Genomic DNA, 56417 nt, shown 5'->3' with positions numbered 1-56417 from the left:
GGTGAAGACCTCCACCAGGTCGCCGTTGTCGAGCGTCGACTCGAGCGGGACGAGGCGCCCGTTGACCCGTGCTCCTATGGTCCGGTGGCCGACCTCCGTGTGGACGGCGTACGCGAAGTCGACCGGTGTCGCCCCCGCGGGTAGCGCTATGACGTCGCCCTTGGGCGTGAAGACGAAGACCTCGTTGCGGGAGAGGTCGAAGCGCAGGGACTCCAGGAACTCGCTGGGGTCCTCGGTCTCCTTCTGCCAGTCCAGGAGCTGGCGCAGCCACGCCATGTCGTTGACGGTGTCCTGGCCGCGGCCGGTGTTCTTGGGGACGTCGGTGCGCACCTTGGAGGCGCCCGCGACGGCCTCCTGCTTGTACTTCCAGTGCGCGGCGATGCCGTACTCGGCGCGGCGGTGCATGTCGAACGTGCGGATCTGCAGCTCGACGGGCTTGCCGCTGGGGCCGATCACCGTGGTGTGCAGGGACTGGTACATGTTGAACTTGGGCATCGCGATGTAGTCCTTGAACCGGCCGGGGACCGGATTCCATCGCGCGTGGACGGTACCGAGCGCCGCGTAGCAGTCGCGGACCGTGTCGACGAGCACGCGGATGCCCACCAGGTCGTAGATCTCGGCGAAGTCGCGGCCTCGCACGATCATCTTCTGGTAGACGCTGTAGTAGTGCTTCGGCCGTCCGGTGACGGTGGCCTTGATGCGGGCGGCGCGCAGGTCGGACTGGACCTCGTCGGTCACTATGGCGAGGTACTCGTCGCGCTTGGGCGCCCGCTCGGCGACGAGGCGGACGATCTCGTCGTACATCTTGGGGTAGAGGATCGCGAAGGCGAGGTCCTCCAGCTCCCACTTGATGGTGTTCATGCCCAGGCGGTGGGCCAGGGGCGCGTAGATCTCCAGCGTCTCGCGGGCCTTCTTCTCCTGCTTCTCCCGCTTGAGATACCGCATCGTGCGCATGTTGTGCAGCCGGTCGGCGAGCTTGATGACGAGGACCCGGGGGTCCTTGGCCATGGCGACGACCATCTTGCGTACGGTCTCGGCCTGCGCGGCCTCGCCGAACTTGACCTTGTCCAGCTTGGTGACGCCGTCGACCAGCAGGGCGACCTGGTCGCCGAAGTCGCGGCGCAGCGTGTCCAGGCCGTACTCGGTGTCCTCGACCGTGTCGTGCAGCAGCCCCGCCATCAGAGTGGCCGGATCCATACCCAGCTCGGCGAGGATCGTCGTCACGGCGAGCGGATGCGTGATGTACGGGTCGCCGCTCTTGCGCTTCTGGCCGCGGTGCCAGCGCTCGGCGACCTGGTAGGCGTTCTCGATCTGCCGGAGCGTGGCGCTCTCGATCTTGGGGTCGTTGCTGCGCACGGTACGCAGCAGCGGTTCCAGGACCGGGTTGTACGGGCTGGAGCGCTGCACGCCGAGGCGGGCCAGCCTGGCCCGCACCCGGTTGGACGAACCGCCGGTACGGGCCACCGCGGGGGCGGCCGGTGCCGCTGCGGGCTTGGAGGGCGGCTTCGGCGCGGTGGGCGCCGGGGAGGCGGGGACGGCCGGCTGCGCGGGGGAAGCGGGCACGGGCCCGTTCGCCCCGGCCGGTGCCGGGCCCTTGCCGGGATCCGGAGCCGGGGGCTTCGGCTTCTCCGCGGGCTGCTGCGTCGCGGGCGTGGCTGGGGCCGCCGCGGGCTTGTCGGGCTGCGGGGCGGCGACTGGCTGGGCCTCGTCTGGCAAGAGCACTCCTCGTGCGGATCCGGACACCCGGAAAGGCCATCGTATCCACCCTGTGGCCGGAGCTCCCCCGGGGACCGTGGGAGCCCTGAGAACGCGGAACGGGCACCCGGTTGTTCCCGGGTGCCCGTCGCGTGGTGCCTTGGGTGGCGCCTGCTGCCGTCCGGCAGCCGTTCAGACCGTGATCAGGGCCTCCAGCGGGGCACCCTGCAGGTGCGGTGCCAGGCGTTCACGGCCGGCCAGGAATCCCAGCTCCATGAGGACGGCGACGCCGGCGACCTGGGCTCCGGCCCGCCGGATCAGCTCCAGGGAGGCTCCGGCGGTGCCGCCGGTGGCCAGGACGTCGTCGATGACCATGACGCGGTCGTCGGCCGACAGGTCCTCCGCGTGGACCTCGATCTCCGCGGTGCCGTACTCCAGCTCGTACGCCTGGCCGAGCGTGGCTCCCGGCAGCTTCCCGGCCTTGCGGACGGGGATGAAGCCGAGGCCGGCCCGTACCGCGACCGGCGCGGCCAGGATGAAGCCGCGGGCCTCCAGGCCGACGATCTTCGTGGCGCCGTGCCGGACGCACAGGTCCGCGAGGGCGTCCGTGAGGGCCGTGAACGCGACCGGGTCCGCGAGCAGCGGAGTGATGTCCTTGAACATCACTCCCGGCTTCGGGTAGTCCGCCACATCACGGATCCGGCTGAGCAGGAGGTCCCTGGTGCTCTCGGTGGTGCTGGTCATCGACGCTTCCCCGGGGTCCGGCCGTGGCCCCTGGGGGGCTCCTGGCGCTGGCCGACGACCGCACCGGCGGGCGCGGCGTCCTCGGGGGACCGCTCGTCCGCCAGCTCGGCCTCGTTCGGCTCGCCCTTGGCTGCGGCGGCCGCGCGCTTGGCGAGGATCCGCTTCTTCAGCGCCTTCATCTGCGGTTCGCGTTCCTTGAGGTCGGCGACCAGCGGAGTGGCGATGAAGATCGAGGAGTACGCACCGGCGGCGAGGCCGACGAAGAGGGCCAGCGAGATGTCGTTCAGCATTCCGGCGCCGAGGACACCGCCGCCGATGAACAGCAGACCGGCGACCGGCAGCAGCGCGACGACGGTGGTGTTGATCGAGCGGACCAGCGTGCCGTTGATGGAGCGGTTGGCGATCTCGCTGTACGTCCACCGGGTCTGCTTGGTGATCCCCTTCGTGCCCTCCTTGAGGCTGTCGAAGACGACGACCGTGTCGTAGAGGGAGTAACCGAGGATCGTCAGCAGACCGATCACGGTACCGGGGGTGACCTCGAAGCCCACGAGCGCGTAGACACCGACCGTGATGGTGATGTCGTGGATCAGCGCGACGAGGGCGGCGATGGCCATCCGCCACTCGAAGGCGATCGCCAGGTAGATCACGACGAGGACCATGAAGACGCCGAGGCCGGTCCAGGCCTTGTTGGCGATCTGCTCACCCCAGCTGGGGCCGACCAGGTCGGCGGCGATCTTCTCGGTCGGGACGTCGAGGCCCTTGGAGAGCTCGCCCTTGATCTGGTCGGACTTCGCGGTGTCGACCTCGGTGATCTGGATGCGCAGACCGCCGTTGCCCAGCTTCTGGACGATGGCCTGGTGCCCCGAGGACTGGGACGCCAGCTCCTCCGCCTTGTCGACGGAGACGCTCGTCTTCGGGGTGGTGAAGACGGCACCGCCCTTGAACTCGATGCCCATGTTCAGGCCGCTGACCGCCAGGCCGACGATGGCCGTGATCGTGATCAGGATCGAGACGCCGTACCAGATCTTGCGCTTGCCGATGAAGTCGTAGCCGACCTCGCCGCGGTAGAGACGGGCGCCGAGATTGCCGAGTCGCGACATCTCACGCCTCCTTCGGGTCGGTGGGGGCGTTGACACGGCGCGACCGGCGCAGCGGCGGCTTGGCGCCGAGCCGCTTCGGGTCCAGTCCGGACCACGGATGACCGCTCGCGAAGAACTTCGTGCGGGCCATGAGCGTCATGACGGGCTTGGTGAAGAGGAAGACCACGACCACGTCGAGCAGGGTGGTGAGGCCCAGCGTGAACGCGAAGCCCTGGACCTTGCCGACGGTGACCACGAACAGCACCGCCGCCGCCAGGAACGACACGAAGTCGGAGACGAGGATGGTGCGCCGGGCTCGCGGCCAGGCCCGTTCGACGGCCGGGCGGAGGGTACGGCCCTCACGGATCTCGTCCCGGATGCGTTCGAAGTACACGATGAACGAGTCCGCGGTGATACCGATCGCCACGATGGCGCCACAGACCGCGGGCAGGTTCAGCGCGAAGCCGATGGCCGGGCCGAGCAGCGACATGATCGTGTAGGTCAGGATGCCGGAGACCAGGAGGCTGAGGAGCGCGATGAGCGCCAGCCCGCGGTAGTAGGCCACCAGGTAGATGACGACCAGGGCCAGACCGATGGCACCCGCGATGAGGCCCGCCCGGAGCTGCTCGCCACCGAGGGCGGCGGTGACGGTGGTGACGCTCTGCTCCTGGAAGGAGAGCGGCAGCGCACCGTAGGAGAGCACGTTGGCCAGTTCCTCGGCGGACTGCTGGTTGAAGCTGCCGGAGATCTCGGCGTTGGCGCTCAGCGCCGTGCTGACCGAGGGAGCCGAGACGACCTCGCCGTCGAGCGCGATGGCGAACTGGTTCTGGGGCGACTGCTGTGCGGCGAGCTTGCCCGTGGTCGTGTGGAACTTCTTGGCGCCGCCGCCGGTGAACTCCATCTGAACGATCCACTGACCGGTCTGCTGGTTGATCGCCGCCTTGGCACTGTCGACGTCCGTGCCGTCGACCTCGGCCGGGCCGAGGACGTACTTGGCGGAGCCGTCCTGCTCACACGCGACGACCGTGTCCGTGGCCTTCGTGCCCTGGCTCGCCTTGGAGCGCGAGGCCTTGCTGGAGCAGTCCAGCGCCTCGAACTTCTTCTGCAGATCGGCCGCGGCCGCCTGCTCCTCGGCGGAAGCCGTCGGGGTGGAGCTCGCCGCCGGCGTGGTGCTGGCCTTCGGCGTGGGTGTGGAATCGGCCTTCAGGGCGCCGGTGACCGCGCGTCCCTGAGTGGTGGCGCTCGCGCTGGGCTTCGCGGACGAGCCGCTCGCCTTGTCCGACGCGGAGGCGCTCGGCTTGGCGGACGGGCTGGCCTTGTCGGTGGACGAGGCGCTCGGCGCAGGCGTGGGCGTTCCCTGGGCGACGGTCAGCACGGGCCGGAAGTAGAGCTTGGCGGTCGTACCGACCTGCTCACGGGCCTGTGCGGAGTTCGTCCCCTTGGGGATGTTGACGATGATGTTGCGATCGCCCTGGGTCTGGACCTCGGCCTCGGAGACACCAAGACCGTTGACGCGGCGTTCCATGATCTGGACCGCCGTGTCCATGTTGGTCTTGTTGATCGCCGACTCCTGGCCGGGCTCGGCCTTCGCCTCCAGCGTGATGGACGTCCCGCCGGCCAGGTCGATGCCGAGTCGCGGCGTCGGCTGGTGGGCCAGGAACATCCCGCCGGTGAGAGCGACCATGGCGATCAGGATCAGAGCCAGGGCACGCCCCGGCCTGCCCTGACCGCCGGCCGGTCCTCGGCCCTTCTTCGGTGCTGCCACCTTCTCGTTTCTCCCTGTCCAACCGCCCCGCGCCGGGTACGCGCCCGAGCGGCCACGAAGTTTAGTGGGGACCCGCCCCCGCAGAAGACCGCACGGTCCGGGGATGGCCGGATGCCTGTGGGCTCACGGCATCCCCGGGTCGTGTGCTACTTCGCGTCGGCCTCGCCGTCGGCCTTGCCCTCGGACTTCTTGCCGGCCGTGTCGTCGGCCTGCTCCGCGTCGTCCGCCTCGGTCTTCTTGACCAGGTCGGTCTTCGCGTCGTCCGAGGTGACCTCGTCGGCCTCGGTGAGCGAGGAGGCGTCGTCCGGCACGATCGCGCCGTCGACGTCGAGCTCCTCTTCCTCGTCGCCGTGGACGATGCGGTTGTACTCCGCGTCGTCGAGGACGGCACCGATGGCGTTCTTGGCGTAGACGGCGTGGACGCCGGGAGCGATCTCGAGGAGAACCGAGTCGTCGTGAAGCTCCTTGACGGTGGCGTACATGCCCCCGATCGTCCGGACGCCGGTGCCGGGCTGCATTTCATTGCGCATGTTCGCAGCCGCCGCCTGCTTCTTCTTGGCGGACCGCGTCATCAGGAACATGGCCCCGATGAGCACGATGAAGGGGAGGAGAGTCACGGGATTCACGGGACGATTTTCCTTCGCACGACCGCGCTGGAAGGCGGCCTGGTCTACGGGGGTGGGTACACCGACCTTTAAGGGCGGCATCGGCGGAGTCTAAGCGAGTCCGCATCGATGGAACAACGCCCAGCATGGCACCGTGGTTCCTCTGTGGGTCAACCTGTGATGCATCACGCCCCGAACAGGCCCTGTTGTCCCTTTCCGCCGTGCTGGGGAGGCACCAGCCCGAGATGGGCCCAGGCGGCCGGGGTCGCGACCCGCCCTCGCGGCGTCCTGGCCAGCAGTCCTTCCCGTACGAGGAAGGGTTCCGCGACCTCCTCGACCGTTTCGCGCTCCTCCCCCACGGCGACCGCGAGCGTGGACAGGCCGACCGGGCCACCGCCGAAAAGTTTCAGCAGGGCGCCGAGCACCGCCCGGTCCAGCCGGTCCAGGCCCCGGGCGTCGACCTCGTACACCCGCAGGGCGGCGGCCGCGATCTCCCGGTCGATCCTGCCGTCGGCCTTGACCTGGGCGTAGTCCCGGACCCGGCGCAGCAGCCGGTTGGCGATGCGGGGCGTGCCGCGCGAGCGCCCGGCGATCTCCGCGGCGCCCTCGGCGTCTATCTCGACGTCCAGGAGTCCGGCCGAGCGGTGAATCACCCGTTCCAGCTCGGTCGGGGCGTAGAACTCCATGTGCCCGGTGAAGCCGAAGCGGTCGCGCAGCGGGGGCGGCAGCAGTCCCGCTCTGGTGGTCGCGCCGACGAGCGTGAAGGGAGGCAGCTCCAGCGGGATGGCGGTGGCCCCGGGGCCCTTGCCGACGATCACGTCGACCCGGAAGTCCTCCATGGCCATGTAGAGCATCTCCTCGGCGGGCCGGGACATGCGGTGGATCTCGTCGAGGAAGAGGACCTCTCCCTCCTGGAGCGAGGACAGGATCGCCGCCAGATCGCCCGCGTGCTGGATGGCGGGGCCGGAGGTGATCCTGATCGGGGCGTTCATCTCGGCCGCGATGATCATGGAGAGGGTGGTCTTCCCCAGTCCAGGGGCGCCGGAGAGCAGCACGTGGTCGGCCGTCGCGCCTCGGGCGCGGGCGGCCTTGAGGACCAGGTCGAGCTGTTCGCGCACCTTTTCCTGGCCGACGAACTCGTCGAGGTCCTTGGGGCGCAGCGCCGCCTCGACCGCGGTGTCCTCGCCGTCCGCGCCGGCGTCGACGAGCCGCTCGTCGATGAGCTCGTCGGTGTCGGGTCCGGTCTCGTCCCAGTTCATCTCGTCAGTCCCGCCTCGGGTGTTTCGGTGCCGTGCCGTGGGGTGTCGGGCCGGGTGTCAGGGGTGTTGCCCGGATTCCGCTCAGCGGGCGCGGTTGAGGGTCTGCAGGGCGGCGCGCAGGAGCTGCGGCACGGGCGGCTGGGCGCCTTCCGCGAGGGCCGCCTCCGCCTGCGGGGCCACGGCGGACACCGCCTCGTCCGCCTCGCGGGTGGCGTAGCCGAGACCGATCAGGGCGGCCTGGAGCTGGTCGCGCCAGGAGGAGGAGACCGCGGTGCCGATGCCCTGCTGGCCGATGTGGGCGCCGACGGGCTCGCCGAGCCTGTCCTTCAGTTCGAGCAGGAGCTTCTGGGCGCCCTTCTTGCCGATGCCGGACACGGCGGTGAGCGCCTTCTCGTCGCCGGTGGCCACGGCGATGCGCAGGGCGTCCGGGCTGTGCGTGGCCAGCATGGCCTGGGCGAGCCGGGGGCCGACCCCGCTGGCGGTCTGGAGGAGCTCGAAGACCTGCCGTTCGTCGTCGTCGGCGAAGCCGTAGAGCGTCAGCGAGTCCTCCCGCACGACGAGGGAGGTGGCGAGCTTGGCCTCCTTGCCGATACGGAGGCCGGCGAGGGTGTTCGGTGCGCACTGGACGGCCATGCCGATGCCGCCGACCTCGATCACGGCCGTGGTCGGGGCGAGTGCGGCGACGGGGCCGCTGACGAAGGCGATCATCGGGGGACCTTCCGGACGGGGACTGCTGCGGTGCGCGGGACGCGCGGGGTGCGGGCAGCCGCTGCGGCCGCCGCGTGCGCCTGCTGGAGGCGGTTGAGCGCGGGGGCGCGCCAGATGTGGCAGATGGCGAGGGCGAGGGCGTCGGCGGCGTCCGCGGGCTTCGGCGGGGCGTCCAGCCGCAGCAGCCGGGTGACCATGGCGCCGACCTGTGCCTTGTCCGCGCGCCCGCTGCCGGTGACGGCGGCCTTGACCTCGCTGGGCGTGTGCAGGGCGACCGGGATGCCCCGGCGGGACGCGCAGAGCATGGCGACGGCGCTGGCCTGGGCGGTGCCCATCACCGTACGGACGTTGTGCTGGGCGAACACGCGCTCCACGGCGACGCATTCGGGCCGGTGTTCGTCGAGCCACTCCTCGATGCCGCGCTCGATGGCCACCAGCCGGTGGCCGAGCTCGGCGTCGGCGGGGGTGCGCACGACTCCGACGCCGAGCATCGTCAGGGGCCGGCCCGCGACGCCCTCGACGACGCCGACGCCGCACCGGGTGAGCCCGGGGTCCACGCCGAGTACCCGCACGGTTCGCCCCCTCCCTGCCGATCGGTCAACTGTTCCCGCAGGCTATCGGCTCGCACTGACAATGCGACGGGCCGACGGGGTGTGTCCCCGTCGGCCCGTCCACAGAAGCTGCGCGGGGCGCTCCTCAGGCGTCGATCTTCTCCATGACCTCGTCCGAGACATCGAAGTTGGCGAAGACGTTCTGCACGTCGTCGCTGTCCTCCAGCGCGTCGATCAGCTTGAAGATCTTGCGCGCCCCCTCTTCCTCCAGCTCGACCTGCATGGTCGGGACGAAGTTGGCCTCGGCGGAGTCGTAGTCGATGCCGGCCTCCTGCAGCGCCGTGCGGACCGCGACCATGTCGGTGGCCTCGCTGAGGACCTCGAACGTGTCACCGAGGTCGTTGACCTCCTCGGCGCCGGCGTCGAGCACCGCGCCGAGCACGTCGTCCTCGGAGCGGTCGCCCTTGGGGACGATCACGACGCCCTTGCGGTTGAACAGGTACGAGACCGATCCCGGGTCGGCCATCGAACCGCCGTTGCGGGTCATGGCGACACGGACGTCGGATGCGGCGCGGTTGCGGTTGTCGGTGAGGCACTCGATGAGCACCGCGACACCGTTCGGGCCGTAGCCCTCGTACATGATCGTCTCATAGTCGGCGCCACCGGCTTCGAGACCGGCACCACGCTTGACCGCCGAATCGATGTTCTTGTTCGGGACCGAGCTCTTCTTGGCCTTCTGGATGGCGTCGAAGAGAGTCGGGTTGCCGGACACGTCGGCACCGCCGGTGCGGGCCGCGACCTCGATGTTCTTGATCATCTTCGCGAAGAGCTTGCCGCGCTTGGCGTCAATCACGGCCTTCTTGTGCTTCGTCGTAGCCCATTTAGAGTGGCCGGACATCTGCCTTCTCCTTCGCGTCACCAAATTCCGTACGAACCCGAGAGATCCTACCGGGGTCGAGTCAGCTGACTGCGCGCACCATGTCGACGAAGTACGCGTGAAGCCGGTGGTCGCCGGTCAGTTCCGGGTGGAATGACGTGGCAAGGGCGTTTTCCTGCCGTACGGCCACGATGTGACCGCCGTGCTCGGCTATCACCTTGGCCTGCGCGCCCACGGACTCGACCCAGGGGGCCCGGATGAAGACGCCCTCGACCGGGCCGCCCTCGATCCCGGCGACCTCTACGGCCGCCTCGAAGGACTCGTTCTGCCGCCCGAAAGCGTTACGGCGCACGATCATGTCGATGCCACCGACGGTCTCCTGGCCCGAGCGCGGGTCGAGGATCTTGTCGGCCAGCAGGATCATCCCGGCGCAGGTGCCGTAGACCGGCATCCCGGCCCGTACCCGCTCGCGGAGCGGTTCCAGCATGCCGAACAGGGCGGCCAGCTTGGACATCGTGGTGGACTCGCCGCCGGGGATGACCAGGCCGTCGACCTCGGCGAGTTCCTCGGGACGCCGGACCGGCCTGGCCAGGGCGTCCGCCGAGGCCAGGGCGATCAGGTGTTCCCGTACGTCGCCCTGGAGAGCCAGGACACCGATCACAGGGGTGTCGCTCATCAGTGACTACCAGCCACGGTTGGCGTAGCGCTCGGTCTCGGGCAGGGTGTCGCAGTTGATGCCGACCATGGCCTCGCCCAGGTTGCGCGAGGCGTCCGCGATGATCTTCGGGTCGTCGTAGAAGGTGGTGGCCTTCACGATGGCGGCGGCGCGCTTGGCCGGGTCGCCGGACTTGAAGATGCCGGAGCCGACGAAGACGCCCTCGGCGCCGAGCTGGCGCATCAGCGCGGCGTCCGCCGGAGTGGCGACGCCACCTGCGGAGAAGAGGACGACGGGCAGCTTGCCGAGCTCGGCGACCTCCTTGACCAGCTCGTACGGGGCGCGCAGGTCCTTGGCGGCGGCGTACAGCTCGTTGTTGTCGTAGCCGCGGAGCCGGGCGATCTCGTTCTTGATCTGGCGCAGGTGGCGGACGGCCTCGACGACGTTGCCGGTGCCGGCCTCGCCCTTCGAGCGGATCATGGCCGCGCCCTCGGCGATGCGGCGCAGGGCCTCGCCCAGGTTGGTGGCACCGCAGACGAACGGGGTGGTGAAGGCGAACTTGTCGCTGTGGTTGACCTCGTCGGCCGGGGTGAGGACCTCGGACTCGTCGATGTAGTCGACGCCGAGGGACTGGAGCACCTGGGCCTCGACGAAGTGGCCGATGCGGGACTTCGCCATCACCGGGATGGAGACCGACTCGATGATCTCCTCGATCATGTTCGGGTCGGACATCCGGGCCACGCCGCCGTCCTTGCGGATGTCGGCGGGCACCCGCTCCAGGGCCATGACGGCCACGGCACCCGCGTCCTCGGCGATCTTCGCCTGCTCGGCGTTGACGACGTCCATGATCACGCCGCCCTTGAGCTGCTCGGCCATGCCGCGCTTGACGCGGGCGGTGCCGGTGGCGGGGGCGTCGGCGGACTGCGGGGTGGCGGGGTTCGTGGACACGGATCGACCTCACTCGGAGAAAAGGGTGCTGAACGTGCAGGGGTGATGCACTGCTGAGCAAACTCTCCGGGACCAGTCCACAGCAAGGGCCAATGGAAGGCCGGTGGATCGTTTTGGCACGGTGCGGCGGCGGTGGCGGGCCGGCGCGGGCCCGCCCACCGCCGCCGTCAGCTGACCGGACGGTCCGCGAGGGCGACCGGCGGCTCGTCGTCCATCTCGAACGCCAGCGGGAACGGGGCGTGCCCGGCCAGCCGGAACCAGCGCACCGTGCGGTGACGGCGCAGCGCACGGGCCGCCCGCACCGCGTCGTTGTGGAACCTGCGCGCCATCGGGACGCGGCGCACCGCCGCGGCGAGCTCCGTAGCGGCCTCCTCGCCGCCCGGGATCTCCTTGACCGCCTCGACCTGCGCCCGCTCACCGAACACCGCGCGCAAGGCGGTGCTCAGCTCGCTCTCGGCGACCTCGCGGTGTTCCTCCTCCGACTGGCGGGCGGCGTGCGCGGCCTCGTACAGCACGATCGAGGCGGCCGGGTCGAGGACACCGGACGTGGCGAGTTCCTGGGTGACCGAGGCGCGGCGCAGTAGTTGGGCGTCGAGGGCGGCCCGGGCCGCGTCGATCCGGCTGTGCAGCCGGTCGAGACGGCCCGCGGTCCAACTGAGGTACAGGCCGATCGCGATGAGCACGACGGCGGTCCAGACGAGGGTTTCGGTCACAGGCGGAAAGGCTACCGGGGAGCGGGTGCGGGACGGCCTCCCCGGGCGGCGCGGGCGCCGTCGGGGGAGGAGACGCTCAGTCCCGGGCCAGCCCGAACCGGGCCCGCAGCCCCGTGCGTTCGTCCGCCGCCACCGACGCGGCCCCGTCCGCCACCGTCTCGTACACCGCGAGGATGTCCGCCCCGACCGTCGACCAGTCGAAGCGCCGCACATGTGCGCTGCCGCGCTCGTGCAGCTCCGCGCGCCGCTCCGGGTCGCCCAGCAGGCGGATCGCCGCCCCGGCCAGTGCCTCCGCGTCCTCGTTGGCGAACAGCTCCCCCGCCGCGCCCTGGTCCAGGACCTGAGCGAACGCGTCCAGATCGCTGGCCAGGACCGGAGCTCCGGCCGACATGGCCTCGACGAGGATGATGCCGAAGCTCTCGCCGCCGGTGTTGGGCGCGACGTACACGTCGACGCTGCGCAGCAGCCGTGCCTTGTCCTCGTCGCTCACCATGCCGAGGAACTCGACGCGCGCCCGCATCTCCTTCGGCAGCGAGGCGACGGCCTCCTCCTCGTCGCCCCGGCCCGCCACCAGCAGCCGGGTGTCCGGACGCGCGGCCAGGATCGCGGGCAGCGCCCGCATCAGGACGGGCAGGCCCTTGCGGGGCTCGTCGATGCGCCCGATGAAGCCGATCGTGCCGCCCTGCCACTCGGGCCTGGGTTCGGCCGCGGCGAAGAACCCGACGTCCACCCCGTTGGGGATGACCACCGCGTCGCCGCCCAGGTGCTCGACCAGGGTCCGGCGCGCGTACTCGCTCACCGCGATGCGCGCGCTGATCTTCTCCAGGGCGGGCTGGAGGATCGGGTAGGCGGCGATCATCGCCCGCGAGCGCGGATTGGACGTGTGGAACGTGGCGACGATCGGTCCCTGCGCCGCCCAGCAGGTCAGGAGGCCCAGCGACGGCGAGGTCGGCTCATGGATGTGGATCACGTCGAACGTGCCGTCGTGCAGCCACCGCCGCACCCGGGCCGCGGACAGGAAGCCGAAGTTGAGCCGGGCGACGGAGCCGTTGTACGGGACGGGCACGGCCCGGCCCGCGGACACCACGTACGGCGGCAGCGGCGTCTCGTCGTCGGCGGGGGCCAGCACGGAGACCTGGTGGCCGAGCCGGATCAGATGCTCGGCCAGGTCTCGGATGTGGAACTGCACGCCGCCCGGGACGTCCCAGGAGTACGGGCAGACGATGCCGATCTTCACTGCTGGGGCCTTTCGGTCGGGTCAGGCCGGATCAGGGAGCGGTGTCCGGTACGTGCGGGGCGGGGGCGGATGAGGGAGTCAATGCGGAGCGCGGACGACCGGCGGGAGCGCCGGCGGGACCTGTGGCCGGGCGAGGCCGGGCCCTCGGGAGGTCGTCTGACGGGCCTCGTGAGCCCGGCATGCCCCGATCCGAAGGCCCTGGGGTGTCTCCGCGGCGTGCCGTCGACCGCCCCGGGGAGCCGGACGACGGCACGCCGCGGACACGGCCTACTCTCCGCGGGGTTCGAGGTCGGCGAGCCAGAGCCGTTGCAGCATGTGCCAGTCCTCCGGGTGTTCGGCGATGCCCAGGGCGAACGCGTCGGCCAGGGCCTGTGTCATGGAGGACGTCTTCTCGCCGCGGTCGCCTGAGCCGGGTACCTCGACGGCCGGATGGATCCGCGCCTTCATGACCGGCGTGTCGTCGTAGGAGAGGGTGACCGGCAGCAGCAGCGCACCGGTCTGCTGAGCCAGGAGCGCCGGCCCCGCGGGCATCCGGGCCGTGTCGCCGAAGAACGTCACCTCGACGCCGGAGGCCGACAGGTCGCGGTCGGCGACCAGGCAGACGAGTCCGCCCTCGCGCAGCCGGCGCGCCAGTGTCCCGAACGCGGTCCCGCCGTTGTGCGCGAGCACCTCCATGCCGAGGCCCTCGCGGTACGCCACGAAGCGGTCGTACAGCGATTCCGGCTTGAGCCGCTCGGCGACCGTGGTGAACGGGACCTTGAGATCCGTGGTGACCCACGCCCCCGCCAGATCCCAGTTCCCCAGGTGCGGGAGGGCGAGAATGACCCCGCGCCCGGCGTCGAGGCCCTCGGTCAGCCGGTGCGCGTCCGTCACGTCGATGGACGCCTTGATCCGCTCCGGGGTCCAGGTGGGCAGCCGGAACGACTCCATCCAGTAGCGCATGTACGAGCGCATGCCCGCCTTGGACAGAGCCGCGAGCGCGGCCGGGCTCGCGTCCGGCACGACCCGCGCCAGGTTGGACTCCAGCCGCAGCACGCTCTTGCCGCGCCGCTTCCACACCTGGTCGGCCAGGGTACGGAAGAGCGCCCGCGCGGCCGGCTCGGGCAGCTTCTTGACCGCGGCCCAGCCGAGTCCGTACAGCCCGTCGCTCAGCCGGTCCTTCGGTCCGGGCTTCGCGTTCCCGGGTACGCCGCTCACTGCGCGGCCTCGCTCCCCCGGTCCGCCGCAGCGGACACCGCGGCGGCCGCATCGGCCTCGGCGGATTCGCGGCGCACGGTCACGACCCGCTGCACCAGCGTCACCAGGCTGCCCACGGCGACGATCCACAGCGCGATCGGCAGCAGGATGTCGATCCCCGGCACACCGAACGCGTGGAGACCCGCCAGACCTGCGGCCACCAGCGAGATCACCAGGCGTTCGGCACGCTCCACGAGCCCGTTGACCGCCACCGGCAGACCGATCGACTCACCGCGCGCCTTGGTGTACGAGACCACCTGGCCGCTCGCGAGACAGAAGATCGCGACCGCGCACAGGATGTTGTCGTCGCCGCTGCCCGCGTACCAGAGCGCGAAGCCCGCGAAGATCGCCCCGTCGGCCACCCGGTCGAGCGTCGAGTCCAGGAACGCGCCCCACCGGCTGGAGATGCCGGCCTGCCGCGCCATGTTGCCGTCGACGAGGTCGGAGAAGACGAAGATCGTGATGACGATCGTGCCCCAGAAGAACTCCCCCATCGGGAAGAAGACCAGCGCACCTGCCATCACCCCGGCCGTACCGATCAGAGTGACCGCGTCGGGGCTCACGCCCAGACGGAGCAACAGTGCGGCGAACGGCGTGAGGACACGCGTAAAGAATGCACGCGCGTACTTGTTCAGCATGGCCTTCCCGAGGGGTCGGTGGGCCGCATGGCCCCGTCGGCCACCGGCTGGAGGGTGCTCAAGGTCCTGGCCGGATCAGGTCGGCGTCCGGCGCGTGCGGCCGCGAGGCGCCGGCGCGTCCCCTGACTCCGCCATGGGGACGTTTCGGCAACGCCGCAGACGTGCGTTCCGGGCACCGCGAGCCCGGCCGGGCTCTTCAGCACCCTCATAGTGCCGCGACCGGCAAGGTTCGCCCGACGGGGCAGTACTTGCCGGGAGGGGCACTGGCCCATCGTAGTCACGCCCGCCGTACTCCACCGTCCGGGCACCCTGCGGGATGTCGCCGGACCCCGCGGCGGCGTGCGGCGTATGGACGCGACCCGGACGGAGTGGAAAGCTCGGAACTACCGCGGGCGTCGTCGAAGCCGCCGCGGCGGCTCCCCCGTGCCCGTGCAACCGCTCCCCCATCCCGCGCCGGCGGGCCCCCGCCCGGCGCCACCACCCGGGAGGCACGCGTCATGGGCGACAGGACACACACGCACACCGGAGCCGCCACAGGAGCAGCGACGGCCGGCCACCCCTCCGCCATCCGGAACGTGGTACTGGTCGGCCACAGCGGATCCGGCAAGACCACCCTCGTCGAGGCACTCGCACAGACCGCGGGCGCGGTCAACCGGGCGGGCCGGGTCGAGGACGGCACCACGGTCTCCGACCACGACGGGATCGAACAGCGCCGGCAACGCTCCGTCTCGCTCTCCCTCGTCCCCGTGGAATGGGACGGGATCAAGATCAATCTGCTGGACAGCCCCGGTTACGCCGACTTCGTCGGGGAACTCAGGGCCGGTCTGCGCGCGGCGGACGCGGCCCTGTTCGTCGTCTCGGCCGCCCAGGAGGCCGACGCCGTCGCCGGCACGACCCGTGCTGTCTGGGAGGAGTGCGCGGCGGTCGGCATGCCGCGCGCCATCGTCGTCACCCACCTGGACACCGCCCGCACCTCCTTCGACGCGATGACCCGGATCTGCGGCGAGATCTTCGGCGGCGACGACCCCGACGCCGTGCTCCCCCTCTACCTGCCGGTGCACGGTCCCGAGGCCGCGGACGGACACGCCCCGCTGACCGGACTCACGGGACTGCTCACCCGGCGCATCTTCGACTACTCGGACGGGGAACGGCGGGAACGCCCGCCCACCGCGTCCCAGCAGACGCCCCTGGCCGACGCCCGCAACCGGCTGATCGAGGGGATCATCGCCGAGAGCGAGGACGAGACCCTGATGGACCGCTACCTCGGCGGCGCCCCCATCGACATCGGGACACTCGTCGACGACCTCGAACGTGCCGTCGCACGCGGCACCTTCCACCCCGTCCTCACCGCCGCGCCCGCCACCGACGGCGCTCGCCAGGGCATCGGCACCGTCGAACTGCTCGACCTGATCACCGGGGGTTTCCCCACCCCGCTCGAACGCCCCCTGCCCGCCGTCACCACGCTGCACGGCGCCTCGCTCCCCACCCTGGACTGCGACCCGCAGGGCCCCCTGGCCGCCGAGGTCGTCAAGACGGCCTCCGACCCCTACGTCGGCCGGCTCTCTCTCGTCCGCGTCTTCTCCGGCACCCTTCACCCCGACGACACGGTGCACATATCCGGCCACGGACTCGACGACCCCGGCCACGAGCCCCGGCCCTTCCACGAGGCCGAGATCCGCGTCGGAGCCCTCTCGTCCCCCTTCGGCAAACTGCAGCGCCCCCTGACCTCCTGCGTCGCCGGCGATCTCGCCTGCGTCGCCAGGCTGGACTGCGCCGAGACCGGCGACACCCTGTCCGCCCCGGACCATCCCCTGTTGATGGAGCCGTGGACCATGCCCGACCCGCTGCTGCCGCTGGCCATCGAGGCCCACGGCAAGGCCGACGAGGACAAGCTCTCCCAGGGCCTCGCACGCCTCGTCGCCGAGGACCCGACGATGCGCCTGGAACAGAACCAGGACACCCATCAGGTGGTCCTGTGGTGCCTCGGGGAAGCCCATCTCGACGTGGCGCTGGAACGGCTGCGCACGCGGTACGGCGTCCAGGTCGACGCCGTCCCCCACCGCGTCGCGCTGCGCGAGACGTTCGCCGCGCCGTCCACCGGCCGGGGCCGCCACGTCAAACAGTCCGGCGGCCACGGCCAGTACGCCATCTGCGAGATCGACGTCGAACCGCTGCCGCCGGGCTCCGGCATCGAGTTCGTCGACAAGGTGGTCGGCGGATCGGTGCCCCGCCACTTCATCCCGTCGGTCGAGAAGGGCGTCCGCGCCCAGGCCGCCCGCGGCCTCACCGCCGGACATCCGCTGGTCGACGTGCGTGTGACCCTGCGGGACGGCAGGTCCCACTCCGTGGACTCCTCCGACGCCGCGTTCCAGACCGCGGGCGCCCTGGCCCTGCGCGAGGCCGCGGACGACGCCCGCATCCAGCTCCTGGAACCGGTCGCCGAGGTTCGCGTACTGATCCCCGACGACTACGTCGGCCCGGTCATGAGCGACCTCTCCGGCCGCCGCGGCCGGGTGACCGGCACCGAACAGTCCGGCTCCGGGCGCACGCTCGTACGGGCCGAGGTGCCGGAGCTGGAGATCGGCCGGTACGCGGTCGACCTGCGCTCCCTGTCCCACGGAACCGGCCGTTTCGACCGCGCCTACGCCCGCCACGAGGCCATGCCTCCGCACCTGGCCGACCGCCTCCACGAAAAGCGGGAGAACGGCGTGAAACACGCATAACGACCCGGTCCGCCCACCGTTGTCCACAGGGCCGGACGGCGTACCTATTCGGACGATACGCTGTGCTCCCAGCTCAGAAAGTGTGCCGGGCCCGGCAGTTGGGAAACAGCCGCAGGAGCGGTTCCTCGGCGGCGAGTGGGGGCGACAGTGGCCAGCAACGGATTCGATTTCTCTCCCGGAGCGCAGATTCCGCTCCAGGGGTCGGCAGGAGCGGCGGTGGCGACCAACGCCCTCGCCTCTGCCGCGTACCGCGACAGTCCGGTGGAGGAAATCCTCAAAGCCAACAGCGAGTGGCACAAGTCCGAAGTGAAGGAAGGGCGTTCCAAGCTCTTCAAGTCCGACTACTTCAAACCCAACCTCGGTGAGGCCTTCTCCCGCGCCGTCCAGGAACGCATGCTGGGCGGGGCGCGGAAAGCCCTCATCCAGTCGTTCGGCAGCGACCCGCAGACCGTTGTCGAGCACTGCCTGTCGGCGACCCGCCTGCGCAAGGCCCGCGACACCAAGCTCACCGCCGTGACCGCCCTGTTCGGCTTCGTCTTCCTGCCCGGAATGCTGCTGTGGGTGATCGCCTTCCGCCTGCGCGACGGCCTCGCCAACACCAAGGACAAGGGCCTCTCCGCCATCGGCAACGCCCTGCTGCCCATCATCGGCATCGGCGCGCTGTTCCTCCTGATCAAGATGCCCCTCACCGGGCTCCTGGGGCTGTACCTGCGCGCGATGATCGTCGCCCCCGTCATCGGCTGGCTGATCGCCAAACGGATCGCCGAGGCCTCCGCCCAGGACATGCGCGCCCGCTGGGAGGGCCTGCTCTCGGGCGGCGGCGTCATCGCCAAGATCCCCGAGGCCGTTCCGAAGAACCCCAACGAGACGGCACGCGAAGCGCTCCGCCAGGGCCTGGAGAAGCTCTCCGCAGAACAGCAGTCCAACTCCGTCTTCTACGCCGGCCCCAAGGGCATCCTCGGCATGGGCACGCGCTGGGGCAGCTGGCAGCTGGCCGAGGACCTCGTCTCCAAGGAGCCGGGCAAGGAGTTCCACCAGTTCCGCAGCTGGGACCTGATACGCGTCATCCACGACCAGCTCAAGATGCTGGAGCGCGGCCCGCTGAACACCGGCGGGTTCCCCACCCCCTCGGTCACCCACTGGATCGTCTCGCCCGTCGGGGAGAACGCCGACGCGGTGTCCCGCCCCGAGGGTGAGGATGTCGCCACCTTCCAGGTGAAGCCCCACGAAATACAGCGGATCTGCAACCACCAGCAGTTCGGCGGCGGCGACCGTCACTACCTGGGCGTCCAGTTCACCCTCTGGGACGGCCAGCTCGTCATCACCATGATGATCACCGTCACCGTGCTCTTCGAGACCCTGCGCATCGAGGTCACCGGCCACGCCCTCGGCCCGGTCCACTCCCTGTTCACCAGCAAGCCGGCGGCCAAGAAGAAGACGGTCAACAAGACCGTCAAGTTCTGGGAGACCCGCGACATCACGCTGGCGCTGGTCGAGTCGAAGGAAGTCGTCCGCCTCGCCCTGCGCGCCCCCTTCACCTGGTACCCGCCGCTCCTCGACTACCTCGGCGGCAAGATCGCCCTGCCCGAACCCTTCGGACTGCGGCACGCCTGGGCCGAGAAGCCGTGGCGTCACCGCTTCATGGCGGACGACGCGATGCGCGCCGCCACCCCCGTCCTGCGCGTCGTGCACAGCGCCGCGCTGAAGGTCCTCAACGAGAACGGCGTCGACACGGAGCGCTTCGACAACCGCTCCTCGATACTGAGCGGACTCGTCCAGGACCCCAGCCCGCGCAAGGCCGACCTCTACGACGCCTGAGGGCTGTCCCGCCGTCCCTGGTCGACCGACGGACAGTACTGAGGACCTACGGCGAAGGGCGCCCCGGAGAACCGGGGCGCCCTTCGCCAGGAAACGGAAGCCGGGGTCAGGCGCCGTGCGGCCAGGCGTCGGCCAGCATCCTGCGCGTGTCGCCCAACAGCTGCGGCAGCACCTTGGTATGACCCACCACCGGCATGAAGTTGGTGTCACCACCCCAGCGGGGCACCAGGTGCTGATGCAGATGCGCGGCGATACCGGCACCGGCCACAGCCCCCTGATTCATCCCGATGTTGAACCCGTGCGCCCCCGAGGCCGCACGCAGCGCCGTCATCGCACGCTTGGTGAAATCGGCGAGCTCCAGCGTCTCCGGACCGTCCAGCCCGGTGTAGTCCGCGACGTGCCGGTACGGCACCACCATCAGGTGCCCGCCGTTGTACGGATACAGATTCAGCACGGCGTAGACCTTCTCGCCCCGCGCGACGACGAGCCCGTCCTCGTCCGACTTCGAAGGGATCTCACAGAACGGACAGCCGTCGCCGGCCTCCGGGCCGGTCGGCTTGTTCTCGCCCTGGATGTACGCCATCCGGTGGGGCGTCCACAGGCGCTGGAACGCATCGGGCGTTCCCACTCCGATCTGCTGCTCCGGCTCACTCGTCATGCCGATCAGCATATTGCGTACCCCCCGCAAAGCGTGTCGCCGGGGCCGATCCCGTCCACTCGCCGCGATGCTGGGCCGATGAGCGACCGCACCCCGGCCCGGCCCTCACCCGCCTTCATCCTCTGGGAGCAGCGCACCGAGGTACCGCTCTTCGCCGCCTCGCTGCTGTTCCTGCTCGGCTACGCGGTCCGGGTCCTCGCCCCGGACGACGCCGAGCCGTGGCACGACCTCGCCCTCGCCCTGGTCGCCGCCACCTGGCTGCTCTTCGTCCTCGACTACGCCGTCCGGATCCGCCTCAGCGGCCTGGGTCACCGCTTCGTCCGGGTGCGCTGGCTCGACACGCTCGTAGTCCTGCTGCCTCTGCTGCGCCCGCTGCGGCTGGTCAAGGTCTACACGGCCATCCAGAAGCGTCACGACGAGCCGCGGCTGAGCCTGTACGCGCGGGTGATGTCGTACGCCGGCCTGACGGCCGTGCTGCTCGGCCTCTCGGCGTCCCTCGCGGTCTACCACCAGGAGCACGACGCACCGGGCGCCTCGATCCGGACCTTCGGCGACGCGGTCTGGTGGGCGTGCGCGACCCTCACGACGGTGGGGTACGGGGACGCCGTGCCGGTGACGCCGTGGGGCCGCGTCGTCGCGGCGGGCCTGATGGCCTGCGGGCTGGCACTGCTGGGGGCGGTGACGGGTTCGTTCTCGTCGTGGCTCGTCCAGGTGTTCCGGCGGGAGGACGAGAAGGGGCCCCCGGCGAGCGGGTAGCTCACCGGGGGCCCCTGCCGGGCACGGATCAGACCTGGACGCGGTCCTCCACGGCCTTGGCGATCTTGGCGATGGCGTCCTCGACCGGGATGCCGTTCTCCTGCGAACCGTCGCGGTAGCGGAAGGAGACGGCCCCGTTGGCCATGTCCTCGTCGCCCGCGATGATCATGAAGGGCACCTTGGCGCGCTGCTGGTTGCGGATCTTCTTCTGCATCCGGTCCGACGACGCGTCCACGTCGACCCGCAGCCCCTGCTTGCGGGCCTTGGCCGCGAACTCCTGGAGGTACGGGATGTGCGCGTCGCCGATCGGGATGCCGACCGCCTGGACGGGCGCCAGCCACACCGGGAACGCACCCGCGTAGTGCTCCAGGAGAACGGCGAAGAACCGCTCGATGGAGCCGAACAGGGCGCGGTGGATCATGACCGGGCGCTGCTTGGTGCCGTCGGGGCCGGTGTACTCCAGGTCGAAGCGCTCCGGCAGGTTGAAGTCGAGCTGCACGGTCGACATCTGCCAGGTCCGGCCGATGGCGTCCTTGCACTGCACCGAGATCTTCGGGCCGTAGAACGCGGCGCCGCCCGGGTCGGGGACCAGGGGCAGGCCCTGCTTCTCGGCGACCAGACGCAGCGTCTCGGTGGCCTCTTCCCAGACCTCGTCGCTGCCGACGAACTTCTCCGGGTCCTTGGTGGAGAGCTCCAGGTAGAAGTCGGTCAGACCGTAGTCGCGGAGCAGGTTCAGGACGAACGTGAGCGTCCGGTCGAGCTCCTCCGCCATCTGCTCCTTGGTGCAGTAGATGTGCGCGTCGTCCTGCGTGAAGCCGCGCGAGCGGGTCAGGCCGTGCACGACGCCCGACTTCTCGTACCGGTACACCGTGCCGAACTCGAAGAGGCGCAGCGGCAGTTCACGGTAGGAGCGGCCGCGCGCGTCGAAGATCAGGTTGTGCATCGGGCAGTTCATCGGCTTGAGGTAGTAGTCCACCCCGTCGTCGAGCTGCATGGGCGGGTACATGCCGTCGGCGTACCAGTCCAGGTGGCCGGACTTCTCGAAGAGCTTGCCCTTGGTGGCGTGCGGCGAGTAGACGAACTCGTAGCCCTCCTCCTCGTGGCGGCGCCGCGAGTAGTCCTCCATGGCCCGGCGGATGACGCCGCCCTTGGGGTGGAAGACCGCGAGGCCGGGGCCGATCTCGTCGGGGAAGGAGAAGAGGTCCAGCTCGTTGCCGAGCTTGCGGTGGTCGCGCTTGGCGGCCTCCTCCAGGAACTCCAGGTGCGCCTTCAGCTCGTCCTTGGTCGGCCAGGCGGTCCCGTAGATGCGCTGGAGCATCGGGTTCTTCTCGCTGCCGCGCCAGTACGCCGCCGCGTTCCGCATCAGCTTGAACGCGGGGATGAAGCGGGTGGTCGGCAGGTGCGGGCCGCGGCAGAGGTCCTTCCAGCACAGCTCGCCGGTCTTCGCGTCGAGGTTGTCGTAGATGGTCAGCTCGCCGCCGCCCACCTCGACGTCCGCGCCGTCGTCCGAGGAGGCGGAGCCCTTGATGCCGATGAGCTCCAGCTTGTACGGCTCGTCGGCGAGCTCCTCGCGGGCCGCCTCGTCCGTCACGACCCGGCGGGAGAACCTCTGGCCCCGCTTCTGGATCTCCTGCATCTTCTTCTCGATGGCCTTGAGGTCCTCGGGCGTGAACGGCTTCTCGACGTCGAAGTCGTAGTAGAAGCCGTCCTTGACCGGCGGGCCGATGCCCAGCTTGGCCTCGGGGTGGAGCTCCTGGACGGCCTGGGCCATCACGTGCGCGGTGGAGTGGCGCAGGATGTTCAGGCCGTCCTCGGAGGAGATGAGGACGGGCTCGACGGTCTCGCCGTCGGCGACGACGTACGCGAGGTCCTTCAGCTCACCGGCGATGCGGGCGGCGACGACGGTGCGCTCGCCGGGGAAGAGCTCGGCTGCCGTAGTGCCCGTCGTCACCACGCGCTCTTCCCGCTCGGAATCGCGTTGGATGGTCACACGGACGTCTGACACCGGTCTCTCCTGACTCAGGGGGTGCGCCGCATTCCCATGGCGTACGCAAGGGGAATCGTACCGAGCCGACGGCCCCCTTAGCGAAATGGGCCGCCGCCGCCCCGCTACTCCCCCGTGCACGCCTCCTCGAAATGGTCGACGTTCTCCTGGAGCGACTTCATCAGCCGGTCCCGCTCCTCCTCGTCGACCTGGACCGGAACCACCTGCGAGGCGCTGGTCAGCCGCCGGAAGCCGCCCCGGCTCTCCAGCCTGCCCTCCACCCGCACGGGCAGCCCCACCAGGTGGGCCTGGCCCGCGATCCGGTACTCCTCCTCGTCGAGCTCCAGCCGTACGTGCGGCACCTCGGCGCCCGCCAGGACCCGCAGCCGTACGATTCCGGCCCCGCGCGGACCCGAGCGGCGCAGGCGCACGACGGCGCCGGTGATCCGCACCGTCACCGCGGGCTCGTCCCGGAGGTAGCGGGCGCCCGCCAGGCGCAGGGCCGGCAGGTCACCCGGGGAGAACTCGACCGGTTCGGGGCGGGCCGGGCAGCCGTCGGGGGCTCCGGCGGCGGGCGCCCAGTCCAACGCGATCCCGGCCCCCTCCGATCCCCGGACGAGCGCGATGACCGCCTCCGTCAGTTCGCGGCTGACGCCCGCCTCGACGGCGGTGTCGAAGGCCTCCATGCCGCCGGTGGCCCGTTGGTAGTCGACGGCCTCCCGTGCGGCGTGCAGGGCGTGGTAGAGGCGCACGGCGAGGGGGCGGCCCGCCTCGACGGGGACGAACGCCGTGAGGTCGCGGCCGCCCGGCGCGGGGCCGATGAGGACGGAGCCGAGCGTCGCCAGGGCGCGGCGGCGGTGGCGGGCGCCGTGGTAACCGGCCCGGCCCCGGACGGCGAGTGCGCCGGCCAGGAGGATCTGCCGGGCCGCGCCGTGCAGCTGCTCCGACCCGGTCCAGCTGGCGGCCCCGGTGGCCGCGGCGGCCGGTTCGGGGACGTCGCGCCACCAGCGGATCTCGTCGCTGGGGACGGCGAGCGAGACCAGTACCTCGCGGGCGGAGGGTGCGGCGCTGCGGGCCAGGGCGGTCAGGGCCTCGCCGAGCAGGTCCTCGCTGTCCGGGAAGGCGGTGGTGTCGGGCACGAGCAGGCTGGTGGAGCCGCCGGGCGGGCCGGGCGGGGTCCAGCGGCTGTAGCGCCCGGCCGCACCGCCACGCCGCTGCCAGCCGTGCCGGGCGAGCAGGACGCCGAGGACCGCGGGGTCGACGCGTGCGGGGTCGGGGAGGCCGCCGGCCGGTGAGGCGGTGGGCCAGGGGCCCGCCTGTTCGCCGGGGTGGGGCCGGACGGCTGACGGGAACACTTCGTGGACGGACTCGTCCATCGGCCGGTGCATCAGGGTCTCCCTCCCGCGCCGACGCGGGTCATGATCTCGCAGAGCGCTCGGTCGTCGAAGATGCGCGAGGTCGGGATCCGCACGGTGGTCCGGTGCCGGCCGGTCACGGCGTGACCGGCCAGATTGGTCCAGTAGCAGCAGTGCCGCAGGTCGAGGCGGTCGTGTCCGGCCCGCAGCCAGTCGTCCTGGCTGCGGGGCACGAGCATCACCACGAGGATCTTGTGCACGGACACGGGGGTCCGGGCGAGCTTCACGAGGTGGGCGTTGTCGAGTGTGAAGGCGAACGTCGGACCGGGCGGGCGGGCCGGTATCTGGTAGGTGCACTTCAGCTGGACCTTGATGGTCACCTCGTCGTCGACGACGTGGCCGGGGGCGCCGTGGCTGACGTGCCAGTCGATGCCGTTGTCGGGGAAGGGCTGCGACAGGGAGCACCCCGCCGCGGCCGCGACCGCGTGCAAGTAGCCCACCTGGAGGGTCTCCATGCAGGCGGTGGTGGCGAGTGCGCCGCGCAGCGGTGCGGTCCGCTGGGGCAGCAGCCCACTCGGTTCGGGCTGCGCGAGCGCCATGGCTCCGTATGCCTTCCGGGCTGTGCCGATGAGTAGGTGGGACGCGGCCGTTTCTCAACTTCCGGCCCCGTCACCTGTGTTGTCACCGCACAGGACGGCCCTCAAACGGCGTATCAGGCAAAGGGTGCGGGTATCACCGAACCGGGCAGAGGAATCTCACCATCTGCCGCTCGGGCGCGAGGAGTTCGGGGATGACTCATTGGTATGAGGGGCCGTTGGCCGCTTTCGACACCGAGACGACGGGAGTGGACGTCGAGCAGGACCGGATCGTTTCGGCCGCGCTCGTCGTCCAGGACAGTGCCGGCGGGCGGGCGCGTGTCACCCGCTGGCTGGTGAATCCGGGGATTCCGGTGCCCGTGGGGGCGACGGAGATCCATGGCCTGACCGACGACCACCTGCAGCGCAACGGGCGGTGGCCCGCGCCGGTGGTCGAGGAGATAGCGAGGGCGCTGGCCGAGCAGAGCGCGGCGGGACGGCCGTTGGTCGTGATGAACGCGCCGTTCGATCTGACGCTGCTGGACCGGGAGTTGAGGCGGCACCGGGCATCGTCGCTGGCCGGCTACCTGGAGACCGCCTCGCTGTGCGTGCTGGACCCGCGGGTGCTCGACAAGCATCTGGACCGCTACCGCAAGGGGCGGCGCACGCTCACGGACCTCTGTGAGCTGTACGGGGTGGTGCTGGACGGCGCCCACGACGCCGCGGCCGACGCGGCGGCGTCGCTGGAGCTGGTGCGGGCGGTGGGGCGGCGGTTCGCGACCCGTCTGGAGCGGCTTTCACCGGCGGAGCTGCACACGCTCCAGGCGGTGTGGCACGCGGCCCAGGCGCGTGGTCTGCAGGCCTGGTTCGCCAGGAGCGGGACGCCGGAGACGGTGGACCCGGCCTGGCCCCTGCGTCCGGAGCTGCGCACGGCGGCGTGAGCGGAGCGGATGCCTTCGTGCCCGGAGGCGCAGAGCCGGACCGGAAAGGCGCACCGGGCAGACAGAAGGCCGGGCGGGCAGGGCCCGGACACGCAGAAGCCGGCCCGTCGGTGTTGCTGACGGACCGGCCTCTCCCGGGGTGGGCGATACTGGGTTCGAACCAGTGACCTCTTCGGTGTGAACGAAGCGCTCTCCCACTGAGCTAATCGCCCGGGAACGGGTTGAACCATACAGGGCTCGGCGGGTGTGGTTCAAACCGCTTCGAGGCGAGCCGCGAGGCCACGTCTTCCGGCCCGCATCATCAGGGCGTGATTGGCCCGGAACACCGGCCGTCCCGGCACCGCGAGGACCCTCATCAGCGCCCGGCGCACCACCACCTCCTGTTCGTACGTGGCGCGGCTCCCGGCGGCGTGCGGCACGACGGTCCAGCGCGCCCAGCCCTCGAGGTCGCCCGTGAGCGCCACTTCGAGGATGCCGCCGGGCAGGTCACGGCGGCGGGCGCGCAGGGTCATGACGAGGTCGTACGGGAGGAGTGAGCGGATCCGGGCGGTGCCGGAGGTGTCGTCGACGGAGGTGACCTCGCGGACCTGGGGCCACCAGCGCGGGTAGTCCTCGACGCGTTCGAGGTGCGCGTAGACGGCGCTCGGCGGGCCGGGAAGGTCCCAGACGCTGACAAATCGGTAGTGACTCCAGTCCATGTCTCCAGGATGCGGGTACTCAGCCGGGGATCTGAGTACGCGTGCCCATGCCCTGTCGCGTGGCCGGCGCCACACTCGCCCCCATGGAACATGTGCCGCCACCCGCCGAGGAACTGGTCCTCCTCGACCGTGAGCTCGCCCGGCTCGATCTGCGCCGGTCCCAGCTGCTGACCCGCCGTACCTGGCTGCTGAGCGTGCTGCAGGCGCCCGGACCCCGGCCGGTCACGCCGCAGTTTCCGCACCCTCCGGCCCGTGCCGGTTCCCCGGCCGTCTTCGGGCCGCCGTTCGCCCCGCCCGCTCCCCCGGTGCGCACCCGCAGTGCGCAGAACGTGCTGCTCGTCCTCGGCGGTCTGCTGCTGACGATCGCCGCGATCGCGTTCACGCTGGTCAGCTGGGGTCAGATGGGGATCGGCGGCCGTTCGGCGGTCCTGACCGCCGTGACGGTCGCGGCGCTGGCCACGCCCGCGGTGCTCCTTCGGCGGGGCCTGTCCGCCACAGCGGAGGCGCTCGGGGCGCTGGCGTCGGTGCTGATGGTGCTGGACGCCTTCGCCCTGTACCTGGTCGCGGTTCCGGAGGCCGGCGTGCCCGGGTACGCGGCGACCGCCTCGGCCGTTCTGGCGGTGCTCTGGGCGGCCTACGGTCTGCTGCTCGGCCGGCTGCGGCTGCCCCTGCCCCTGGCCGTCGTCAGCGCGCAGCTGCCGCTGGTGCTGTGGGCGTGGGCCGGCGACGCGGACGCCCTGGTGTTCGCCGTCGCAATGCTGGCGACGGCGGCACTGGACTGTGCGATCGCGTTGCGGTTCAAGGGAGCAGCGGTCCGGGTCACGGCCTGTGCCGGTCTCTGGGTCACCGGCGGATCGGGGCTGCTGGTGGCTCTGGTGAAGTCGCTGTCGGCCGAGGGGCCGGCAGGCGCGGTGGCGCCGGGGGCGCTGCTGCTGGCAGGTGCGGTGATCGCTCTCGCGGGGGCCCGGCGGGCGCCGGCGGCTCTCGCGGGAGCGGGTGGGGCGATGGCCGGGCTGGCCGCCGTCGCCGCGGTCGGCGGTGTGCTGACCGCGGGGGTGTCGGGCGGCTGGGCGGTTCCGGTGTATCTGGTGTGCGGCGGGCTGCTGTTGCTGGGGGTACGGGCTCCGCTGGGGCGTCCGGCTGTGCGGGGGCTGGTGTGGGCGGCGGGTTCGGTGACGGTGGCCTCGGTGCTGTTCTCGGCAGCCCCGGTCGCGGTGGTGCTGGTGGGTCCGCTGGCCCAGCTGGGCCGGCTGTGGTCGGGGACGCCGGGTGAGGGGGCCCGGGGAGCGCTGGGGGCCACGGACCTGCCGTGGCAGGAGATGGCGGCGGCTCCGGTGGTGCTGCTGATGGTGGCTGCGGCCCTCACGGCCGCGTACCGGTCGTGGGACGCCGTGGCGCGGTGGGCAGGACCGGCGCTGTCCCCCGGCCCCGTGTGGCGGACGGCTGCGGCGACCTCGGCGGTGGTGGCCGGCTGGGCGGGGCTGAGCCTGCTGCCGGCGGCGCTGAACGTCTCGTACACGGCGGCTGCTTCGCTCCAGTGGATGCTCGCCGCGGCGGCGGTGACCCTCGCGTCGGGCGCGTTGCGTCGCGGGATGACGGGCGTGGCGGTGAGCGCGTGGGTGTGCGCGTCGGCCGGTGCGGTGGACGTGGCGTTGCTGTCGTTGAGTTCGGAACCGGCCACGTACGCGGTGTTCGGCGCGCTGTCGCTGTTGTTCGCCGGCGCCGCGACGGCGTTGGACACGCCAGGGGAACCGTCGCGTTCCGCGGTGTTCGTGACCGTGCAGGCGGTGCTGGCGTGTGCGGCGGTGGTCTGTGCCGCGGTGCTCGCCGTCGCGTTCGGTGCGTCGATGGGGCTGGAGGCGTACGAGGCGGCGCCCGTGCTGCTCGCCGTCCCCGCGGTGACGGCCGGGCTGGGTGCACGGCTGAAGGGGCACCCGGTGGCGCTGCCGCTCGAACTGACCGGCGCGGCGGTGGGCCTCGCCGCGGTAGTGGCGGCTCTGGAGGACCCGCCGTTCCTGGCTCTGGTGCTGGCCCTCGGCGGGGTACTGGCGGCGGGTACGGCGCTGCGCCCGGAGCGGCGGAAGGTGGCCGGGTATCTGGCGACCGCGCTGTTCGTCCTCGCGTCCTGGGTGCGGCTGTCGGTGTCCGGGGTGTCGTCCCCGGAGGCGTACACCCTGCCGGTGACCGTGCCTGCGCTGGTCATCGGTGTGCTGCGGCGGCGTCGCGATTCCGCGGCGTCCTCGTGGACGGCGTACGGGGCGGGCCTGTCGGTGACGCTGGTGCCCTCGCTCATCGCCGCCTGGGCCGACCCGCACTGGCTGCGGCCTCTGTTGCTCGGTGGGGCGACGCTGGTGATCACGCTGCTGGGGGCGCGGCTGCGGCTCCAGGCGCTGCTGGTGCTGGGCGGTGCGGTGCTGGCGCTGGACTCGCTGCACGAGCTGGCGCCGTATGTGGTGCAGGTGGTGGGTGCGATGCCCCGCTGGGTGGCGCCGGCGTTGGCCGGGGTACTGCTGCTGGCGGTGGGGGCCACGTACGAGAAGCGGCTGCGCGATGCCCGGCGGCTGCGGGACGCCCTGGGCCGGATGCGGTGACGCACAGGCCGGCCCGGGGCGCCCTCAGGGGCCTCAGGCCGGCATGTGGTCCGCGACGAGAGCGAGGTTCTCGATGGCGGCGAGTCCGTACAGCGCGGTGTCGTTGGTGTAGACCCAGTTGGCCTCGCTGCCCGGGACGGTGGTGACCGGGCCGCTCACCTTCTCGGTCTTCCAGGGGGCGGATTCCTTGTAGCCGTCGCTGTTGTAGAACTTCTCCCAGGCACGGGCGGCGAGCTTCGCGTCGCCCGTCTGCACGGCGGCGTAGGCGTCCATCCGGGAGTGGCCCTGGAAGAGGAGCAGGGTGCCGAAGTTGGAGCCGTAGCGCGCGGCCTGCTCGGTCTTGGACGCGTTGAAGTAGCGGCAGTAGTCGAGGTACGCCTCCTTGAACTTCGGCATGTCGACCAGGCCGATGAGTTCGGCGCACAGCTCGTTGAGGCCGAAGACGCCGGACAGGTGGGAGACGCTGACGACGGGTTCGGTGGCGACGGCGAACTTCCCGGTGTCCAGGTCGTAGAGGCCGCTGCCCTGGACGAATCCGTTGGGCTGGGCGGCGATGGTCTCCATGGTGCCGAGCACTCGGGCCTTCGCCTTCTCGGCCTGGGGGCCGCCGCGCTCCCATTCGGTGAGCCAGGCGGAGACGAGCCCGCTCCAGTCGGTGCCGAAGCCCACGGACAGGGCGTGCCGGTCGGGGGTGTAGGGCTCGGTGCGGATCTTGCGGAGCGGGTCGAGGCCGAGGAAGGTCTCGTCCGAGTCGACGTTGGCGCGCATCAGGTCGCCGACGCGTTCGTCCGCGGTGAGGAAGTAGTAGAAGCGCCGGTAGGTGGTGTTGGCGATGCGCTGCTGCTTGGCGCTGTCGGCGTAGTGCTGGACGCCGTGGCGGGTGCCGAGGCCGGCCCAGTCGCCGAGGTGGTAGACGTCGACCTCGCCGGTGTGGCGGGTCATGGCCTCGGCGAAGCGGAAGATGTCGGCGCGTCCGGAGCGCAGGTAGGCGTACCAGAGCCAGAGGTCGGGCGAGAGCTCGGAGTTGTCCCAGGCGTAGCCGCCGACGTCGTAGCGCCACTGGTGCCGGGCGGGGTCGTACGAGTGCATGATGTCGCCGTAGTCCCAGAAGCCGTACCAGCGGCGCATCTCGACCTGGTCCTTGTAGTACGTGAACAGGAAGTCCAGGTGGTCCTCGATCTTCGCCCTGGCCGGGGTGGAGCGGTCGACCGGGGAGAAGAGGCCGCCGAAGACGCCCGCACCGATGAGCTGGGACGGCGGGGCGACGAGCTGCGGGAGGGTGCGCACGGTGCGGGTCTGCTGGGCGAGGGCCTCGGCGCTGGGAGTGGAGTCGTTGGCCCAGAAGACGAGTTCGCTGGTGCGTGCGATGCCGTACGGGGTGCCGAAGCCGGGCTCGTAGTCCTCGTAGGTGATCTCCAGGCCGTCGAGCTGGTCGGTGTAGGTGTCCTGGCCCATGCCGTCGTGGTAGAAGCGCAGGTCCATCGGTTCGGCCTCGGGCGACCAGAGCCAGAGGGTGACCTCGGCGGCGTCGGTGTCGGCGCCGCGGATGTCGAGCTGGGCGGGGAACTTCTCCCAGAAGTCGCGCAGTCCGAAGGAGAGCCCGCCGCTCGCGCCGCCCACGTATCCGAAGCCGGAGGCGCGCCGGCCGCCGCCCGCGGCGATCCAGCCGTGGCCCTTCTTGGTGCGCTTGCGCAGCGAGAAGCCGTCGGCCGAGAGCTGGCTGAGGGTGTAGTCGCCCCAGGTGGGGATGCGCCCGAGGCGGGTGGTGACGCGCTGGTCCCAGGTGGCGGGGTCGGGCAGCTTCGTGCCCTCGAACTGGGCCGCCTGGACGGCCGCTCCCGGATCGCGGCGCAGTCCGGTGATGCCCTTGACGGCTTCGCGGAGCATGCCGTTCTCGTCGCCGCCGATGCGGATGTGCCGGTCGTACGTCTCGTCGCGCATCGGGACGGTGAAGCGGACACCGAGGCCGCGGATGAAGTCGCCGCTCGCCTTGCCGGGTTCCTGGGTGCCGTCGAAGGTGATGGTGTGCATCATGCGGAACGATTCGGCGCCCGCGTAGAAGTAGAGCCGGACGGAGAACGGGAGCCAGGAGCGGTTGCCGTGGCGGTGCTTGCCGTCGATGCGGACGACGGCACGGACGGGCCCGCTCTGTTCGACCTCGGTCTTGCTGATGGCGCTCTCGAAGCGTTCGTACTTCTGCTGCCCCTGGTCGCCGTCCTCGATCTCGCCCTGGCGGATGAGGACGAGGCGGCCGTCCTTGGCGATCTCGGTGGAGCCCCGGGTGAGGGAGGTGACGAGCGAGGAGCCGGTCTTGCCGATCTTCGCGGTGACGACTCCGGTGGAGACGGTGATCGAGCCGCCGCTGTTCTTGACGGTGACCTTGTGGGCGGCGGTGGCGGGTTCGCCGGTGGTGAGGGTGAACTTCTTGGCGCCGCCGGCCTCGGGGCCGACCGCGTGGGCGGTCCACTTCAGGGAGCCGTCGGGCCATTTGGCGGTGGCCCAGGTCTGGACGGGGATGTCCTTGCCGTCGGCGGTGGCGAGGGCGAACTTCTGGTCGGCGGGGTAGCGCCCCTTGGCCCAGGGGACGCCGAAGGTGGATCCGGGTGCGGCGCCGAGGCCGTCCTCCTCCAGCCAGTTGATCTCGACGGGGCCGTCGTCGGCCTTGCCGGTGGCGGCGGCTGCCTGCTGGGCCGGGTCGTTCAGCGCCCAGGAGAAGGTGGTGGCCGCACCGGCGACGGCGGCTGCCTTGAGGACGGTACGGCGGGGGATCGGGGACATCACGACTCCAATTCGTGGCGAAAATGGGCATGACTGATCACACGCTGACGCGTGGTGGGAGGGGGTTCGGTGGGTGGATCCGGCCGTCGGGTCAGCGACGGTCGGCGGCGACCGCCGCCGCGGCGAGACAGCCGAGTGCGGGTGCGGCCAGGGGCGGAATCTGCCAGGCGGCGACGGCCAGGGCGACGAATCCGCCGACGAGCAGGAGTGATCCCGCCGGGTCGGTGAAGGTCCGGCGGCCGGCGGTCCGCGCGGTGGCCGTCCAGGGTGTGCCGGGGTGCCAGGCGGCGGCCGTACGCAGTCCCCAGACGGCCACGGCCGGCAGTCCGAGCAGGCTCACGGCGATGAGCGGACGGCCGCCCGGCAGCAGGCCGGACCGGGCGACCTGCCAGTCGAAGGCGAGCAGCGCGAGCGCCGCCCACCACAGCAGGGAGACGCGCCAGCCGCCGCGGAACGCCTCCCGTACGTCGGCGGCGAACTCCCGCACCCCGCCCGCCTCACCGGCCAGGTACCGGCGCAGGTGCCTGCTTCCTGCGGCGAAGGCCGCGGGGAACGTGACGAGCGGCAGGGCGGCGACGGTGATCCACACGCCGGTGAGCAGGCATTCGGAGAAGACGCTGAACCGCTCACGGACGAAGGAGGTCCTGGGTGCGGTGCCGGTTTTCGTCGCCACGGGGTGCTCAGCCCTTCAGGCCGGAGGTGGCCATGCCGTCGATGAGGTAGCGCTGGAAGGCCAGGAAGAAGGCGAGGACCGGCAGCAGGGCCACCAGTGACATCGCGATCATGCCGCCGTAGTCGGCGACGGCGTCCTGGTCGATGAACATCCGCAGCCCCATGGAGACGGTGTACTTGTCCGGCTCGTTGAGGTAGAGCAGCGGGCCCATGAAGTCGTTCCAGGCCTGGATGAAGGTGAAGATGGCGCTGGTGATGAGCGCGGGCCGGCACAGCGGCATCACGATCGACCAGTAGATCCGCAGGTGCCCGCAGCCGTCCAGCCGGGCGGCCTCGTCGAGTTCCTTGGGCAGTCCGCGCATGAACTGGACCATGAGGAAGACGAAGAACGCGTCGGTGGCCAGGTACTTGCCGATCAGCAGCGGAGTGAAGGTGTTGATCAGCTCCAGCTTCTGGAACATCACGTACTGCGGAATGATCAGTACGTGGTACGGGAGCAGCAGCGTCCCGATCATGATGGCGAACATGACGTTGCGCCCGGCGAAGCGGACCTTGGTGAAGGCGTAGGCCGTGAGCGAGCAGGAGATGACGACACCGATCACGGAGCCGACCGAGATGTAGGCCGAGTTCAGGAAGAACTTCCAGATCGGGATGTCGGCGATGCCGTCGGCCAGCCGCTGGTAGTTGTCGGTGATCGGGTCGGTCGGGAAGAGGTTCAGCGCGCCGACGATGTCCTCGCTCGGTTTGAACGAGGCGCCGATCGTCCACACCACCGGGTAGAGCACCACCACGAGGATGGCGAGAGCGCCGATGTGCCAGGCGAGGGAGCCGGGAAGCCGGCGTCGTACGGCAGTGGTGTCCATCGGGGTCATCGGCCCCCCTCCTCGTAGTGCACCCAGCGCTTCTGGGACCAGAACAGCACGGCGGTGACCAGGCCCACGGCGACGAGCAGCAGCCATGCCATGGCGGAGGCGAAGCCCATCCGGCTGTTCGCGAAGCCCTGGTCGTACAGGTAACAGGTGTAGACGAGCGTCGCGTCGGCCGGGCCGCAGCTGCCGTTGCTGACGATGTAGGCCGATCCGAAGATCTGGAAGGAGTGGATGGTCTCCAGCAGCACGTTGAAGAACAGCACGGGCGAGATCATCGGCAGGGTGATGTTGAAGAACTTGCGCCAAGGGCCCGCCCCGTCCACGTTCGCCGCCTCGTAGAGCTCCCTGGGGACCTGTTTGAGGCCGGCCAGGAAGATCACCATCGGGGCGCCGAACTGCCAGACCGTGAGGCCCACCAGCGCATAGATGATCATGTCCGGGTCGCCGATCCAGCCGCCCGCGTCGATGCCGAACAGCTGCTGTCCCCGGTCGACGACGGCGCCGTCGGAGAACAGGGCGCGCCAGACGATGGCGGCCGAGACGCTCGCGCCGATCAGCGACGGGGCGTAGAACGCGGCCCGGTAGAAGGACTGGCCCCAGCGCTTCTGGGCCAGCAGCATGGCCACGGCGAGCGCGGCGGCCAGCTTGATCGGGGTGCCGATCACCACGTACCAGCCGGTCACCTTGACCGACTGGCGCCAGCGCGGGTCGGCGAACATGTCGGTGAAGTTCTTCAGTCCGACCCACTTCGGTGCGTCGAACAGGTTGTAGTCGGTGAACGCGAGGTACAGCGAGAAGACCATGGGCCCGGCGATCAGGAACAGGAAGCCCGCGATCCAGGGCGACATGAAGAGATAGCCGGTCAGATTCTCGCGGTGGCCGCGCGGTCGCGGAGCGGGGCGGGTCCTGGGTCCCGGACCGCTCCGCCCCACGGCGGCGACGTCCTTGTCGAGGACCGGGCCGCTCGTGGAGGTCTGGATGTGAGTCACCGCGTCATTCCTCTCAGTTCGAGGCGAGGGCGGTCTTCGCCTCGGAGAAGAACTGCTTGACGGAGTCCTCCGGCGAGGCCTTGCCCAGGGACATGTCCCCGCCGATGCGCAGGAACGCCGCCTCGACGACGTCGGCGCCCGCCGGGTGCGGGGTGATGGGCTCCAGCACGCCGGCCTTGGCGATCTCGGTCTCGTACGCGCCGATCGCCTTGCTCGGGGCGTCGGTGGGCTGGTAGGCCTCGAACTGTGCGTTGGTGGCGGGGACTCCGCGGTCGTAGCCCATGATGCGGGCGACGGCGGGGTCGTGGGTCATGAAGCTGATGAAGGTCGCGACCTCGGCGGGGTGCTTGGTACGGGCCGTCCCGCTGAGCATCAGCGAGCCGAGGTACTGTCCGGTCTTCTTGCCGTCGGTGGTCGGGATGGGCGCGAGGCTGTAACTGCTCTTGCCCTCCGCGCTGTAGCGGACGGAGAAGTTGTCCCAGGTGAACTCACCGGCCGAGAGGCCCTTGGCGAGCGCGGAGGCGGGCTTGATCTGCTCGACCTTCTTCTGGTCGGCGTAGATGCCGGACTTGACCCGGGCGAGCGCCTCGGTCCAGTAGGGCAGCAGTTCGGCCTCGCCGAAGCCCATGCCCTCCTCGGTGAAGAAGGCCTTGCCGTTCTGGCGGAGGATCAGGTCGTACAGGTACATGACGCCGTGCGGGCCGGAGTCGCCGGCTATGCCCTGGCCGGACTTGATCTTCTTCAGGCCCGCGTACCAGTCGTCCCAGGTCCAGCCGAGGCTGTGGTCGACGCCGGCCTTCTCGAAGACCTTCTCGTCGATGACCAGGGCCATCGAGTTGCTGCCGACCGGTACGCCGAGCAGCTTGCCGTCGATCTCGGCGAACTTCTCCAGACCGGCGCGGAAGCCGTCGAGCTGGAGGTTGCCCTTCTTCGCCTGCGGGTTGAGGTCGAGCAGGACGTTCTTCGCCTCGTACTTGCGGAGGAAGGTCACCGCGTTCTGGATGACGTCCGGCGGGTTGCCGCCGGCCGCCTGGGTGTTGAACTTCTTCCAGAAGTCCGCGTACTGCTGGAAGTCCGTCTTGACCTTGATCTTCGGGTGCTTCTTCTCGAAGAGCGCGACGCACTCCTGGACCTTCTTCGCCCGGTCGTCGGCGCCCCACCAGGCGTGCCGGATGGTGACCGGCCCGTTCGAGCCGCCGCCCGAGCCGCAGCCGGCGGCGGTCAGCCCGAGACCGGCTGCCGAGAAGCCCGCGAGCTTCAGCATCTGCCGCCGGTCCATGCCCTGGTTCCGAGACATAGTTCGCCCCTACGCTTGATTGAATCGTTTTAGAAAGCGCTTGCCGGGTCAAAGTAAGGAGCGGCACACGCGACGTCAACAGTTGGGACGAAAATCAGTCGAAGCGCTTGAACGGCGCACGCGGAAACGCCGACGGCCCGGAAGCTTCAGAAAGCTTCCGGGCCGTCGGTCCGGGGTGGGCGATACTGGGTTCGAACCAGTGACCTCTTCGGTGTGAACGAAGCGCTCTCCCACTGAGCTAATCGCCCGGGCGCAGGCCAAACATTACCCCATGTCAGCGGCGCCCCCCGACCATCCCCGGGTCACTCGTCGATCTTCCACGGCATGACGATTCCGAACTTCCACACGTAGATCCCCGCCAGCACCGCGATGATCACGAGGCCGATCACCGTCAGCGCGATGTTGCGCCGCCGCACCTTGGGATCGAGCGCCCGCTGGGCGGCCTCGGTGACCTTCCGGCGCGTCCAGCGCAGCACCAGCTGGGCCCAGACGAACTCGGTCGCCCAGATCGCCATGCCACCGAAGATCACCAGCCAGCCGGGGCCGGGCAGCGGCAGCATGACGATGCCGGCCGCCACGACGGCCAGGCCGACCACGAACACACCGACCTGCCAGCTCAGGTGCAGCGCCCTGGACGCCTTGATGAAACCGGGCGCCCTGGAGCCGAGCTCCCTGTCCTCCTTCGCCACACCCTCCGTGACGTCCCCCGTCACGCTCTTGTGCGCTTCCCCCGCCGCGGGCGCCGGATCCGCCGGTGCGGCGGCTCCGTCCCGCTCGTCACTCTCCGCATTCATGGGGGCCAACCTACCGGAACGCTCCTCGTCACCGGAATGGCCGCATAACTCAAAGTTACACACCGCTGTACGAGCTACCTGAAGGATCACAAAACGGTCAGAGGGGTTTACAACACCACCGTAGGTGGCATGTCGATTTCGCCGACGTGCGAATCCCCGAGCGCACACTGAGCGAAAGGCCCTGGCGCTTATGAACACCACGGTCAGCTGCGAGCTGCACCTGCGCCTCGTTGTGTCGAGCGAGTCCTCACTGCCTGTACCCGCGGGCCTGCGGTATGACACGGCCGATCCGTATGCCGTGCACGCCACCTTCCACACCGGAGCGGAGGAGACGGTCGAGTGGGTTTTCGCCCGCGACCTCCTTGCCGAGGGGCTGCACAGGCCCACCGGCACCGGAGACGTCCGCGTCTGGCCATCCCGTAGTCACGGCCAGGGCGTCGTCTGTATCGCACTGAGCTCTCCAGAGGGCGAAGCCCTGCTGGAGGCCCCTGCACGGGCCCTGGAGTCGTTCCTGAAAAGGACCGACGCCGCGGTTCCGCCAGGGACCGAGCATCGTCACTTCGATCTCGATACGGAGCTCTCGCACATCCTGGCCGAGAGCTGAGCCAGGGCGAGAGCCGCACGACGCCGTCGACTCGGGGAGACGGCGCCGCACGGACAACCTCATAGGGCTGACACCGGCGCCGTCACCACGAAATCCACCGTGGTGACGGCGCCGGTCCGCGTTCCCCCGCTCGCCCGTCATGCCGCGGCGCCCCCACCGGCGCCCACAGAGCCCGCCAGGCGGCCCGCGGAGCTTCCGAGCCCCTTGGGGCCCCGGCGGGCGGAGGTGACGCGCCACAGGGGCTCCGGGGGCCCCTGTGGCTGCTGTGACGAGGTGGTGCCGCGCGCACCGGGCGGCCGACGGCGGTCCGGGACGCCGGGCCCCGCGGGCTACGGCTCCCGCCGAACGGCACCCCGTGCGGCCTTCCCGGCTGCGGGGGCAACGGCGGCGCCTTCGAGCGCCCTTCCCCTATGGGCGCCGCGCCGGCCGCCGGGCCTTCAACCGGACCGTGAGGGCCGGGCCCAACCGGAGGGCGCGCCGGTGTCGGCCCACGGCGCGGACCGGCGGGCGCGGAGGTCCCCGCCCAGGACGCGGACCGGCGGGCAGAGGCCCCAGCCCACGGCGTGCCCGGCCCCGTCACAGCCCTGTGGCCGGGGAGGGCTGCCACGCGTCGAACGCCCAGCCCGGGCAGGAGGCGCCGAGGAAGGGCAGGTGGGCGTCCCAGTCCCCGGGTGACAACGCCTGTACGGATTTCAGTGTGATGCGACCGCCGGAGTCCATGTCGAACCCCCAGGAGAACCCGGCCAGCGGCAGGACCCGCCGCTGAGCGTCGTCCATCGGTGTCCACGCGAGGTAGCTGTGGGCCGTCCAGTCGAGCGAGTTCCGCCTGACGCGGGACGGCGCGTCGAACAAGGTGGGGTTGATCCCGAAGAACGCGTACGGCGACGGCGCACCCTCGAAGAGGTAGAACGGGTCCATGTCGAAGGCGGCCCCGGCGGAGGAGTTGTCCGTCGAACGCACCATCTGGACCCAGCCGAAGAGGGCCCGGTAGCCCATCCCCGGGTAGTCCACCTCAGCCGTGCAGCTCGGGAAACCACGGGCCGAGGGGTGCTTGCCGATCGCCGCGGGGTCATCCACAGGCTCCACAGTCACCGACAGCGAGCCGTGCGTGCCGTCACGTAAGAAGGAGATGTCCACGTCCTCACCCTGCCTTCCCGGGTGCCCCCCGGGAAGAGCCCGGAGGCGACGCACCCGAGGCCCGGGGCCCCCTCGCGCCCCGAGGCGTCAGGGGCGTGCCAGTAGAGTCAGCCCGCATCGGCGGGCGGCCTGCCCGCAGGAGGCCAGGGAGCGGAAGCGTGCTGATCCCCCACGACACCCGGATCGCCCTCGAAACGGTGGTCGATCTGGTGAACACCGCGCCGGAGAGCGAGCGGCCCGAGGGCGACCGGCCCATGGACGGGCTCGCCGACATCGAGGCGCTGTACGCGTTCGCCGGACGCCACCGGGTGAGCGGTGTGAACGAGCTCGACGAGAAGGACCTCCGCGCCGTCCACGACGTACGGGCGCGGTTCGCCGACGTCTTCGCCGCGGCCGACGCGCAGGCCGCCGCTTCGCTCGTCAACACGCTGGTCGCCGCCGCGGGCACCACGCCGCAGCTCAGCAACCACGACGGCTACGACTGGCACGTGCACTACTTCGCACCGGACGCCTCGCTCGCCGACCACCTGGCAGCCGACTGCGGCATGGCCCTCGCCTTCATCATCGTGGCGGGCGAGACGGAGCGGCTGCGGCGCTGCGAGGCGCCGGACTGCCGGCACGCCTTCGTCGACCTCTCGCGCAACCGCTCCCGCCGCTATTGCTCCAGCCGCACCTGCGGTAACCGCCTGCACGTCGCCGCGTACCGGGCGCGCCGCAGGGAAGCGGCGGGCTGACGGTTCACAGCACGAAGAGATCGTGCAACGCGGCCATCAGCAGCAAGCCGCCGATCACCGTGAGGAAGATCATCAGAGGGGGCTGGGAAAGCGCGAAGAGGCAGCCACGCGGCTCTTCGGCGGGGGGTGCGGGGGCGTCGCCCCGGGAGGTGTCCACCATCTCGGGACGATCATGACGCAGACCGGCCCCCGCGGGGGGTCAACACTGCTTTTCACGACGGTAGTTCACCCCCCACAGGGTGTGCCGAATCGCTCCGGCGTCCGATCACCCGTCAGGCTTTCGGAACTCCGGTCTCCCCAACGGGCTTTCGTCACACGCCTCCCCGCCGGGCTCCCGGAACTCCGCTCCCGCGCCCCGGTCCGGGTCCCCGGTCAGCCCAGGTCGCGCAGCATACGCAGCTGAGCCTCGCGGTGGACCGATGTGCCGCCCTCATGACCGTTCCAGGGGTAGACCACGATCTCCTTGGGGCCCGCCCAGTTGTTGTAGGCGGCGAAGACCGTGGACGGCGGGCAGATGGGGTCCATCAGGGCCACCGAGTACAGCGCCGGCATGTCCGCCCGGGCGGCGAAGCTGATGCCGTCGAAGTAGGAGAGGGTCCTGAACACCTGGTCGGCCCGGCCGTGCTGGGTGGCCAGGAATCGCACGATCTCCTGGTACGGGTCCTTGTCGGTGATCTCGACGGCCCGCCGGTAGTGCGTCAGGAACGGTACGTCGACGAGCGCGGCCTTGACGTGGGGGCTGAGCCCCGCCACCGCCTGGGCGATGCCGCCGCCCTGGCTGCCGCCGTGCACGACGATCCGCTCCGGGTCGACGGACGGGTGGGCACGGGCCACCTCGACGGCGCGCACCGCGTCGGTGAACACCCGGCGGTAGTAGTACTCGTCGGGGTCGAGGATGCCGCGGGTCATGAATCCGGGCGACTGCGGGTTGGCGCCGCCGTGCGGGTCGGCCGTGGATCCCGCCGAGTGACTGTTGACGGCGCCCTGGCCGCGAGTGTCCACGACCAGGGTGGCCCAGCCGGCGGCGGGCCAGACCAGGTGGTCGTGCGGCAGTCCGCGCCCGCCGCCGTAGCCGAGGTAGTGGACGACGGTCGGCAGGGGGCCCTCGGCGCCCGTGGGCACGTTCAGCCAGGCGCGTATGCGGTGGCCGCCCCAGCCGGCGAACGACACGTCGTGGACGTCGACCTGGCTCAACGCGGCGTCGTAGGAGATGAATTCGGCGTCCAGCGGGTGCGCGCCGGCTTCGTCGAGGGTGCGGCGCCAGAACGCGTCGAAGTCGTCGGGCTCACCGGACTCCGGCCGGTAGGTGCGGAGTTCATCCAAGGGCAGGTCGAACAGGGACACGGCGTCTCCATTTCGGGCATGCGGAAAGCGGCGGAAAGGAATGAAACGGCGGAGGAAGGTCTGCGAGGGCGGGCCGGGCGGCAGGGCTCAGCGCGGCGTGGAACTCGATGCGCGCACGACGAGTTCCGGCTGGAGCACGACACTGCGGTGCTCGTGGGTGCCGCCCTCGTCGTCCGCCTCCTCCAGCAGGAGTTCGGCGGCCATCCGGCCCATGACCACCGCGGGCTGGCGGACCGAGGTGAGCGGTACGGCAGCGGCGGCGGCGAATTCGATGTCGTCGTACCCGACGATGGCGATGTCCTGAGGCACCCGCACCCCCGCCGCGTACAGGGCCTGGAGCACGCCCAGGGCGAGCAGGTCGTTCGCGCAGAACACGGCGGTGGGACGCGGGACGAGCCCGAGCAGCCGGGCTCCGGCGTCCCGGCCCGCCGCCACGTCGAGTCGGTCGGACGGGATCTCCACGAGCGCCTCGGGCGGCAGGCCGGCCTCGGCCAGTGCGGACAGCGCGCCCTGGCGGCGGTCCCTGATCTGGTGCAGGTCGCCGGGGCCGCTGACGTACGCCACCGAGCGGTGCCCGGCGGAGATGAGATGGCCGACGGCCAGGGCGCCGCCCCGCACGTCGTCCACGGAGACGGCGCAGGTCCCGGTGCCGGACGCCACCCGGTCCACCAGAACGTAGGGAATCCGGTGGCGGGCGAAGGATTCGAGGTTGCGGCCGGTCGCGTCGGCGGGGGTGACCAGTACGCCGCACACGCGCTGCTCCGCGAAGAGGCCGAGGTATTCGGCCTCCTCAGCGGGGCTCTGGCCGCTGTTGCAGACCATGACGCCGAGCCCCGCCTGCCGGGCGGCACGTTCGGCGCCGCGGGCCACGTCGACGAAGAAGGGGTTGCCCATGTCCAGGACGAGCAGCGCCATGATCCTGCTGCGGCCGGCCCTGAGCTGGCGGGCCGACTCGCTGCGGACGTATCCGAGCTCCTCGATGGCGGCCAGCACCCGGGCCCGGGTCTCGGGCAGCACCGCCTCGGGGCGGTTGATCACATTGGAGACCGTGCCCACGGAGACCCCGGCCTGCCGGGCCACGTCCTTGATCCCTGCCACACGCGCCACTAGTCCTGCCCCACTGCCCCGGCCGCGCTCTTCCAGCGGCGTCACCCCATCGTACGGACGGGTGTGAATGAATTGTTTCAATCCGGTCCGGACGCTAGCCGCCTGGCCGAAGGCCGTCAAGGATCATGCCTGAATCGATTCATACGCCGTGCGGTGCGCCGGCCTCCGGAGCCGTCCGGAGAAGCGGACCGGAACGGGTGCGGCGCTCAGATGCCGTGCTTCTTCAAGATGGCCTCGATGTCGCTGAAGTCGTCGCCCGGTCCCGCGGCGGCGGACTGCTTCCTCGGCTTCTGCCGCGGATCGGCGGCCGGTACGCCCGCTCCCAGCGAGGGGGCCGAGGCCGCCGGCGCGACCGCGCCGCTCGCAGCGGCCCTGGCCGCCGCCTTGCGCTCCTTGCGGGTGCCCCCGCCCCGGCGCTCGATCGCGCGCGTGGTCATGAACAGCAGCCAGGCCACCCCCAGCACCCCGAAGCCGAGCCAGACGCTCGGCTTGAAGGCGATGTCCGACACCCACTCGACGACGCCGGTCAGCACCAGCCCGATCGGGACCAGCGAGTAGGCGGCGATCCTGGTCGCCGTGAGGAACCGCTTCCGGTACGCGGTGACGGCGGCGATGCCCAAGCCCGCCGCGGACACCGCGGAGCAAATGGTCTCGGCAAGCATCAGGGCCTCCAGGCGCAGGGGAAACGTCCCTTCCATCCTGCACCGGCGACCGTGCGGGCGGCCATGCTCCGAGCCCACATCAGGGACATTTCAGGGCCGAAGTCCTCCCCAGGTGCCGTACGGCCCACGACGGGACCGGCCGCGGAGGCCACCCGCCACCCGCTGCCCCCGATGCCGGTCGTGGTGCCCCCGCACCCCCTGGGAGACTGGTCCCATGAGCGATTCCACCCCCGCAGCACCGGTCGTCCTCGATGTCTGGTGCGAGCTCCAGTGCCCCGACTGCCACCACGCCCTCACCGATGTGCACGCCCTGCGCGCCCGGTACGGCGACCGGATCGACATCCGGCTCCGGCACTTCCCGCTGGAGAAGAACAAGCACGCCTACGCGGCGGCGCAGGCCGCGGAGGAGGCCGCCGCGCAGGGCAAGGACTGGCCGTACATCGAGGCGGTGCTCGCCCGCACCGCCGACCTGGGCCGCACCGGCGAGCCGCTGCTGATCGAGGTGGCCGGGGAACTGGGTCTGGATGCGGAGGAGTTCGACACCGCCCTGATCGACGGCCGGCACATGCTGATCGTCGACGCCGACCAGGCCGAGGGCAAGGCGATCGGGGTCACCGGCACGCCCACGTATGTGATCGGTGGGGAACGGCTGGACGGCGGCAAGAGCCAGGACGGACTGCGAGAGCGGATCGAGACGATCGCCGACCGGCTGCTCGCCGAACAGGGCTGAGGCCTGGGAGCGGCGCGCGGGCGGGACTGCCGACGCCACCTGGGGCGGCCGTCGGCCGCTGCGCCACGCCCGGAACGGGCGGATGGCGACCCACGGGCCGACGTCACCGGGTAGCGGGCCGGCACGGATCCCGGCCGGACGGCCGGGAAGCCGGGAAGCCGGGAAGCCGGACAGCCGAGAAGCGGGGCCGCCCGGTTCCCCGGCCCAAGAATGACCAGGTGGCAGGTCCGCGCGGCTCGCGGGCCGACGAGCCGGGTGACGGCTCGCAGACCCGGACGGCCGTCAGCCGTCGTCCCCGCAGCCGAGCGGCCACAACGGCCGGATGGCGGCCTCGGCGAGCGGACGTGACCGCGTAGCAGGTCGGGACGGCTCCCGCTCCGCCGCGACGCCGGGCGGCGGCTCGCACGCCGTCACGCCCCGGTAGCGGGCCGCGCGGCTCCCGGCCGGGTGGCGGGTCAGAGTGGTTTGGTGAGGTTGTAGCGGGTCGGCTCGTAGCCGAGCGACTCGTACAGCCGGAGCGCAGGCGTGTTGGCCGTGACGACGTGCAGGCCCAGCCGCGTGTCGCCGGACGCGAGCGCGAGACGTTCGGCCTGGATCATCAGCGCCCGGCCGAAACCCCGCCCCCGGAAACGTTCGTCCACCTCGACGTCGAAGACGTAGGCGACCACCTGCCCCGGGTGCATCTCGAACCGCGCCACCCAGAGGAACCCGGCCTTCTCGTCCTCGTGAACGAGGTGGTGCAGTTGCGCCCCCTCCGTGGCGAGGCCCTGCGGCAGGTGCCTGGCGTGCGAGGCGCGGGCGACCCGCAGCGCCGTCTCCCGCGGGGTGCCGCGTGTCACCAGGCTCTCCGCGTACCCGGCGATCGCGCCGTCCTCCCAGGCCGTGAACTCCTCGGGCGTCATCGGCCGTGCGGTCAGCCCGTCGGGCAGTGCCGGGGGTTCGGACGCCAGCTGCTTGACCATGTTCCGGCTGCGTTCGGTGTAGCCGAGAGCTGCCGTCAGCCGTTGCCCCGCGATGTTGTCGGGGGCCACCTCCGCCTGCACCTGCGTACAGCCCCAGCTCCGCAGTACCTCTTCGGCCGCCAGCGCGGCGATGGTGCCGCGCCCGCGCCGCCGGACCGGTTCCTCGATCCGCAGGGACCGCAGCACTCCCGTCCCGCCGTCGGACCCGGGCTCGGTGCCGATCTCGACGGTGCCTACAGGGCGCCCGTTGTCGCACACGTCGTACGCGCGGCTCTGTGCGCCGTCGGCGCCTGGCTGGAGCGGCCCGGACGGCCGGAGTGTCGTGGTCATCAGAGGATTTCTATCCCCTGCGCACGGGCCCGTCATCCGCTTTTACCGTCACCCGCTTCTACGGGAACGGGGGCGGGGGCGGGCTCGCTCAGCGGTTGTGCCCTCCGGGCGCCCCGTCACGGATCCAGCTCGTCGGCGGCCCGCTCGTCGAAGACGCGCATCGCCTTGGCGGTCACCGGTCCCGGCCCGCCGGGCAGTTCCCGGCCGTCGACCCGGTGGACGGCCTGGATGTCGCGGAGGGTGGAGGTCAGGAAGATCTCCTCGGCCCGGTCCAGGACGTCGAACGGCAGGTCCGTCTCGTGCGCCCCGGTCCACTCCACCGCCAGTGCACGGGTGATCCCGGCCAGACAGCCGGAGGCGACCGGCGGCGTGTGCAGCTGCCCGTCGAGGACGACGAAGACGTTGGAGCCGGTCCCTTCGCAGAGCCGGCCGACGGTGTTGGCGAACAGCGCCTCGGAGGCGCCGTGCTCGTGGGCACGGGCGAGGGCGACGACGTTCTCCGCGTACGAGGTGGTCTTGAGCCCGGTGAGCGCGCCGCGTTCGTTGCGTGTCCAGGGAACGGTGATGACGGCCGTGGTGTCCGGGCGGCGCTTCACCTCTCCGAGGGCGACGACGAGGCCGGGTCCCGCGGTGCCGCGGTCCGAGCCGAGCGGCGAGATCCCGCCCGTGTAGGTGATGCGGAGCCGGCCGAGGGGCACCGGGTTGGCCTCGATCACGGCGGCGCAGGCCCGGCGGACCTCGTCCAGGTCGGGTGCGGGAAGGCCGAGACCCAGGGCGGAGCGGGTCAGCCGGTCGAGGTGGCGGGTGAGCGCGAACGGTTTGCCCTCGGCGGTCCTCACCGTCTCGAAGATGCCGTCGCCGACCGTCAGCCCGTGGTCGAGCACGGACACCCGGGCGTCATCGGCGGCCCGCAGTCCCCCGTTGACCCAGATCTTCATGGTGCGGTCCTTCCGGTTGCTTCGTATACGCCCGACGCTACCGCGAGCAGCCTGGACGCCTTCAGTTCGGTCTCGTCCCATTCACGTTCCGGATCCGAGCCCCAGGTGATGCCGGCTCCGGTGCCGAACCGCAGCACCGGGGCGCCGCCCGTGCGGTCGGTCCAGAAGGTGCGGATGCCCACGGCGAGCGAGGCGGTGGCGCGGTCGGCGTCCACCCAGCCGATGCCGCCGCAGTACGGGCCGCGCGGGGCGGTCTCCAGTTCCTCGATGATCCTCAGGGCGCTGGACTTGGGTGCCCCGGTCACCGAACCCGGCGGAAAGGCGGCGGCGAGCAGTTCCGGCCAGCCGGCACCGTCGGCGAGCCGGCCGCGCACGGTCGAGACGAGGTGGACGAGGCCCGGGTGTTTCTCCACCGCGCAGAGATCGGGGACCGTGACCGAGCCGGTGGCGCAGACCCGGCCCAGGTCGTTGCGGACCAGGTCGACGATCATCACGTTCTCGGCGTGGTCCTTCTCCAGGAGATCGGCCTCGGTGCGGCCGGTGCCCTTGATCGGTCCGGACTCGACCGTGCGGCCGTCCCTGCGCAGGAACAGCTCCGGGGAGGCGGTCGCGATCTCGACGCCGTGGCCGGGCAGCCGAATCGTTCCTGCGTACGGGGCCGGGTTGCCGCGCGCCAGCAGTGCGGTGAGGGCGTCCACATCGGTCGCCGCCGGATCGGGCAGCGGCGCTGTCATCACGCGGCAGAGATTGGCCTGGTAGACCTCGCCCGTCGCGATGTACGCGCGGATGCGGCGTACGCCCGCCGTGTACGCCGCCCGGTCGAGGGAGGAGGTCCAGTCACCGGCGGCGGGGCCCCGCCAGGCACCCCTTACCGGCGCGGGCGCGGCCGCGGTGCGCACGGTGGCGAACCGGGCACAGACGAGCCGGCCCTCGAAATCGGCCGACACCGCCCAGAAACCGGATGAGTCGAGGGCTGCGGGATCACTGGTGACATCCTGCAGATCGGAGGCGACGAGGCCGCCGAAGCGGGCCATTGGAGCGAGGTCGTGCACGTCCGTGAGTCTAGGACGGCGCGCGGTGACCTGCGCCGGGACGAGCGCACCTCAGCACGCTGCACAAACGCGTTTTTGTACTGGCCCCGGAATCCGCTAGAGTTCAACACGTCGCCGGGACGCGCAAGTGAACCGGAACCGACAAGCGGACGTAGCTCAGTTGGTAGAGCGCAACCTTGCCAAGGTTGAGGTCGCCAGTTCGAACCTGGTCGTCCGCTCGCAGAAGGTGGGGGATCCTTCCCGAACCCCCACCCCTGGTGGAGTGGCCGAGAGGCGAGGCAACGGCCTGCAAAGCCGTCTACACGGGTTCAAATCCCGTCTCCACCTCCAAGGACGATTAGCTCAGCGGGAGAGCACTTCCCTGACACGGAAGGGGTCACTGGTTCAATCCCAGTATCGTCCACCGATCCGCAAGGATCCCCGCGCGATTAGCTCAGCGGGAGAGCGCTTCCCTGACACGGAAGAGGTCACTGGTTCAATCCCAGTATCGCGCACGCAGTACACGCAGGTTCACCCTGCGCGATTAGCTCAGCGGGAGAGCGCTTCCCTGACACGGAAGAGGTCACTGGTTCAATCCCAGTATCGCGCACCGTTCGAAGCCCCGGTCGTCTCGACGACCGGGGCTTCTTCGTTGCCGCGGGTGCCCGCGCTCCGGTCCGGAGACGTTCTGTCCGGACCGGGGCGCGGGGTGGTCCGGATCAGGAGGAGAAGAGCATCCGGCCGAAGCTCTTCTGCCGGTAGTGGCCCTGGTGGTGTCCGCCGTGGTGCTGCGGGGCGCCCCAGGCGGGCGCGGGGGCGGCCGGGTAGCCCTGGGCGGGGTAGCCCTGCTGCGGGGCGGGCGGCGGCGGAGCCTGCTGTGCCCACTGCGCCTCGATGCGGGTCAGGGACTCCAGCTCGCCGTAGTCCAGGAATATCCCCCGGCAGCCGCTGCACTGCTCGATCTGAATGCCGTTGCGGTTGAACGTCTGCATCTGTGCGTGGCACTTGGGACACTGCATCTTCGGGCTCACTCCTCGCCGTCGGTTAGCCGTCGCCGGAATGCATGCCCGGCGGCGGTCGGTTCACCCTACGACGAGTGGTCGGCGGCCAACTCGGGCGGGAGAGCGGCAATTCGGGCACAGGTGTCGATCATCACCTGTTCCACCTCATCCGGAGCCCGGTGCTCCGCCACGGACTTGGCGAGCGCCAGTGCCGCCGTCTGTACGGTCAGGGCGCGGGCGGCGAGGTCCAGCTCGGGCCACGGGTCGCCGTGGGCGCGTACCGCGGGACCGCCGGCGGCCCGGTAGGCGCCCAGGAAGCGGAACCACACCTCGGGGGGCAGCAGTCCGGCCGCGTACCAGGCGGCGGGCCGCGCGAGGTCCCAGGCCGGGTCGCCCGGTCCCGCGTCGTCGACGTCGATGAGCAGCCAGGCACCGTGAGGGGCAGGGTGCCGGACGAGCTGGCCCAGGTGCAGATCGCCGTGGCAGAGAACGTGCGCACGGTGCGTGGGAGCGGGGGCCTCGTCCCGCATCCAGGGCGGCAGCCCGTGCCAGGCCGCGAGCACGGAGGCCGTGGCCGGATCGTCCGGCCGGGCCGCCCGCATCCGCGCCACGGCGAGCGCGGCCTTCGCCGGGCCGCGCATGGCGGGTGGCGCGGGGGGCGCCGCCGGTGCGCCCCCCGCGCCACCCGGAGCCCGGTGCCGGGACTGAACCGGGACGGGCCGGACGCGGTGGAGGCGGGCCAGCAGCACAGCCGCCTCCTCCCACGGTGCGTCGTCCGGGTCGCCCGGATCCACGGGTTCCCCGTACGGCCACAGGGTGACCGGGCGGCCGTGCAGCTCGGTGAGGTAGGGCGAGGCCGCGCCGGACCCGTCCGGTTCCACGCCGAGCCCGTCCGGTTCCATGCCGGGGCGTACGGGGAGGGGAGCGAGCAGAACGCCGGCCAGACCGGGGTCGGCGGCCAGGCCGAGACGTACGGACAGGGCGGCCGTGTCCGTGTCTGCGGCATGGGCCTTGGCGACGACGGAGCCGCAGCGGACCACGGTGCCGTCCGCACGGTCCGCGAGGACGGCCGGTGGCGGACAGCCGCACCGGCCCCCGGAACGGGCGTGGGCCGCCTCGTGGGCGAGGGCGCCCAGCGCACGGACGACTGCGGTGGTCACGGACTCCCCCGGTGGCACAGGATCGGCGGGCACGGCCGGCGCCGGGCCCGCCGGAGAGCGTACGCGGATCGTGTCGGCCGACCGGCCCACAGGGTGAGCGGCGCCCGGTCTCCCGGTACCGGGCGCCGGACGGCACCGCGGCCTCCGTCCGGCGCCGCACGGCCCCGGACAGCGCGATGTCCGGTCAGCTCCCCAGCTGACCGGACAAACGCTGCCGTCCGCCGCACCCCCGTCCCCACGGGGTTGTTGGCCGGATGTCCCGGTCCGGACCGCTCTTCCGGACCCGGGGCGCCGCTCAGCGCCCCAGCATCACGCCCACGGACGACGCCTGTGTGACCACCGCGTCCCAGCCGCCGAAGACGACTGCGAGCAGGGCCGCCAGAGGAAGAACCATGACCGTCGCCACCAACGGGTGACGCGTGCCGGACGGGCGGCTGCCGAACGAGGCATAGGCCCTGCGTCCCTGCGTGCGGATGATCGTCCGCGCTGCCGTGTCCGCCATGGTTCCTCTCCTGACCTGATGTGGAGCGGCGGGCGTTTGACCTCGGGGGACGAGTGCGACGCCCGCCGCTTGACTTCAACATTAGGGATCCGGGAAGCGGGCGGCGTCATGCCCGCGTACCGAATGCCGGGCCTCCCGGAGGATGAGCCGTGGGTGGGCGGCGTACTCCCCTGGGTGGAGACGGGCCTACCCGGCGTTGGGGTCATCCCGGAGGGGACGCTCGGATCCGTCCTCCCTGGGAACCGGTTGTTCGACCAGGGCGAGCACCCGGGTCGACATGAAACGGGCGGTGCGCACCACGGAGCCGTTCCGGGTGACTTCACTCACTTCGACCACCCCTCGGCGGACCGCGGTCTCCACCCTGCGCCCTGCCCTGGAGGCCACTACTTCGTAGGTTCGGGTCGTGTCTCCGGCGTCCACGACTATCTCGACTCGATCGCCCTTCATTGATCCAATCCCCCTTCTGCGACGGACCTTTGAGATCTCGCACGGGCCGGGAAGCCTGGATCCGCGGCTCCCTGACCACTCCTCAAGTTTCCCACCCGGCACTGACAATCGAATCCCCGACGAGGGCGCGGCCTCTGAGCGCCCCGGGCGGCGGGTACGTAAGCTGTGCCTCGTCAGGCGGACCAGGCAGCGGGGATGGGCAGACATGGCGATGATGCGGCTCCGGCGCGAGGACCCGCGTGTCGTCGGCTCGTTCAGACTGCACCGGCGGCTCGGGGCGGGCGGCATGGGTGTCGTCTACCTCGGCTCGGACCGGCGGGGCCAGCGAGTGGCGCTGAAGGTGATCCGCCCCGACCTGGCCGAGGATCAGGAATTCCGCTCGCGCTTCGCACGCGAGGTGTCCGCCGCCCGGCGGATCCGCGGCGGCTGCACGGCACGGCTGGTCGCCGCCGACCTGGAGGCGGACCGCCCGTGGTTCGCGACGCAGTATGTCCCCGGGCCCTCGCTGCACGACAAGGTGGCCGAGGAGGGCCCGCTGTCGGCCGCCGAGGTGGCCTCGATCGGGGCGGCGCTCTCCGAGGGCCTGGTGGCGGTGCACGAGGCCGGTGTCGTCCACCGTGACCTGAAGCCGTCGAACATCCTCCTGTCCCCCAAGGGCCCCCGCATCATCGACTTCGGTATCGCCTGGGCCACCGGTGCCTCCACGCTCACGCACGTCGGTACGGCGGTGGGCTCGCCCGGCTTCCTCGCACCCGAGCAGGTGCGGGGTGCGGCGGTGACGCCTGCGACGGACGTCTTCTCCCTCGGGGCCACCCTCGCGTACGCGGCCATGGCCGATTCGCCTTTCGGGCACGGCAGTTCCGAGGTGATGCTCTACCGCGTGGTGCACGAGGAGCCTCAGCTCTACGACGTGCACGACGCGCTCGCCCCGCTGGTGAGCGCCTGCCTGGCGAAGGACCCGGAGGAGCGGCCCAGCACGCTGCAACTCTCCATGCGGCTGAAGGAGATCGCGGCGCGGGAGGCGCAGGGGCTGCACGAGAGCCGGCCGCCCTCCCAGCGCTCGGCGCTGGAGGCGGACCGGCCGACCGGCCGCCTGGACGGCCCGTACACCGAGCAGCAGACGCGTCGCGCGCCCGGCCCCGCTCCGGTGTCCCGGCCGCAGAGCCGGCAGGCGGCCGCGCCGCGTCCGGCGTCACCCCGCACCGGTGGTTCGCGGCCCGCGCAGCAGCAGCCGCGCAACACGACGCGTTCGGGGAAGCGGGCGCAGGGCCCGGCGGGGACGAACGGCAGACCGGGTACCCGGCCCGGCACCCGCTCCACCTCGACCGGCCGGCGTCCCGCCAACCCGCGGCTGCTGCGGCAGCGGCTGGTGGTGTTCGTCGTGGTGACGCTGCTGGTGGCGCTGGGCATCGCGGCGGCCCAGGGCTGCCAGGGACCGGCCCGCGGTCTCGGTGCGGGCCAGACCCAGGGGCAGAGCGAGCAGTAACAGCTCGCCCCCGGACCCGGCGGCTCTGTCCGGGCGGGCCGTGACTCATCGGCCGATGATGCGGTATTCCCCTAAGGGCTGTCCCGCAATTCCTGGCGGGCGCACGACGACAGCTACGGCACCTCTCCCCCGTAGCCTCAACGGCACGGGGGGACCCCCTCCGTTGTCGGAACGCCCGAATACATCCAGTATGCGGACGCCCCTCCGCCTTGCGATGCACCGCATCTGACGCCGCGCGCTGATCCACCAAGGATTACGGGACAGCCCTTAGGATCACACACCGCTCTCATAAGTTTCAGGCGTCTTCGTCCATATTTTCCGCAGAGCGAGGATTCGCCGTTCGCGCGCCGATCCCGCTCCCTCTGCGAGAGCGAACCGGAGAGTCCCTCTTCTCCGGAATCAGGCGGAATCAGGCGTGATCCTCTCCGCTGGGATCTCCGGAAGCAGAATCCCGGGGCGCGCCGCGCGGCCTCCTTCCGGAGGATTATCCCGGCTCGCCCGGTTATCACGACCGGTATCACCCTTGCACCATCAAGCCATCTCGGCCCAGCGATTCCGAATGGCGATCCATCACATCATGCGGCCGGAATCCGGCTGCATGAGTCACACATACCCCTGTACCGGGGCGAAGCCCGCGAATGAGCTCTCTCAGGGCGGAGAGCGCGTCGTATTTACGTCAACTTTCCCCGACCAGGACTCAGAAGCGTAATGGACGTGATGCCATGGGCAGGAATCGCAGCCGCCCCACGCGAAGAACGAGGAAGAATTCAACTCAATAGCACATCCCCACCCGCAAAGCCCTTCCCTTCCCTTCCCTTCCGGTAGGAAATGTGACACACCCGATCCCACCATGACCGGAGAAAACACCCGCCGAGCGCTCCACCTTCGACCTTTCATCCGCGTACCGACATGTTGCACATTTTGAATACGCCTCGGTCGTCTTCCCCACCGCCACGACCGGTACCTCCGAGCATTTCATCAGCGCAGTAGCGAACGCCTCCCTCGTTCACCGCGCCCGCCTGAGGACGTAAGCGCTTCATGCGCCACGGGCGAGCTGCTCCGACGCCCACCCCCGCCTTCGTGGCCACCTTCATGGCCCTCGCCCCGTGCGGAATCGAAGCAACCGTCTCGCGACGGCGGCAGCACGCTGAATCGGCCGGTCACCACGCGGCTGAGGTCGCGACAACAGGCTGTCCCCCCATCGCCGTCCCCTGCGGGCTCGCCTTCTCCCTGTGTCGGCGCCGGTCCCCCGGGTGCGGTCGCGCGCCCTGACTCGGGCGTGAATCCCAGAAGAAGGACAGGAAATTGAGACGCAGCGCAGTGAGGTACGCGCGGGTCCCGGTGGCCGTGGCCGTCGCGCTCGCGGTGGCCAGTGGTACCGGTACGACACAGGCCTACGCAGACGCGGTCCCGCCGCGATCGGCCGACGGATGGTCCGCCTCGACCACCGGGGACGTGGCGGAGACAGCGCCCGGCGCGGTGCCCGCGAAGGAGCGGGCCGGGCTGCTCGGCGAGGGCTACAAGTCGTCCTCGGACCGGGCCTTCACGACGTCCGGTGACGGCACGGGTTTTCACGTGATGGTCGCCGACGAGAAGGACGGCTACGCGTGGAAGACCGCCGCCTCGCTGTCCGAACCGGGCTTCGAGACGGACGCCTGGATCGGCAACGCCTGCGTGACGGAGTCCGGAAGGTACGCCGCCGTGGCGTACGCCCCCCGCACGTTCACCAACAAGCCCGAGCTGATGAGCCGCGGTGCCTTCACCGCGATCGTCGACCTGGACAGCGGCGCCGTACGGAAGCTGCCGTTCCAGGCGACGCTCGGCTACTTCTCGCCGGGATGCGGCACCGGTGACGACGCCGTGTTCTCCCAGTTCACCGACGAGAACACGTCCAGGACGAACGAGACCCGGCTGGTCACGGTAGCCGCCGGGACCGGAAAGTCCACGGCGGCCGAGGTCGCCGGCCAGGTCACCTCGGCGGTTCCCGTCGACGGCCGGACAGTCGCCGCGCGCGGCGCCCAGATCGTACGCATCGACGGCTCCTCGGTGAAGACGGTCGCCCGCACCCACGGCGTGCCGTTCCAGCTGGCGCCGGACGCCGACGGCGGCGTCACCTTCATCGACCGGCTGCCCGGCGGCAAGAAGGACGCCTCGGCCGATGACCGGGCCGCCGTCTCCCGCGTCGGCGCGGAGGCGCTGGGCGCGGCGAACGGCAAGGCGAAGGCCGCGCAGCTCGCGCAGGGCGCGCTGACCGCGTTCGACCTCACCCGCACGCCCACGGGAACCGTGTACGTCACGGGCAGGGCCCGCACCGGCGGCTCGCTGCCGGGTGCCGTGCGCAACCCCGGCGGCCTCGACAAGGGCGCCCGGATCTCCAGCCGTGGCGCGGCCGCCGTGACCACGGCGTGGGCCGACGGCAAGGACTCCAGGATCACGCAGCAGGACTCGTTCTCGGCACGCGCCGCGAGGATCACCCTCAAGACCCTGGACACCGGCAGGACGGCCGTACTGGACGCCATGCCGGGCAACCGGATCGGGAGCGAGGCGGCCCAGCGCGCCGCAACCGCGACGAGCCCGGCCCTGGCCGCACCCGCGAAGTCCGGTGGGATCTCCACGCTGGCGGCGCCGGTGGACACGGACCGGACGTGTTCGGTTCCGCGCAACGATCCGAAGAAGCAGGCGTTCCAGCCGACTCCGCGGCAGATCGAGTGGGCTGTGGACCAGGCCGTCGTCGGCACGCTCAACAAGAGCGCGACCCGGGCCGCGGACTGGAAGAACACGGGGATGGCGGCGTACGCGCCGCAGAGCCTGTTCCCGCTCGACCACCTGGACGGTGGCAGCGGCGAGGACTGGCACGTCCCGGCGACGGTGATGCTCGGCGTCACCGCGCAGGAGTCGAACATGTGGCAGGCGACCCGCTACGCCGTGCCGGGTGTCACGGCGAATCCGCTGGTCGGCAACTTCTACGGCACCGTATACGCCCCCGACGGCACCCAGGCCGACCCGTGGGCGATCGACTGGACCGAGTCGGACTGCGGCTACGGCGTCACCCAGGTCACCGACGGTATGCGGCTTCCGGGCCACGGCCAGAGCACGTTGTCGACGACGCAGCAGGAGGCCGTCGCGCTCGACTACGCGGCCAACATCGCGGCAGGCGTGAACATCCTGATCGACAAGTGGAACCAGACCCGCGGTGACGGAATCGTCATGAACGACGGCAGCCCGAAGTACATCGAGAACTGGTTCGCCGCCCTGTGGTCGTACAACACGGGCTACCACCGCGAGGCGGACGCGGGCGAGAACTCCGGTAAGTGGGGACTGGGCTGGACCAACAACCCGGCCAACCCGCTGTGGAAGGAGAACCGCACACCGTTCCTGGAGGACTCGACCGGCGCCGACGACTACAGCCACGCGTCTCACCCGCAGGACTGGCCGTACCAGGAGAAGGTCATCGGCTGGGCGGCCCGGCCCATCTCGGCGATGTTCGCGCCCGGTGACTTCCAGGCCGGCTATCGCGCCGCGTGGTGGAACAGCAACGCGTACCGCACGACAGCCAAGCCTCCCATCGCGCTGTTCTGCGACAGCAGCAACGACTGCGATGCTTCGAAGATCGGCACAGGAGCCTCGAACAACACCGGCGGCGGCCCCTGCCTGCTTCCCGGCGACCCGAACGAATCGGACCCGCTCTATCTGAAGTGCTGGTTCACCAAGGCCGCCACCTGGAAGGACTGCACGTCCGCTGCCCAGTGCGGCAACCCGGTCCACCGGTTCGACGACACCTATCCCGAGCAGCCCGACGCCAACTCGTATCCCCCCGTGTGCTCGGCAGGCCTGCCTTCCGGCACGTTCATCGTCGACGACCTCGCCGACGGAATCATCCCGGCCGGCTCCAGTACCCGATCGTGCGGAACCGTGTCGTCCGCGGGCTCGTTCACCATGGACTTCGGGAGCGCCTCGTCCCGGATCGACCTGCACCAGATCGGCGCGGCCTACGACAACCACTTCTGGTTCTCGCACACCAACAAGAGCGGCACGACCGACGCGACGCGTCTGCGGACCACCGGCACCTGGACACTGAACAAGCCGGACCGCGGCTGGATGCGCGTCTATGTGCACCTGCCCGACCATGGCGCACACACGCGCCAGGCCGTGTACAAGGTGGGTGGCACGGATCTCCCCAGCCCCCCGAGCCGTGCGCTGCAGCAGCGCGTGATGAAGAACCAGTGGGTGCCGCTCGGTGTCTTCAACTTCACCGGCGCGCCCTCGGTGGCTCTGTCGAACGTGACGCAGGACGGCCAGGGCACGGAGGACGTCGCCTGGGACTCGGTCGGTTTCCAGCCGCTGAGCGGCAAGCCGAAGAACATGGTCGTGGCCATGGGCGACTCGTACTCCTCGGGTGAGGGTGCCTCGGAGAACGGCGGCGACGACTACTTCCCCGAGTCCGACTACTACGACGCGCTGCAGCCGGACACCGAGGACAAGTGCCACCGGTCGAAGTACTCCTGGTCCCGGCAGGCCACGCTGCCCGGTACCTCGAAGTCCATCGGGGCGCTGGCCGACGGCCGTGACGCGGACATGGACTACCACTTCATCGCCTGCTCCGGCGCCCGCTACTACAACATCCTGAACGACGGCCAGAGCGGTGAGCTGCCACAGATCGACCAGGGGTACCTCGACAGGAACACCACGCTGGTCACTCTGAACATCGGCGGCAACGACGCCCGGTTCACCGACATCATCAGGGCCTGCATCCTGTCGGTGACCGTGTGCACCGACAACTCCATCGACGCCAAGGACCCGGACACCGGGGACACCACCGGTCAGTCGACGGGTTCGATGGAGGACTGGGCTCCGGGCTGGCTCCATGACCAGATCCGGCCTCGGCTGGTCAGCACGCTCAACGCGATCCATCTGAAGGCGCCGAACGCGAAGATCGTGCTCATGGGCTACCCGAGACTCCTGGAGAACACCGGCGGGTGTGTCTCCGGCATCGGTACCGAGGAGACTCCGTGGCTGAACGACCTGGCGGACCTGCTGGTCACCGAGATGCAGGGTGCGGTCAGCGACGCGAACAGTCAGTACAGCGCGAACGCGGTCTTCTCCGACCCGCGTGACGAATTCGCCGGCAAGGCGATCTGCGGTGACCCGGAGACCGTGCACGGCATCGTCCTGTCCGGCCACGCGAAGGCCGACAACCGGGACTGGGACTGGCTGCCGGGCAATCTGAAGCCGTCCATGAAGTCCTTCCACCCGAAGATCGCCGGTGCGCGGTTGTACGCCGACGCTCTGCAGAACTCGCTGTAGCAAGCGCCGAACAGGCGGCGGGGTCCTGAGTACACGTGCTCAGGACCCCGCCGCTGCGGCATGGAAGGCTGACGCCATGAAGAACCGCCGGACTGCCCGCTGGGTGAAGGGCGTTGCCGTATCTGCGGTGTCCGCCGTCGTCTGCTACGGGATCTGGACGTCCAGCAGGGAGTGGGCGTTCGGTGCGGCGGCGGCCGACCCGGACGCGTTGTTCGGCGGAGGTTTCCTGGAGTTGCTGCTGGCGGGGTTCGCCGGCGTCATGTCCATGCCTCTGCTGCTGTGGGCGGGGATGCGGGTACTGAGGGAGCGTGGCAACCACCTGCTGGTCATCGTCGCCACGATGACCTGGATCTTCCTCGGGGGGCATGTGGTCGAGGAGGACACCGGTGCCGTACCGACCGCCGTGTTCCTGGCCCTGTTCGCGGCGTTCGGGGGCCTGCTGAGCGCGGTCCGGACACAGGGCGAGTAACGCCGGACCGCCCGGGCGTCCCCGCACGCGCGGATCAACCGCCCTTCAGCTGATGACGCCAGCACGATCCACGGCATCGGCATCCTGCGTCCGGCATCCTGCGTCGTGCGTCAGACGGACCTCGGCCGGGTGGCGTAGAAGGCGACCGCTGAGGCGGCGGCCACGTTCAGGGAGTCGACACCGGCGTCCATCGGGATGCGCACGTGCTCGTCGGCGGCCAGGAGCGCGCCGGCCGACAACCCCTCCCCCTCCGTGCCCAGC

50 protein-coding genes and 7 tRNA genes (2 of these 57 only partly in view) are annotated in these 56417 nt (G+C 70.8%); 16 read left to right on the top strand and 41 right to left on the bottom strand.

Annotated elements, in window-relative coordinates; translation table 11 throughout:
- The 15 genes from ACGFZA_RS26545 to pgsA all read right to left on the bottom strand — a co-directional run.
- Positions 1-1716 carry the 5' portion of a RelA/SpoT family protein gene (locus tag ACGFZA_RS26545; protein WP_385281206.1) on the bottom strand. 846 nt of this gene lie to the left of the window's left edge, so the window shows 1716 of its 2562 coding nt (coding positions 1-1716); it begins with the start codon at positions 1714-1716; its stop codon lies beyond the left edge, outside the window.
- Positions 1717-1887: 171 nt separating this feature from the next.
- Positions 1888-2439, bottom strand: a complete 552-nt coding sequence (locus ACGFZA_RS26540) for an adenine phosphoribosyltransferase (protein ID WP_385281208.1) — start codon at positions 2437-2439, stop codon at positions 1888-1890.
- A complete protein-coding gene (secF, locus tag ACGFZA_RS26535; RefSeq protein ID WP_385281211.1) occupies positions 2436-3539 on the bottom strand; it encodes a protein translocase subunit SecF in 1104 nt (367 codons plus the stop codon). Before secF ends, ACGFZA_RS26540 begins: the two co-directional genes overlap by 4 nt.
- 1 nt (position 3540) lies before the next feature.
- Positions 3541-5283, bottom strand: coding sequence for a protein translocase subunit SecD (secD, locus tag ACGFZA_RS26530; RefSeq protein WP_385281214.1), 1743 nt, complete (start codon positions 5281-5283; stop codon positions 3541-3543).
- Positions 5284-5429: 146 nt separating this feature from the next.
- Positions 5430-5909: a preprotein translocase subunit YajC gene (yajC, locus tag ACGFZA_RS26525; RefSeq protein WP_385281217.1), complete on the bottom strand. Its 480-nt coding sequence runs from the start codon at positions 5907-5909 to the stop codon at positions 5430-5432.
- Between the two features lie 164 nt (positions 5910-6073).
- Positions 6074-7147: a Holliday junction branch migration DNA helicase RuvB gene (ruvB, locus tag ACGFZA_RS26520; protein ID WP_393682323.1), complete on the bottom strand. Its 1074-nt coding sequence runs from the start codon at positions 7145-7147 to the stop codon at positions 6074-6076.
- An 81-nt stretch (positions 7148-7228) separates the two neighbouring features.
- On the bottom strand, positions 7229-7855 hold the full coding sequence (gene ruvA / locus ACGFZA_RS26515; RefSeq protein ID WP_385281224.1) for a Holliday junction branch migration protein RuvA: 627 nt from the start codon (positions 7853-7855) through the stop codon (positions 7229-7231).
- On the bottom strand, positions 7852-8427 hold the full coding sequence (gene ruvC / locus ACGFZA_RS26510; RefSeq protein WP_385281227.1) for a crossover junction endodeoxyribonuclease RuvC: 576 nt from the start codon (positions 8425-8427) through the stop codon (positions 7852-7854). The genes ruvA and ruvC overlap by 4 nt, the downstream gene beginning before the upstream one ends.
- Positions 8428-8551: 124 nt before the next feature.
- The gene (locus ACGFZA_RS26505; protein WP_385281230.1) at positions 8552-9304 is read right to left on the bottom strand and encodes a YebC/PmpR family DNA-binding transcriptional regulator; all 753 of its coding nucleotides are present in this window, start codon (positions 9302-9304) and stop codon (positions 8552-8554) included.
- A gap of 61 nt (positions 9305-9365) precedes the next feature.
- Entirely contained in the window at positions 9366-9959 is a 594-nt protein-coding gene (pdxT, locus tag ACGFZA_RS26500) for a pyridoxal 5'-phosphate synthase glutaminase subunit PdxT (RefSeq protein ID WP_385281233.1), read from the bottom strand.
- A 6-nt stretch (positions 9960-9965) separates the two neighbouring features.
- Positions 9966-10886, bottom strand: coding sequence for a pyridoxal 5'-phosphate synthase lyase subunit PdxS (gene pdxS / locus ACGFZA_RS26495; protein WP_136327462.1), 921 nt, complete (start codon positions 10884-10886; stop codon positions 9966-9968).
- Positions 10887-11053: 167 nt separating this feature from the next.
- The gene (locus ACGFZA_RS26490) at positions 11054-11599 is read right to left on the bottom strand and encodes a hypothetical protein (RefSeq protein WP_385281236.1); all 546 of its coding nucleotides are present in this window, start codon (positions 11597-11599) and stop codon (positions 11054-11056) included.
- Positions 11600-11675: 76 nt separating this feature from the next.
- Complete coding sequence (locus ACGFZA_RS26485; protein WP_385281239.1) at positions 11676-12836, bottom strand: glycosyltransferase family 4 protein; 1161 nt, start codon at positions 12834-12836, stop codon at positions 11676-11678.
- A 267-nt stretch (positions 12837-13103) separates the two neighbouring features.
- Positions 13104-14033, bottom strand: coding sequence for a phosphatidylinositol mannoside acyltransferase (locus ACGFZA_RS26480; protein ID WP_393682318.1), 930 nt, complete (start codon positions 14031-14033; stop codon positions 13104-13106).
- Positions 14030-14710, bottom strand: coding sequence for a phosphatidylinositol phosphate synthase (gene pgsA, locus ACGFZA_RS26475; protein ID WP_385281244.1), 681 nt, complete (start codon positions 14708-14710; stop codon positions 14030-14032). The genes ACGFZA_RS26480 and pgsA overlap by 4 nt, the downstream gene beginning before the upstream one ends.
- A 497-nt stretch (positions 14711-15207) precedes the next feature.
- Here pgsA and ACGFZA_RS26470 point away from each other — a divergent pair, with 497 nt between their 5' ends.
- Entirely contained in the window at positions 15208-17433 is a 2226-nt protein-coding gene (locus ACGFZA_RS26470) for an elongation factor G-like protein EF-G2 (protein ID WP_393682316.1), read from the top strand.
- A gap of 147 nt (positions 17434-17580) precedes the next feature.
- Positions 17581-19251, top strand: a complete 1671-nt coding sequence (locus tag ACGFZA_RS26465) for a hypothetical protein (protein WP_385281249.1) — start codon at positions 17581-17583, stop codon at positions 19249-19251.
- Positions 19252-19357: 106 nt separating this feature from the next.
- Here the strand turns inward: ACGFZA_RS26465 and ACGFZA_RS26460 are convergent, their stop codons facing one another.
- Positions 19358-19921: an HIT family protein gene (locus ACGFZA_RS26460; RefSeq protein ID WP_385286311.1), complete on the bottom strand. Its 564-nt coding sequence runs from the start codon at positions 19919-19921 to the stop codon at positions 19358-19360.
- A 66-nt stretch (positions 19922-19987) separates the two neighbouring features.
- Here ACGFZA_RS26460 and ACGFZA_RS26455 point away from each other — a divergent pair, with 66 nt between their 5' ends.
- Positions 19988-20665, top strand: coding sequence for a potassium channel family protein (locus ACGFZA_RS26455; RefSeq protein WP_385286313.1), 678 nt, complete (start codon positions 19988-19990; stop codon positions 20663-20665).
- Between the two features lie 28 nt (positions 20666-20693).
- On the opposite strand, the gene thrS is transcribed toward ACGFZA_RS26455, so the two are convergent.
- The 3 genes from thrS to ACGFZA_RS26440 form a co-directional block, all read right to left on the bottom strand.
- A complete protein-coding gene (gene thrS, locus ACGFZA_RS26450) occupies positions 20694-22670 on the bottom strand; it encodes a threonine--tRNA ligase (RefSeq protein WP_393682313.1) in 1977 nt (658 codons plus the stop codon).
- A 104-nt stretch (positions 22671-22774) separates the two neighbouring features.
- Complete coding sequence (locus ACGFZA_RS26445; protein ID WP_393682311.1) at positions 22775-24037, bottom strand: hypothetical protein; 1263 nt, start codon at positions 24035-24037, stop codon at positions 22775-22777.
- Positions 24037-24603 (bottom strand): DUF4365 domain-containing protein, encoded by a 567-nt coding sequence (locus tag ACGFZA_RS26440; RefSeq protein ID WP_385286319.1) that lies wholly within the window; start codon positions 24601-24603, stop codon positions 24037-24039. The genes ACGFZA_RS26445 and ACGFZA_RS26440 overlap by 1 nt, the downstream gene beginning before the upstream one ends.
- A gap of 191 nt (positions 24604-24794) precedes the next feature.
- Between ACGFZA_RS26440 and ACGFZA_RS26435 the strand changes: the two genes are divergently transcribed.
- Positions 24795-25520, top strand: a complete 726-nt coding sequence (locus tag ACGFZA_RS26435) for a 3'-5' exonuclease (RefSeq protein ID WP_385286321.1) — start codon at positions 24795-24797, stop codon at positions 25518-25520.
- A gap of 140 nt (positions 25521-25660) precedes the next feature.
- Here ACGFZA_RS26435 and ACGFZA_RS26430 read toward each other — a convergent pair.
- Both ACGFZA_RS26430 and ACGFZA_RS26425 read right to left on the bottom strand, forming a co-directional pair.
- Positions 25661-25732: transfer RNA gene (locus ACGFZA_RS26430), tRNA-Val, on the bottom strand.
- Between the two features lie 39 nt (positions 25733-25771).
- The gene (locus ACGFZA_RS26425) at positions 25772-26218 is read right to left on the bottom strand and encodes an SRPBCC family protein (RefSeq protein ID WP_385286322.1); all 447 of its coding nucleotides are present in this window, start codon (positions 26216-26218) and stop codon (positions 25772-25774) included.
- 83 nt (positions 26219-26301) lie between these two features.
- Here ACGFZA_RS26425 and ACGFZA_RS26420 point away from each other — a divergent pair, with 83 nt between their 5' ends.
- Positions 26302-28809, top strand: coding sequence for an SCO7613 C-terminal domain-containing membrane protein (locus ACGFZA_RS26420; RefSeq protein WP_393682308.1), 2508 nt, complete (start codon positions 26302-26304; stop codon positions 28807-28809).
- 33 nt (positions 28810-28842) lie between these two features.
- Here the strand turns inward: ACGFZA_RS26420 and ACGFZA_RS26415 are convergent, their stop codons facing one another.
- From ACGFZA_RS26415 to ACGFZA_RS26385, 7 genes are all read right to left on the bottom strand, one after another.
- A complete protein-coding gene (locus tag ACGFZA_RS26415) occupies positions 28843-31587 on the bottom strand; it encodes a Tat pathway signal sequence domain protein (RefSeq protein WP_393682306.1) in 2745 nt (914 codons plus the stop codon).
- A gap of 91 nt (positions 31588-31678) precedes the next feature.
- A complete protein-coding gene (locus tag ACGFZA_RS26410) occupies positions 31679-32260 on the bottom strand; it encodes a hypothetical protein (RefSeq protein WP_393682304.1) in 582 nt (193 codons plus the stop codon).
- A 7-nt stretch (positions 32261-32267) separates the two neighbouring features.
- Positions 32268-33131, bottom strand: a complete 864-nt coding sequence (locus ACGFZA_RS26405) for a carbohydrate ABC transporter permease (RefSeq protein ID WP_385286329.1) — start codon at positions 33129-33131, stop codon at positions 32268-32270.
- Positions 33128-34117 carry a carbohydrate ABC transporter permease gene (locus tag ACGFZA_RS26400; RefSeq protein WP_385286331.1) on the bottom strand — a complete coding sequence of 330 codons (990 nt, stop codon included), beginning with the start codon at positions 34115-34117 and terminating at the stop codon, positions 33128-33130. Before ACGFZA_RS26400 ends, ACGFZA_RS26405 begins: the two co-directional genes overlap by 4 nt.
- Before the next feature lie 13 nt (positions 34118-34130).
- On the bottom strand, positions 34131-35414 hold the full coding sequence (locus ACGFZA_RS26395; protein ID WP_393682301.1) for an ABC transporter substrate-binding protein: 1284 nt from the start codon (positions 35412-35414) through the stop codon (positions 34131-34133).
- A gap of 176 nt (positions 35415-35590) precedes the next feature.
- Positions 35591-35662: transfer RNA gene (locus ACGFZA_RS26390), tRNA-Val, on the bottom strand.
- 54 nt (positions 35663-35716) lie between these two features.
- Positions 35717-36208 carry a TIGR02611 family protein gene (locus tag ACGFZA_RS26385; protein ID WP_393682299.1) on the bottom strand — a complete coding sequence of 164 codons (492 nt, stop codon included), beginning with the start codon at positions 36206-36208 and terminating at the stop codon, positions 35717-35719.
- Positions 36209-36398: 190 nt separating this feature from the next.
- On the opposite strand from ACGFZA_RS26385, the gene ACGFZA_RS26380 reads away from it, so the two are divergent.
- Positions 36399-36812 carry an SsgA family sporulation/cell division regulator gene (locus ACGFZA_RS26380; protein ID WP_003959770.1) on the top strand — a complete coding sequence of 138 codons (414 nt, stop codon included), beginning with the start codon at positions 36399-36401 and terminating at the stop codon, positions 36810-36812.
- Between the two features lie 576 nt (positions 36813-37388).
- On the opposite strand, the gene ACGFZA_RS26375 is transcribed toward ACGFZA_RS26380, so the two are convergent.
- Positions 37389-37889: a hypothetical protein gene (locus tag ACGFZA_RS26375; RefSeq protein WP_393682297.1), complete on the bottom strand. Its 501-nt coding sequence runs from the start codon at positions 37887-37889 to the stop codon at positions 37389-37391.
- 218 nt (positions 37890-38107) lie between these two features.
- Here ACGFZA_RS26375 and ACGFZA_RS26370 point away from each other — a divergent pair, with 218 nt between their 5' ends.
- Positions 38108-38683 (top strand): CGNR zinc finger domain-containing protein, encoded by a 576-nt coding sequence (locus ACGFZA_RS26370; protein ID WP_393682295.1) that lies wholly within the window; start codon positions 38108-38110, stop codon positions 38681-38683.
- Positions 38684-38687: 4 nt separating this feature from the next.
- Here ACGFZA_RS26370 and ACGFZA_RS26365 read toward each other — a convergent pair whose 3' ends face one another.
- From ACGFZA_RS26365 to ACGFZA_RS26350, 4 genes are all read right to left on the bottom strand, one after another.
- Positions 38688-38843, bottom strand: a complete 156-nt coding sequence (locus ACGFZA_RS26365) for a hypothetical protein (protein ID WP_164494018.1) — start codon at positions 38841-38843, stop codon at positions 38688-38690.
- Between the two features lie 212 nt (positions 38844-39055).
- Positions 39056-40027, bottom strand: coding sequence for an acetylxylan esterase (locus tag ACGFZA_RS26360; RefSeq protein WP_393682292.1), 972 nt, complete (start codon positions 40025-40027; stop codon positions 39056-39058).
- Positions 40028-40114: 87 nt separating this feature from the next.
- Positions 40115-41134: a LacI family DNA-binding transcriptional regulator gene (locus ACGFZA_RS26355; RefSeq protein WP_385286378.1), complete on the bottom strand. Its 1020-nt coding sequence runs from the start codon at positions 41132-41134 to the stop codon at positions 40115-40117.
- A 206-nt stretch (positions 41135-41340) separates the two neighbouring features.
- Positions 41341-41796, bottom strand: a complete 456-nt coding sequence (locus tag ACGFZA_RS26350; RefSeq protein WP_393682290.1) for a hypothetical protein — start codon at positions 41794-41796, stop codon at positions 41341-41343.
- Between the two features lie 214 nt (positions 41797-42010).
- On the opposite strand from ACGFZA_RS26350, the gene ACGFZA_RS26345 reads away from it, so the two are divergent.
- Positions 42011-42526 (top strand): DsbA family protein, encoded by a 516-nt coding sequence (locus tag ACGFZA_RS26345; protein WP_385286345.1) that lies wholly within the window; start codon positions 42011-42013, stop codon positions 42524-42526.
- Positions 42527-42981: 455 nt separating this feature from the next.
- Here the strand turns inward: ACGFZA_RS26345 and ACGFZA_RS26340 are convergent, their stop codons facing one another.
- From ACGFZA_RS26340 to ACGFZA_RS26330, 3 genes are all read right to left on the bottom strand, one after another.
- Positions 42982-43818: a GNAT family N-acetyltransferase gene (locus ACGFZA_RS26340; RefSeq protein WP_393682288.1), complete on the bottom strand. Its 837-nt coding sequence runs from the start codon at positions 43816-43818 to the stop codon at positions 42982-42984.
- 116 nt (positions 43819-43934) lie between these two features.
- Complete coding sequence (locus ACGFZA_RS26335) at positions 43935-44756, bottom strand: aminotransferase class IV (protein ID WP_393682285.1); 822 nt, start codon at positions 44754-44756, stop codon at positions 43935-43937.
- Positions 44753-45790 carry a chorismate-binding protein gene (locus ACGFZA_RS26330; protein WP_393682403.1) on the bottom strand — a complete coding sequence of 346 codons (1038 nt, stop codon included), beginning with the start codon at positions 45788-45790 and terminating at the stop codon, positions 44753-44755. The genes ACGFZA_RS26335 and ACGFZA_RS26330 overlap by 4 nt, the downstream gene beginning before the upstream one ends.
- A gap of 163 nt (positions 45791-45953) precedes the next feature.
- Here ACGFZA_RS26330 and ACGFZA_RS26325 point away from each other — a divergent pair.
- The 5 genes from ACGFZA_RS26325 (at position 45954) to ACGFZA_RS26305 (ending at position 46397) form a co-directional block, all read left to right on the top strand.
- A tRNA-Gly gene (locus ACGFZA_RS26325) sits at positions 45954-46026 on the top strand.
- 38 nt (positions 46027-46064) lie between these two features.
- Positions 46065-46138 (top strand) — tRNA-Cys (locus ACGFZA_RS26320).
- A gap of 1 nt (position 46139) precedes the next feature.
- A tRNA-Val gene (locus tag ACGFZA_RS26315) sits at positions 46140-46211 on the top strand.
- 19 nt (positions 46212-46230) lie between these two features.
- Positions 46231-46302: transfer RNA gene (locus tag ACGFZA_RS26310), tRNA-Val, on the top strand.
- 23 nt (positions 46303-46325) lie between these two features.
- Positions 46326-46397, top strand: a tRNA-Val gene (locus tag ACGFZA_RS26305).
- Between the two features lie 109 nt (positions 46398-46506).
- Here the strand turns inward: ACGFZA_RS26305 and ACGFZA_RS26300 are convergent.
- The 4 genes from ACGFZA_RS26300 to ACGFZA_RS26285 all read right to left on the bottom strand — a co-directional run bounded on the left by ACGFZA_RS26300 (position 46507) and on the right by ACGFZA_RS26285 (position 48897).
- Complete coding sequence (locus ACGFZA_RS26300) at positions 46507-46806, bottom strand: zf-TFIIB domain-containing protein (protein ID WP_385286351.1); 300 nt, start codon at positions 46804-46806, stop codon at positions 46507-46509.
- A 68-nt stretch (positions 46807-46874) separates the two neighbouring features.
- The gene (locus ACGFZA_RS26295; protein ID WP_393682283.1) at positions 46875-47948 is read right to left on the bottom strand and encodes a phosphotransferase; all 1074 of its coding nucleotides are present in this window, start codon (positions 47946-47948) and stop codon (positions 46875-46877) included.
- A 295-nt stretch (positions 47949-48243) separates the two neighbouring features.
- A complete protein-coding gene (locus ACGFZA_RS26290; protein WP_385286356.1) occupies positions 48244-48450 on the bottom strand; it encodes a hypothetical protein in 207 nt (68 codons plus the stop codon).
- Between the two features lie 186 nt (positions 48451-48636).
- Positions 48637-48897: a hypothetical protein gene (locus tag ACGFZA_RS26285; RefSeq protein WP_385286357.1), complete on the bottom strand. Its 261-nt coding sequence runs from the start codon at positions 48895-48897 to the stop codon at positions 48637-48639.
- Between the two features lie 205 nt (positions 48898-49102).
- On the opposite strand from ACGFZA_RS26285, the gene ACGFZA_RS26280 reads away from it, so the two are divergent.
- The 3 genes from ACGFZA_RS26280 (at position 49103) to ACGFZA_RS26270 (ending at position 56156) form a co-directional block, all read left to right on the top strand.
- Positions 49103-50383, top strand: a complete 1281-nt coding sequence (locus ACGFZA_RS26280) for a protein kinase (RefSeq protein ID WP_393682280.1) — start codon at positions 49103-49105, stop codon at positions 50381-50383.
- Between the two features lie 1305 nt (positions 50384-51688).
- Positions 51689-55687, top strand: a complete 3999-nt coding sequence (locus tag ACGFZA_RS26275; RefSeq protein ID WP_385286361.1) for an SGNH/GDSL hydrolase family protein — start codon at positions 51689-51691, stop codon at positions 55685-55687.
- A 76-nt stretch (positions 55688-55763) separates the two neighbouring features.
- Positions 55764-56156: a hypothetical protein gene (locus ACGFZA_RS26270; RefSeq protein ID WP_393682278.1), complete on the top strand. Its 393-nt coding sequence runs from the start codon at positions 55764-55766 to the stop codon at positions 56154-56156.
- Between the two features lie 110 nt (positions 56157-56266).
- Here ACGFZA_RS26270 and ACGFZA_RS26265 read toward each other — a convergent pair whose 3' ends face one another.
- On the bottom strand, positions 56267-56417 hold the 3' portion of the coding sequence (locus ACGFZA_RS26265; RefSeq protein ID WP_393682276.1) for a TrmH family RNA methyltransferase. The gene runs 749 nt beyond the window's last position; only the last 151 of its 900 coding nucleotides appear in the window; its start codon lies beyond the right edge, outside the window; its stop codon occupies positions 56267-56269.

The organism is Streptomyces sp. NPDC048211, from assembly GCF_043202315.1.
Classification (GTDB): domain Bacteria; phylum Actinomycetota; class Actinomycetes; order Streptomycetales; family Streptomycetaceae; genus Streptomyces.
Note: the sequence above shows the minus strand (reverse complement) of the source record. Positions and strands in the feature narration are given on the sequence as shown.

Bases quoted from the DNA above. Each gene is read 5' to 3' on its own strand.
- ACGFZA_RS26540 (WP_385281208.1), bottom strand. From the start codon at position 2,439: ATGACCAGCACCACCGAGAGCACCAGGGACCTCCTGCTCAGCCGGATC.
- secF (WP_385281211.1), bottom strand. From the start codon at position 3,539: ATGTCGCGACTCGGCAATCTCGGCGCCCGTCTCTACCGCGGCGAGGTC.
- ruvB (WP_393682323.1), bottom strand. From the start codon at position 7,147: ATGAACTGGGACGAGACCGGACCCGACACCGACGAGCTCATCGACGAG.
- ruvA (WP_385281224.1), bottom strand. From the start codon at position 7,855: ATGATCGCCTTCGTCAGCGGCCCCGTCGCCGCACTCGCCCCGACCACG.
- ACGFZA_RS26505 (WP_385281230.1), bottom strand. From the start codon at position 9,304: ATGTCCGGCCACTCTAAATGGGCTACGACGAAGCACAAGAAGGCCGTG.
- pdxT (WP_385281233.1), bottom strand. From the start codon at position 9,959: ATGAGCGACACCCCTGTGATCGGTGTCCTGGCTCTCCAGGGCGACGTA.
- pgsA (WP_385281244.1), bottom strand. From the start codon at position 14,710: ATGCTGAACAAGTACGCGCGTGCATTCTTTACGCGTGTCCTCACGCCG.
- ACGFZA_RS26470 (WP_393682316.1), top strand. From the start codon at position 15,208: ATGGGCGACAGGACACACACGCACACCGGAGCCGCCACAGGAGCAGCG.
- ACGFZA_RS26460 (WP_385286311.1), bottom strand. From the start codon at position 19,921: ATGCTGATCGGCATGACGAGTGAGCCGGAGCAGCAGATCGGAGTGGGA.
- ACGFZA_RS26455 (WP_385286313.1), top strand. From the start codon at position 19,988: ATGAGCGACCGCACCCCGGCCCGGCCCTCACCCGCCTTCATCCTCTGG.
- ACGFZA_RS26445 (WP_393682311.1), bottom strand. From the start codon at position 24,037: ATGCACCGGCCGATGGACGAGTCCGTCCACGAAGTGTTCCCGTCAGCC.
- ACGFZA_RS26440 (WP_385286319.1), bottom strand. From the start codon at position 24,603: ATGGCGCTCGCGCAGCCCGAACCGAGTGGGCTGCTGCCCCAGCGGACC.
- ACGFZA_RS26435 (WP_385286321.1), top strand. From the start codon at position 24,795: ATGACTCATTGGTATGAGGGGCCGTTGGCCGCTTTCGACACCGAGACG.
- ACGFZA_RS26425 (WP_385286322.1), bottom strand. From the start codon at position 26,218: ATGGACTGGAGTCACTACCGATTTGTCAGCGTCTGGGACCTTCCCGGC.
- ACGFZA_RS26420 (WP_393682308.1), top strand. From the start codon at position 26,302: ATGGAACATGTGCCGCCACCCGCCGAGGAACTGGTCCTCCTCGACCGT.
- ACGFZA_RS26415 (WP_393682306.1), bottom strand. From the start codon at position 31,587: ATGTCCCCGATCCCCCGCCGTACCGTCCTCAAGGCAGCCGCCGTCGCC.
- ACGFZA_RS26405 (WP_385286329.1), bottom strand. From the start codon at position 33,131: ATGACCCCGATGGACACCACTGCCGTACGACGCCGGCTTCCCGGCTCC.
- ACGFZA_RS26395 (WP_393682301.1), bottom strand. From the start codon at position 35,414: ATGTCTCGGAACCAGGGCATGGACCGGCGGCAGATGCTGAAGCTCGCG.
- ACGFZA_RS26385 (WP_393682299.1), bottom strand. From the start codon at position 36,208: ATGAATGCGGAGAGTGACGAGCGGGACGGAGCCGCCGCACCGGCGGAT.
- ACGFZA_RS26380 (WP_003959770.1), top strand. From the start codon at position 36,399: ATGAACACCACGGTCAGCTGCGAGCTGCACCTGCGCCTCGTTGTGTCG.
- ACGFZA_RS26365 (WP_164494018.1), bottom strand. From the start codon at position 38,843: ATGGTGGACACCTCCCGGGGCGACGCCCCCGCACCCCCCGCCGAAGAG.
- ACGFZA_RS26350 (WP_393682290.1), bottom strand. From the start codon at position 41,796: ATGCTTGCCGAGACCATTTGCTCCGCGGTGTCCGCGGCGGGCTTGGGC.
- ACGFZA_RS26345 (WP_385286345.1), top strand. From the start codon at position 42,011: ATGAGCGATTCCACCCCCGCAGCACCGGTCGTCCTCGATGTCTGGTGC.
- ACGFZA_RS26340 (WP_393682288.1), bottom strand. From the start codon at position 43,818: ATGACCACGACACTCCGGCCGTCCGGGCCGCTCCAGCCAGGCGCCGAC.
- ACGFZA_RS26335 (WP_393682285.1), bottom strand. From the start codon at position 44,756: ATGAAGATCTGGGTCAACGGGGGACTGCGGGCCGCCGATGACGCCCGG.
- ACGFZA_RS26330 (WP_393682403.1), bottom strand. From the start codon at position 45,790: ATGGCCCGCTTCGGCGGCCTCGTCGCCTCCGATCTGCAGGATGTCACC.
- ACGFZA_RS26300 (WP_385286351.1), bottom strand. From the start codon at position 46,806: ATGCAGTGTCCCAAGTGCCACGCACAGATGCAGACGTTCAACCGCAAC.
- ACGFZA_RS26290 (WP_385286356.1), bottom strand. From the start codon at position 48,450: ATGGCGGACACGGCAGCGCGGACGATCATCCGCACGCAGGGACGCAGG.
- ACGFZA_RS26285 (WP_385286357.1), bottom strand. From the start codon at position 48,897: ATGAAGGGCGATCGAGTCGAGATAGTCGTGGACGCCGGAGACACGACC.
- ACGFZA_RS26280 (WP_393682280.1), top strand. From the start codon at position 49,103: ATGGCGATGATGCGGCTCCGGCGCGAGGACCCGCGTGTCGTCGGCTCG.
- ACGFZA_RS26270 (WP_393682278.1), top strand. From the start codon at position 55,764: ATGAAGAACCGCCGGACTGCCCGCTGGGTGAAGGGCGTTGCCGTATCT.